Annotated in this window: 47 protein-coding genes and 1 riboswitch (2 of these 48 only partly in view); of the genes, 16 read left to right on the top strand and 31 right to left on the bottom strand. The window is 51.3% G+C overall.

Annotated elements, in window-relative coordinates; genetic code table 11:
• From METH5_RS0106730 to METH5_RS0106705, 6 genes are all read right to left on the bottom strand, one after another.
• Nucleotides 1–264, bottom strand: the 5' portion of a protein-coding gene (locus METH5_RS0106730) for a shikimate kinase (RefSeq protein ID WP_029147785.1). The gene continues 279 nt to the left of window position 1, outside the view; 264 of the gene's 543 nt are visible here — the first part of the coding sequence; the start codon lies at nucleotides 262–264; its stop codon lies off the left edge, out of view.
• A gap of 82 nt (nucleotides 265–346) precedes the next feature.
• Complete coding sequence (gene pilQ, locus METH5_RS0106725; RefSeq protein WP_029147784.1) at nucleotides 347–2,590, bottom strand: type IV pilus secretin family protein; 2,244 nt, start codon at nucleotides 2,588–2,590, stop codon at nucleotides 347–349.
• A complete protein-coding gene (locus tag METH5_RS0106720; protein ID WP_029147783.1) occupies nucleotides 2,587–3,117 on the bottom strand; it encodes a pilus assembly protein PilP in 531 nt (176 codons plus the stop codon). The genes pilQ and METH5_RS0106720 overlap by 4 nt, the downstream gene beginning before the upstream one ends.
• Nucleotides 3,114–3,758 carry a type 4a pilus biogenesis protein PilO gene (locus METH5_RS0106715; RefSeq protein ID WP_029147782.1) on the bottom strand — a complete coding sequence of 215 codons (645 nt, stop codon included), beginning with the start codon at nucleotides 3,756–3,758 and terminating at the stop codon, nucleotides 3,114–3,116. Before METH5_RS0106715 ends, METH5_RS0106720 begins: the two co-directional genes overlap by 4 nt.
• Before the next feature lie 8 nt (nucleotides 3,759–3,766).
• Nucleotides 3,767–4,360: a PilN domain-containing protein gene (locus METH5_RS0106710; protein ID WP_029147781.1), complete on the bottom strand. Its 594-nt coding sequence runs from the start codon at nucleotides 4,358–4,360 to the stop codon at nucleotides 3,767–3,769.
• Complete coding sequence (locus METH5_RS0106705; RefSeq protein ID WP_036307681.1) at nucleotides 4,357–5,430, bottom strand: pilus assembly protein PilM; 1,074 nt, start codon at nucleotides 5,428–5,430, stop codon at nucleotides 4,357–4,359. The genes METH5_RS0106710 and METH5_RS0106705 overlap by 4 nt, the downstream gene beginning before the upstream one ends.
• A 209-nt stretch (nucleotides 5,431–5,639) precedes the next feature.
• Here METH5_RS0106705 and METH5_RS0106700 point away from each other — a divergent pair, with 209 nt between their 5' ends.
• Nucleotides 5,640–8,066, top strand: coding sequence for a penicillin-binding protein 1A (locus METH5_RS0106700; RefSeq protein ID WP_029147779.1), 2,427 nt, complete (start codon nucleotides 5,640–5,642; stop codon nucleotides 8,064–8,066).
• 27 nt (nucleotides 8,067–8,093) lie between these two features.
• The gene (locus tag METH5_RS0106695; protein ID WP_029147778.1) at nucleotides 8,094–8,735 is read left to right on the top strand and encodes a hypothetical protein; all 642 of its coding nucleotides are present in this window, start codon (nucleotides 8,094–8,096) and stop codon (nucleotides 8,733–8,735) included.
• A gap of 2 nt (nucleotides 8,736–8,737) precedes the next feature.
• Here METH5_RS0106695 and METH5_RS0106690 read toward each other — a convergent pair whose 3' ends face one another.
• The 6 genes from METH5_RS0106690 to METH5_RS0106665 all read right to left on the bottom strand — a co-directional run bounded on the left by METH5_RS0106690 (nucleotide 8,738) and on the right by METH5_RS0106665 (nucleotide 16,307).
• Entirely contained in the window at nucleotides 8,738–10,459 is a 1,722-nt protein-coding gene (locus METH5_RS0106690; protein WP_029147777.1) for a TolC family protein, read from the bottom strand.
• Nucleotides 10,456–11,763, bottom strand: a complete 1,308-nt coding sequence (locus tag METH5_RS0106685) for an HlyD family secretion protein (protein ID WP_029147776.1) — start codon at nucleotides 11,761–11,763, stop codon at nucleotides 10,456–10,458. Before METH5_RS0106685 ends, METH5_RS0106690 begins: the two co-directional genes overlap by 4 nt.
• Complete coding sequence (locus METH5_RS0106680) at nucleotides 11,756–13,432, bottom strand: peptidase domain-containing ABC transporter (RefSeq protein ID WP_232410968.1); 1,677 nt, start codon at nucleotides 13,430–13,432, stop codon at nucleotides 11,756–11,758. Before METH5_RS0106680 ends, METH5_RS0106685 begins: the two co-directional genes overlap by 8 nt.
• A 116-nt stretch (nucleotides 13,433–13,548) precedes the next feature.
• Nucleotides 13,549–14,946 carry an ammonium transporter gene (locus METH5_RS0106675; protein WP_029147774.1) on the bottom strand — a complete coding sequence of 466 codons (1,398 nt, stop codon included), beginning with the start codon at nucleotides 14,944–14,946 and terminating at the stop codon, nucleotides 13,549–13,551.
• Between the two features lie 15 nt (nucleotides 14,947–14,961).
• Nucleotides 14,962–15,300: a P-II family nitrogen regulator gene (gene glnK, locus METH5_RS0106670; protein ID WP_018986930.1), complete on the bottom strand. Its 339-nt coding sequence runs from the start codon at nucleotides 15,298–15,300 to the stop codon at nucleotides 14,962–14,964.
• A 59-nt stretch (nucleotides 15,301–15,359) separates the two neighbouring features.
• Entirely contained in the window at nucleotides 15,360–16,307 is a 948-nt protein-coding gene (locus tag METH5_RS0106665; RefSeq protein WP_029147773.1) for a TorF family putative porin, read from the bottom strand.
• 257 nt (nucleotides 16,308–16,564) lie between these two features.
• On the opposite strand from METH5_RS0106665, the gene METH5_RS0106660 reads away from it, so the two are divergent.
• Genes METH5_RS0106660 through METH5_RS0106650 form a run of 3 tightly spaced genes read left to right on the top strand, consistent with a single transcriptional unit; the run spans nucleotide 16,565 to nucleotide 18,874 of the window.
• Nucleotides 16,565–16,813: an accessory factor UbiK family protein gene (locus METH5_RS0106660; protein ID WP_029147772.1), complete on the top strand. Its 249-nt coding sequence runs from the start codon at nucleotides 16,565–16,567 to the stop codon at nucleotides 16,811–16,813.
• A 45-nt stretch (nucleotides 16,814–16,858) separates the two neighbouring features.
• Nucleotides 16,859–18,358, top strand: coding sequence for a YifB family Mg chelatase-like AAA ATPase (locus tag METH5_RS0106655; protein WP_029147771.1), 1,500 nt, complete (start codon nucleotides 16,859–16,861; stop codon nucleotides 18,356–18,358).
• Nucleotides 18,359–18,370: 12 nt separating this feature from the next.
• Nucleotides 18,371–18,874, top strand: coding sequence for a DUF1993 family protein (locus METH5_RS0106650; RefSeq protein ID WP_029147770.1), 504 nt, complete (start codon nucleotides 18,371–18,373; stop codon nucleotides 18,872–18,874).
• 4 nt (nucleotides 18,875–18,878) lie between these two features.
• Here the strand turns inward: METH5_RS0106650 and METH5_RS0106645 are convergent, their stop codons facing one another.
• Entirely contained in the window at nucleotides 18,879–19,289 is a 411-nt protein-coding gene (locus tag METH5_RS0106645; RefSeq protein WP_029147769.1) for a hypothetical protein, read from the bottom strand.
• Nucleotides 19,290–19,524: 235 nt separating this feature from the next.
• On the opposite strand from METH5_RS0106645, the gene METH5_RS15750 reads away from it, so the two are divergent.
• The gene (locus tag METH5_RS15750) at nucleotides 19,525–19,680 is read left to right on the top strand and encodes a hypothetical protein (RefSeq protein WP_019880917.1); all 156 of its coding nucleotides are present in this window, start codon (nucleotides 19,525–19,527) and stop codon (nucleotides 19,678–19,680) included.
• A gap of 310 nt (nucleotides 19,681–19,990) precedes the next feature.
• Here METH5_RS15750 and METH5_RS0106630 read toward each other — a convergent pair whose 3' ends face one another.
• Genes METH5_RS0106630 through METH5_RS0106605 form a run of 6 tightly spaced genes read right to left on the bottom strand, consistent with a single transcriptional unit; the run spans nucleotide 19,991 to nucleotide 27,212 of the window.
• Nucleotides 19,991–24,028, bottom strand: coding sequence for a pilus assembly protein (locus tag METH5_RS0106630; protein WP_232410967.1), 4,038 nt, complete (start codon nucleotides 24,026–24,028; stop codon nucleotides 19,991–19,993).
• Between the two features lie 9 nt (nucleotides 24,029–24,037).
• Complete coding sequence (locus METH5_RS0106625) at nucleotides 24,038–24,733, bottom strand: hypothetical protein (RefSeq protein WP_029147767.1); 696 nt, start codon at nucleotides 24,731–24,733, stop codon at nucleotides 24,038–24,040.
• The gene (locus METH5_RS0106620) at nucleotides 24,723–25,880 is read right to left on the bottom strand and encodes a PilW family protein (RefSeq protein ID WP_232410966.1); all 1,158 of its coding nucleotides are present in this window, start codon (nucleotides 25,878–25,880) and stop codon (nucleotides 24,723–24,725) included. The genes METH5_RS0106625 and METH5_RS0106620 overlap by 11 nt, the downstream gene beginning before the upstream one ends.
• Entirely contained in the window at nucleotides 25,877–26,278 is a 402-nt protein-coding gene (locus tag METH5_RS0106615) for a hypothetical protein (protein WP_029147765.1), read from the bottom strand. The genes METH5_RS0106620 and METH5_RS0106615 overlap by 4 nt, the downstream gene beginning before the upstream one ends.
• Complete coding sequence (locus METH5_RS0106610) at nucleotides 26,272–26,784, bottom strand: GspH/FimT family pseudopilin (RefSeq protein WP_029147764.1); 513 nt, start codon at nucleotides 26,782–26,784, stop codon at nucleotides 26,272–26,274. Before METH5_RS0106610 ends, METH5_RS0106615 begins: the two co-directional genes overlap by 7 nt.
• Nucleotides 26,785–26,801: 17 nt before the next feature.
• A complete protein-coding gene (locus tag METH5_RS0106605) occupies nucleotides 26,802–27,212 on the bottom strand; it encodes a type IV pilin protein (RefSeq protein ID WP_029147763.1) in 411 nt (136 codons plus the stop codon).
• 128 nt (nucleotides 27,213–27,340) lie between these two features.
• On the opposite strand from METH5_RS0106605, the gene METH5_RS16010 reads away from it, so the two are divergent.
• Together METH5_RS16010 and lysA are read left to right on the top strand one after the other, a co-directional pair.
• Nucleotides 27,341–27,517, top strand: a complete 177-nt coding sequence (locus tag METH5_RS16010; RefSeq protein ID WP_369758900.1) for a lipoprotein — start codon at nucleotides 27,341–27,343, stop codon at nucleotides 27,515–27,517.
• Nucleotides 27,514–28,773 (top strand): diaminopimelate decarboxylase, encoded by a 1,260-nt coding sequence (gene lysA, locus METH5_RS0106595; RefSeq protein ID WP_051412880.1) that lies wholly within the window; start codon nucleotides 27,514–27,516, stop codon nucleotides 28,771–28,773. Before METH5_RS16010 ends, lysA begins: the two co-directional genes overlap by 4 nt.
• Before the next feature lie 201 nt (nucleotides 28,774–28,974).
• On the opposite strand, the gene purU is transcribed toward lysA, so the two are convergent.
• Entirely contained in the window at nucleotides 28,975–29,829 is an 855-nt protein-coding gene (purU, locus tag METH5_RS0106590) for a formyltetrahydrofolate deformylase (protein WP_029147761.1), read from the bottom strand.
• Nucleotides 29,830–29,929: 100 nt separating this feature from the next.
• Between purU and ispH the strand changes: the two genes are divergently transcribed.
• A complete protein-coding gene (ispH, locus tag METH5_RS0106585; RefSeq protein ID WP_029147760.1) occupies nucleotides 29,930–30,907 on the top strand; it encodes a 4-hydroxy-3-methylbut-2-enyl diphosphate reductase in 978 nt (325 codons plus the stop codon).
• 314 nt (nucleotides 30,908–31,221) lie between these two features.
• Here ispH and METH5_RS0106580 read toward each other — a convergent pair whose 3' ends face one another.
• Genes METH5_RS0106580 through METH5_RS0106570 form a run of 3 tightly spaced genes read right to left on the bottom strand, consistent with a single transcriptional unit; the run spans nucleotide 31,222 to nucleotide 36,825 of the window.
• Nucleotides 31,222–34,311: an efflux RND transporter permease subunit gene (locus tag METH5_RS0106580; protein WP_029147759.1), complete on the bottom strand. Its 3,090-nt coding sequence runs from the start codon at nucleotides 34,309–34,311 to the stop codon at nucleotides 31,222–31,224.
• A gap of 3 nt (nucleotides 34,312–34,314) precedes the next feature.
• On the bottom strand, nucleotides 34,315–35,469 hold the full coding sequence (locus METH5_RS0106575) for an efflux RND transporter periplasmic adaptor subunit (RefSeq protein WP_232410965.1): 1,155 nt from the start codon (nucleotides 35,467–35,469) through the stop codon (nucleotides 34,315–34,317).
• A 6-nt stretch (nucleotides 35,470–35,475) separates the two neighbouring features.
• Nucleotides 35,476–36,825 carry a TolC family protein gene (locus tag METH5_RS0106570; RefSeq protein WP_029147757.1) on the bottom strand — a complete coding sequence of 450 codons (1,350 nt, stop codon included), beginning with the start codon at nucleotides 36,823–36,825 and terminating at the stop codon, nucleotides 35,476–35,478.
• A 177-nt stretch (nucleotides 36,826–37,002) separates the two neighbouring features.
• Between METH5_RS0106570 and nudB the strand changes: the two genes are divergently transcribed.
• From nudB to METH5_RS0106550, 4 genes are all read left to right on the top strand, one after another.
• Nucleotides 37,003–37,458, top strand: coding sequence for a dihydroneopterin triphosphate diphosphatase (nudB, locus tag METH5_RS0106565; RefSeq protein ID WP_029147756.1), 456 nt, complete (start codon nucleotides 37,003–37,005; stop codon nucleotides 37,456–37,458).
• 99 nt (nucleotides 37,459–37,557) lie between these two features.
• Entirely contained in the window at nucleotides 37,558–38,655 is a 1,098-nt protein-coding gene (nadA, locus tag METH5_RS0106560) for a quinolinate synthase NadA (protein ID WP_029147755.1), read from the top strand.
• The gene (locus tag METH5_RS0106555; protein WP_029147754.1) at nucleotides 38,656–39,084 is read left to right on the top strand and encodes an HIT family protein; all 429 of its coding nucleotides are present in this window, start codon (nucleotides 38,656–38,658) and stop codon (nucleotides 39,082–39,084) included.
• A gap of 849 nt (nucleotides 39,085–39,933) precedes the next feature.
• The gene (locus METH5_RS0106550; RefSeq protein ID WP_051412818.1) at nucleotides 39,934–40,932 is read left to right on the top strand and encodes an IS110 family transposase; all 999 of its coding nucleotides are present in this window, start codon (nucleotides 39,934–39,936) and stop codon (nucleotides 40,930–40,932) included.
• A gap of 173 nt (nucleotides 40,933–41,105) precedes the next feature.
• Here METH5_RS0106550 and METH5_RS0106545 read toward each other — a convergent pair whose 3' ends face one another.
• Genes METH5_RS0106545 through METH5_RS0106530 form a run of 4 tightly spaced genes read right to left on the bottom strand, consistent with a single transcriptional unit; the run spans nucleotide 41,106 to nucleotide 47,492 of the window.
• Nucleotides 41,106–44,177 (bottom strand): efflux RND transporter permease subunit, encoded by a 3,072-nt coding sequence (locus METH5_RS0106545; RefSeq protein ID WP_029147753.1) that lies wholly within the window; start codon nucleotides 44,175–44,177, stop codon nucleotides 41,106–41,108.
• Nucleotides 44,178–44,179: 2 nt separating this feature from the next.
• Nucleotides 44,180–45,361: an efflux RND transporter periplasmic adaptor subunit gene (locus METH5_RS0106540; RefSeq protein ID WP_029147752.1), complete on the bottom strand. Its 1,182-nt coding sequence runs from the start codon at nucleotides 45,359–45,361 to the stop codon at nucleotides 44,180–44,182.
• Between the two features lie 5 nt (nucleotides 45,362–45,366).
• Nucleotides 45,367–46,818, bottom strand: coding sequence for an efflux transporter outer membrane subunit (locus tag METH5_RS0106535; RefSeq protein ID WP_051412878.1), 1,452 nt, complete (start codon nucleotides 46,816–46,818; stop codon nucleotides 45,367–45,369).
• Entirely contained in the window at nucleotides 46,815–47,492 is a 678-nt protein-coding gene (locus METH5_RS0106530; RefSeq protein ID WP_232410964.1) for a TetR/AcrR family transcriptional regulator, read from the bottom strand. The genes METH5_RS0106535 and METH5_RS0106530 overlap by 4 nt, the downstream gene beginning before the upstream one ends.
• Nucleotides 47,493–47,643: 151 nt before the next feature.
• Between METH5_RS0106530 and METH5_RS0106525 the strand changes: the two genes are divergently transcribed.
• A complete protein-coding gene (locus METH5_RS0106525) occupies nucleotides 47,644–48,183 on the top strand; it encodes a YaeQ family protein (protein ID WP_029147749.1) in 540 nt (179 codons plus the stop codon).
• 70 nt (nucleotides 48,184–48,253) lie between these two features.
• Here the strand turns inward: METH5_RS0106525 and METH5_RS0106515 are convergent, their stop codons facing one another.
• From METH5_RS0106515 to thiC, 4 genes are all read right to left on the bottom strand, one after another.
• On the bottom strand, nucleotides 48,254–48,769 hold the full coding sequence (locus METH5_RS0106515; RefSeq protein ID WP_029147748.1) for a hypothetical protein: 516 nt from the start codon (nucleotides 48,767–48,769) through the stop codon (nucleotides 48,254–48,256).
• A 122-nt stretch (nucleotides 48,770–48,891) separates the two neighbouring features.
• Nucleotides 48,892–50,544, bottom strand: a complete 1,653-nt coding sequence (locus METH5_RS0106510) for a hypothetical protein (RefSeq protein ID WP_029147747.1) — start codon at nucleotides 50,542–50,544, stop codon at nucleotides 48,892–48,894.
• A gap of 95 nt (nucleotides 50,545–50,639) precedes the next feature.
• Nucleotides 50,640–51,485 carry a hypothetical protein gene (locus METH5_RS0106505; protein WP_029147746.1) on the bottom strand — a complete coding sequence of 282 codons (846 nt, stop codon included), beginning with the start codon at nucleotides 51,483–51,485 and terminating at the stop codon, nucleotides 50,640–50,642.
• A 168-nt stretch (nucleotides 51,486–51,653) separates the two neighbouring features.
• The gene (gene thiC, locus METH5_RS0106500) at nucleotides 51,654–53,549 is read right to left on the bottom strand and encodes a phosphomethylpyrimidine synthase ThiC (RefSeq protein WP_029147745.1); all 1,896 of its coding nucleotides are present in this window, start codon (nucleotides 53,547–53,549) and stop codon (nucleotides 51,654–51,656) included.
• A 31-nt stretch (nucleotides 53,550–53,580) separates the two neighbouring features.
• A riboswitch (TPP riboswitch) is annotated at nucleotides 53,581–53,693 on the bottom strand.
• Between the two features lie 148 nt (nucleotides 53,694–53,841).
• Between thiC and METH5_RS0106495 the strand changes: the two genes are divergently transcribed.
• Complete coding sequence (locus METH5_RS0106495) at nucleotides 53,842–54,252, top strand: hypothetical protein (RefSeq protein ID WP_029147744.1); 411 nt, start codon at nucleotides 53,842–53,844, stop codon at nucleotides 54,250–54,252.
• 197 nt (nucleotides 54,253–54,449) lie between these two features.
• Nucleotides 54,450–57,671, top strand: partial view of a PAS domain S-box protein gene (locus METH5_RS0106490; RefSeq protein WP_029147743.1) — the 5' portion only. 477 nt of this gene lie beyond the right edge of the window; only the first 3,222 of its 3,699 coding nucleotides appear in the window; the start codon lies at nucleotides 54,450–54,452; the stop codon falls past the right edge of the window.

Below are 57,671 nucleotides of genomic sequence, written 5' to 3'. Positions count from 1 at the left end.
AATAATGGCGCCACCACCAGTGGCGAGCACAATATTATCCTGCTGCGCAAACTCTTCTAAGGTAGACGTTTCGCGCTTGCGAAAACCGACCTCGCCTTCCAGCTCAAAAATAGTCGGTATTTTAACGCCGGTACGTTGCTCAATCACATGATCCGTGTCGTAGAAGGTCTTACCCAGATTTTTGGCAATCAGTTTGCCAACCGTGGTCTTACCTGCCCCCATCAACCCGATCAAAAATATATTGTTTGGTATTTGCGCACCCATAAAAAAACCCAACCGTTTCAGTTGGGCATTTTAAGGCAAAGCCTGCTTGCTGTCAGTAATCGTACGCGCTTGCGCGCACGAATTAGTTCAAGGCCAAGGTTTCATCCATCACTTTAGGCGTGATAAAAATCAACAACTCGGTTTTATCTTCCTGCTTGGTGTTACGTTTAAAGGCATAGCCCACCACTGGCAAGTCACCAAAGAAAGGCACTTTGTCGGTAGATTTACGCGAGATTTGCTCGTAAATCCCGCCCAATACCACGGTTTCGCCATTGCCCACCAACACTTGGGTTTGTACATTCTGCGTGTTAATCGCCACGCCGCCTGGCAACGTCTCGCCACGGCTATCTTTGCGCACGTCAAGATCCATAATAATTTTCTGATCAGGTGTAATTTGCGGTGTGACCTCCAGGCTCAACTCAGCCCGTTTAAAGCTCACAGCCGTTGCACCGCTACTCGTTGCACTCTGATATGGAATCTCCACACCCTGGGCAATTCTGGCTTTTTGTTGATTTGCCGTAGTCACACGTGGGCTAGAAATAACCTTACCGCGTGAATCTGCCTCCAGCGCTGACAACTCAAGATTGAGTAACAAGTTAGCTGATAACTTGAGCAAGCTCAACGCGATGCCACCATAAGCGTTGGTCACAGGCAGGTTAGACATCAAATCTGGCTGTCCATTTGAGCTCACGGTGTAATTACCCAAAGTTGCACTTTGCACAGTGCCACCCTGTGTGCCTAAGGTATAAGTACCCGTGCCACCTACTGTAGTTGGCGCGGTATAAGCGGTTGCCTTGTTGCCCAGCGAACCACCAATCGACAAATTGCTACTGCCAGGGGTGCCTGTTTGCGAGATGCCAAAACGTGCACCCAATGCTTTAGAAAAAGTATTGGAGGCAATCACCATGCGTGACTCAATCATCACCTGCTTCACAGGCACATCCACCTTATTAATGATGATCTGGATTTCCTCGAGTTTTCTTGGCGTATCTTGTACAAAAATGGTGTTGGTGCGCGCATCAAATGTGACGCTACCACGTTGTGACAAAATACGATTCATACGACCGGCTGACGCGCCGCCTGATGACGCGGCAGTCCCAGAAGATGAGCCGCCACTCGAGCTGGTGCTGCCACCAAGCAACATATTTCTAAAATCGACGGCTTTTTGATATTTTAATGAGAACACTTCGGTACGCAGTGTTTCCAGCGTTTCGCGCTCAGCCTCAGCCGTGAGCTGCGCTTTTTCTTTAGCCGCAAACTCCTCTGCCGGTGCAATCGAAATCACACTGCCGTTAACACGCATATCCAGGCCTTTGCTTTTCATGATCACATCCAGCGCCTGATCCCACGGCACATCTTTGAGGCCGATGGTCACACTGCCAGACACCGAGTCACTGACCACGATATTTTTGCCGGTGAAGTCAGCAATCACTTTCAATACATCCCTCACATCTACACGCTGAAAATTAAGAGAAAGCTTTTCACCGGCATAGCCTTGCTTGGAGCCTTGTATCAGTTTATTGGGGTCTTTTGCCAACGGGCGAATATCCACCACCAGGCGCTTATCGGTCTGATAGGCCGATTGCTCCCAATCACCTTGTGGCTCAATCACGATTTGCGCCTGATGGTGGTGACGCAGCGCATCCACATACAGCACAGGCGTATTAAAGTTAACCACGTTCAAACGGCGCTGCAATGCTTCCGGTAATTCAGTATCAGCAAAGTCAATCACCACGGTTTTGCCTGCATTGCGCACATTCACGCCCACACGGCTGTCAGACAAATCGACCAGAATCCGGCCCTCGCCATTTTTGCCACGTACAAAGTCAATCTTTTGAATCTTGTGTCCTGCCGCAACTTCCTGCTCAGAAAAACGCTTGGCAGCCACAGCGGCTACCGGCGTCTCTACGCTTTCCTGGGCCAGGTCAACCAGCAAGACTTGATCCTGCAGCTGTAATTGGTGCTGTACCGGCTTGGATAAATTAAGCACCACGCGGCTGCGATCACTGGCTTGCGCCACCTGCACTGACTTTAAAACGCCCTGATTCACCGCCAACACGTTTTTGCCGGTGGCATTAGTCGCATTAGGAATATCGAACACGATTCTGGGCGGGTTGCTTAAGGTAAAACTCACTGGCGCAGACGCAAGTGGCTGCGCCATCTGCAGCTGTACATTCAAGCGTCCGCCCGGGAGCACGGTCACGTCGACCGCTTGCAACTGGTTAGTGGCGGTGGGCAAGTCTGCCGCAACACTCAAGCCAGAAGCGGCCAATGCCACAGAAAAGAATGCCAGCCTGGCAACAAGATAGCTTAGTTTTTTCATCATTGATGTTCCTGCAGTTCCAATGTTGTCATTTGCTCGGCCCATTCCCCGCTTACCGGGTCTTGAATCGTCTCTTTAATTTTTAATTCGTATTTCAATGTTTGGCGGTTTTCGGTCAATGCCGTAATCACGCCAAATTTTTCGCCCAGATATGAGCCAGGCTTCACCTGATACACCATACTGTCTGGCGTTTGTATGGTGGCAAACATGCTGCCCTTTTTGCTCATGACCCCGACAAATTTAAGGCTTTCCAACGGGTAGGCTTCAAGGGGCTCTTTGGCGCGCTTTAAATCCGGCTGGTTGGTGTTTTGTACCGCCGCCTTGCGTGGCACAAACGGGTCGTGCAGCACACCATCGGCGTTATATTGTTTGGGAGAAAATCCCTGCACCTGCGGCAGAGGCTCTACCGGGGTCACCATGGCCTGGTTAGCCTCGTTCATAAACAGGGTCAAATCGTCATCTTGTGACGCACCGCATGCCGTGAGCAACACGGCAGGAATCAAACAGAGTAAGGACGGGTTGCGCATCATTTTTTGCCTGCCTTAGCTTCTTGAGCCTTACGCGCAGCCACTTCTTCTGCGTCCAGGTAGCGGTAGGTTTTGGCTACGGCTTCCATCACCAGCAGGTCTTTATGCGGCTGCTTATCCTCTTTTCCGGCAGACTGAATTTGCAGATTATGCAAAGTCACAATACGGGACAGCTTGGCCACTTCGCTGACAAAAGCACCCAACGTATGGTAGTGACCTAACACCTTGATATTAATCGGCTTTTCAGCATAAAACTCGGCAAACACTTCTGGCATAGGCACAAAGCCTTCAAAAGAAAGGCCCTGACTTACGCCTGCCTGGTTAATATCTGTCAGCAAACCGTCCATCTCCGACTTATCCGGCAACTGCTTGAGCAAGGTGCCAAAAGTACGCTGAATTTCAACCACTTGCTGCTCATAGGCTTTGATCTTCATCGCCTGCATTTTTTTACCCAGATACTCGTCGCGCAAGCCCTGTTCTTTTTCTTTTTCGGCTTTCAGCTCCTTGAGGTTGGGGCTGAGCAAGAAAACATAGCCGGCAACCAGCAAGGCTGCCGCCAATATCGTTAGCAACACGGCTTTCATCGGCATCGGCAAATTGCCGGCCGTTTTAATATCTATATTGTTAAAGTCAGAAAGTTGCATCTTTTAAATTATCCTTTGGCAGGCGCAGGCTTCTGCTTGGTTGGGTCTTCGTTAGGCGTTTCCCGCTTTAAAGACACCCGCAACACAAACTCATACTCTTTGATTGAAAGCGCATTGGTATTGGCCCTGATTTCTACCAGATTCGGGTTATGCATCATGGGCGAACCACTCAGGTTATGCACCAGCGTTGCCACTCTGGCATTGGTATCGGCCACACCTTTAAGCTCAATATCTTCGCCCAACTGCTTAACGCTCTTGAGAAACACCCCTTCTGGCAACTGTCTTGCCAGCTCATCGAGAATCAGCACCGCCTGGTTACGGTCGCTCTGCAGGCCTTCAACAATCTGCTTGCGCTCCAGCACATGTTTAATTTGTTCTTTCAAGCTGCCAATCACGGCAATCTCTTTATCCAGGCGCACCATTTCATCTTGCAAACGCTGGTTACGTGTTTGTTGTGTCTGAATCTTGCTATGGATATAGCTCCAGCTGACAAACAAAATGGCCGCGGCGGCAATCGCGACCAGTGATGCCATCAAGCCAAACTCACGCTGGCGCTCGGCACGCTTGATCTGGCGATGGGGTAGCAGGTTGACTTTAATCATGCGTCCACCCCGCGCAATGCCAACCCACAGGCAATCATGAGCGCAGGCGCATCTGTTTCAAGCTGGGACGCCTTAATTTTACTGGCCAGCGTCATGCCCTGAAAGGCATTCGCAACCAGGGTATGCACACCGGCTTTTTGCTCAATGAGTGCAGCCAAGCCTTCGGTCGCCGCAACACCGCCTGCGAGCAGCACATGATCGACCTTGTTGTACTGTGTAGAGTTGGTAAAAAATGATACGGCGCGCGCCGCCTCACTGGCCAGGTTTTGCAAAAATGGCTGCAACACCTCTTCTTCGTAAGAGTCTGGCAAACCACCCTGGCGCTTGGCAATTTCGCTTTCCTCTGCTGACAAACCAAACCGGCGCTGAATTTCCTGTGACAACATGGCACCGCCAAAGGCCTGTTCGCGGGCATAGACCGAATGTGCCCCCACCATGACATTGATATGCGTCACATGCGCACCGATGTCCAGCATCATGGTGACGGTTTTTTTGCTGTGTTGCGGTAACTGTTTAATAATCTGGCGATAAGCGGTTTCGGTGGCATAAGCCTCCACATCCACAATGCTCACCTTCAAACCGGCCTCTTCAGCCACGGCAACACGGTCATCTATCTTTTCTTTTTTGGCCGCGACGATCAGCACCTCTACTTCGTCCGTGCTTTTGCCCATAGGGCCTAACACTTGAAAGTCTAGATTCATTTCTTCGAGCGGGAACGGAATATACTGATTGGCTTCTGACTCTACCTGCAACTCGAGGTCTTCTTCGCGCAAGCCTGCAGGCATAATCACCCGTTTTGAGATCACCGCCGCAGTTGGTAGTGCCAACACCACCTGTCGCGCGCGCGACCCCAATAAGCGCCAGGCCGATCGCATGGTATCAGCCACTTGCACCAGGTCATTGATATTGCCATCGCTGATGACCCCTTTAGGCAGGGTCACATTAGCGTAGCCGTCCAGTCGGAATTGCTGTTTGCCAATGGCACTCAGCGCCACCATCTTGATGGCGGTTGCGCTGATATCAACACCAATAAAACTGGTTTTTTTGCGTTGTAAAAAGCCCAGACTCAACTGTATTGCCCTTTTTAAATATTTGAATGTTCGTTGGGTTATGCATCAACCATGCCAACTCACACTACTGCATAGCGACAAGCAAAATTCTGAGCTTCATGGTCGCCAGAAGAATGCTGATTATTTGCATGATTCCATAATTAACTGCCATTGCATTGGCAAAAAAAGATTACAATTCATGGGTAATTCTCACGATGGCAGCAAGACGCATGAACTCAAGAAACTGGTTGCAGTCCCTTCTCTTTCTTTCCATTACCGGTAGCCTGATTGTCGCCGCCCTGTTGGTGTTGATGATCAGCATCCTCTACCCCTCCCTGCCCTCGCTAGATGCGCTCACGGATTACCATCCGAAATTACCATTGCGTATTTACGATGCTGAAGGTGGCCTGATTGCTGAGTTTGGCCAGGAACGCCGCGCGTTTGTGCCGATTGAGCAAACGCCAAAAGTCATGAAAGACGCGATTCTGGCGATTGAGGACCGTCGCTTTTACCAGCATAACGGCATAGATACGACCGGCATTTTGCGCGCTATCCGCAACAACCTGACTGGCCGCGGCCACGAAGGCGCCAGCACCATCACCATGCAGGTGGCAAAAAACTTTTTTAGCAGCCCGGATACGCCACGTAACATCTGGACCAAGATTAAAGAAGCCATGCTGGCGATCAAGATTGAAAATGCCATCAGCAAAGACAAAATACTGGAGCTTTATTTAAACCAGATTTATCTGGGCGAGCGCGCTTATGGGTTTGCCACGGCGTCTAAAACGTATTACGACAAAGACCTGAAACAGCTTAACTTGGCCGAAGCCGCCCTGCTGGCGGGCCTACCTAAAGCGCCGAGCAAATACGACCCCTATATTCACGCAGACTACGCCATCAGGCGCCAGCATGAGGTACTGCGTGACATGCACCGCTACGGCATGATCACCGACCGTGAGTTTGAGCAGGCGATGAACACGCCGTTAAAATTTCAATCATCGAAACGCCAGGTACAAACGCTGGGCGGTGAATACGTAGCCGAGATTGTTCGGGCAACGTTGTATAAACGCTACGGCGAGAAGGCTTACACCAGCGGTCTGCGCGTTTATACCACCATCAATAACAAGCACCAGGCCGCCGCAAATACGGCCGTGATTCAAGGCATTATTAATTTTGAATTGCGCCATGGATTCCGTGGTGCCGAGCAGGTGATTTCGCTGCCCCCAGGCAAGCTTACCGCCAGTGGCGCCAGTGAGTTATTGCGTGATTTTGTCACCTACAACCAGTTTGTGCCCGCCTTGGTCACCAAGGTCGAGCCCAACCTGCTCACTTTGGTCACCAAGCGTGGCGCAGTACTCAAGTTGCAGGATAAAGCGATCCTGCTGGTTAAAAACCATATGCCGCCCGCCAAACGCACGCCGCAGTCGCTGGTGCCAGGGGCGGTGGTGCGGGTGTATCAGCAAAATGACAGCTGGATGGTGGTGCAATTGCCAGAAGTCGAAAGCGGATTCATGGCGCTCAACCCCGAAACCGGGCAGGTACAAGCGCTGATTGGAGGCTTTAGCTTTCAGCGCAATAAATACAACCATGTGACACAGGGCAGGCGCCAGCCAGGCTCTAGCTTCAAGCCATTCATTTACTCTGCTGCGCTCGACAAAGGCTACAGTCCGGCCAGCGTGTTTGAAGATGCGCCGATTAGCTTTACCTCGACCGAAACCGGCAGCAATAGCAGCTGGGAGCCACGCAACTACGATGAAAAATACGCAGGCCCCATGCGCTTGCGCGAGGCGTTGGCACAGTCAAAAAACACCATCTCCATCCGCCTGATGAATGCCATTGGTGCGCGTTACGCACAAAACTACCTGCGCAGATTTGGCTTTGACCCCAAAGACCACCCGGCTTATCTGTCAACTGCACTGGGCGCAGGCTCTTCGTCTGTCTGGCAAATGGCCGCCGCCTACGCTACGTTTGCCAATAGCGGCTATCAGGTACACCCTTACCTGATTGAAAAAATCATTGATAGCCGCGGCAAAGTGATTCAAGCGGTGCAAGCCGGCAAACATGTTTCGCAAACACGCGTCATTGACCAACGCAATGCCTTTATCATCACTACCATGTTGCAAGATGTGGTGCGTGATGGCACGGCCAGAGCCGCACTCTCTCTGCGCCGCCCGGATATTGCGGGCAAAACCGGCACCACCAATGACCAGTTTGACGCTTGGTTTGCCGGTTATCACCCGAAAGAAGTCGCCGTGGCCTGGGTCGGCTATGACAATCCGCACAACCTGGGGCGTGGTGAAACCGGTGGTCGTGCCGCACTGCCGATTTGGATCAATTACATGCAACAAACCTTGACCGGCTTGCCGATTTATCAATACAAAGTGCCCGATGGCGTATTGCAACTGAAAGTAGATGCTTACACTGGCGCGCAAGTGGGTGAAGATGACCCCGGCATTTATGAGTATTTTTACGAAGAGCATCTGCCACAATCGCAACCTGAAAACCTGCCTGGCCTGTTTGATCCAGAAGCAGACCATGCGCCGGAAGACAATGAGCCATCCTTTCTGGAGCGCCTGATTGGCGAGCATAGCGGTGGCAGCAATGAGGACAAAAAGCTGCCAGTGAACCCGGCAGCAAAGCTACTCAACCCCAATTAAAAGCGATTCGATACAAAGCCTGATGTGATGTTTGACGATTTTTCAAATGATCTGCGGCAAGAAATAGCACAGTCAGCCGCGCGCCTGATGTTTGAGGAAGGCATCAGTGACTATGGCCGCGCCAAGCGCAAGGCGGTCAAGCTCATGGGCATCCAGCAAGATGCTCCGCTGCCGACCAATGCTGAGATTGACCAGGCCCTGCGCGAATACCATGCTTTATATGCCGATGAAAACGATGCCGCGCATTTGCTTGAGTTACGACAGGCGGCGTTGCACACCATGCAGTTGCTCAAAAAGTTTAACCCGTATTTGATCGGCTCAGTGATGGAGGGCACCGCTGGCCCTTATGCAGATACCGATATTCATGTGTTTGCTGAAAGCGGCAAAGAATTAGAGATTTATCTGCTCAACCAGAATGTACCTTACCGCCTGGATGAACAACAATTTCGTATGTCAGATCGCCCTGGCAAGCAGAAACATGAGCTTGTACGCAAACGGGTGCCGGTATTGCTGGTAGAAACGCGGTTTGGTACGCAGCGCCTCAGCGTATTTGAAACCGACGATATACGCACCGCACCACGTAAAAATGGCGAAAAATCAGGCATACACCGCATGAACCTGCTGCAGTTAACTGAGGCCCTTTACCCGGGCAAAACCATCAGCGAATAAAGCTACTGCAAGCTGATTTGACCGTGCCCAAGCACGGTGCCGGTGGCGTAAGCCACATCGACCAATGACACCTGATAATCACTGATTGCGCGGATTTCTTTTAACTGTGCCTCGCCCAGACGCGTCAATGTTTCCAGCACCTCAGTCATGGTGCGCAAGCCTTCGTTAAACTGTTTGAGCTCAGCTTCGTAGTTAATGCCAGCCACCAGCACCTGCTGACGTGCCGCAATAATACGCTGCCAATTCTGGTCGACTTGATCCAGTGCGTCATGAATCTCACGTTTCACGGTCAGCGTTTGCAACGTTTTGGTGGTGAGTCGCTGCATGCGTTGCGCCACCGCCCAGTCCAGCTTGGCTTTGCGCGCCTCGTTACTCACCGGCATTTCAAACTTCAACCCGACCGACCAATCTCGATAGCGGCCATCAAACAAGTCTTGGCCAATGTCACCAAAACGCCCGCCAGCACCCGATAAAGCGCCATATTGGTAGTCCAGCGTGAAAAGCGGCAACGTCTGATTTTGCAGATAATCAATCTGTACCAGGTCTGCGCTCAACTTCAGCTCCTGATCCAGCAACTCAATGCGGCTCTCGAGGGCATCACGAATCAGGTGCGCACGATCAAATTCAAACTTGACCAGATTGGGGGCGGTCATCGGCACCCAGGGTGACGGTGTCTGTTCATCGGGCAAGTCATTAAGCAAAAACTGCAACTGTCGTTGTGCCAACTTGAGACTGGTTTCAGCCACAATCAGCGCCTCCATGCGGTCTGCCACACCAATTTGGGCGCGATTGATTTCTACCGCCGCCGTCAACCCTTCTTGCACCCGGCGCTTGACCATGGCAAGGTTTTGGCTGGCATATTCAAACTGATTTTTACGTACATCCAACGCAGCCCACGCCTCATACAGCGCCCAATAAGCTTTATCAACCGTGGTCACAATGCGGATGGTCTGCAAGCGGGTTTTCAGCTGAACGCCATCTCTATCTAACTCAGCGACGCGGATACTGGCCTCATTCACCTGCTGGCCTGCATTGCGCAACAAGGGCTGGCTAAACGAAAAGCGCAAGGCACTACGGTACTGGTCGCTGGCAAACTTGCCCAGGCTTTGCTGGTTTTCCAGCGGCGCACTCAAGGTGACCGTGCCACCGGTGCGCAAAGGTACTTTGACACCAGCCTCAACATCCCAATACTGCTTGTTTTGGGCATCAAGGTTGAGCTTAGCCAGCTCACCATTTAATAGCGCATTGTCTGACTTAAGAATCACCTTATCGCCCGCCATGGCAGGCAAGTCTTTTTCAGCGTATTTGGCATAGGCAAAAATCACCTGGTCAAATTTGGCCTGCTCTTCACGCAGTGATTGCCGGGCCAGCTCGGGGTCCATTTTGGCCACCTTAATCTGCAAATTGTTTTGCAACGCGCGCTGGCGAATATCCGCAATCGTGACCTGCGCGCCCGACACCAGCGGCACAATGCTGTCGCTTTCCGGGCTATCAAACGGTTTTAACGCACTTTTTAAATCGACAGTGACCGATGATTTACGCTCTTGCTGTTGCTTCACGGCATCGTGCAGCGGTACGCCTGGTTGCTGGCTGTAGGTTTCCAGCGCGCGCCCTTCGGGTTTTTGTAGCCGCTGCCGCGCACGCGTGTCCGTCATTTCATCGGCTAGGAGCGCAGTCCAAGGGCAAGCCAGGCAAAACATTGCCAATACAGGCCAACGCGTCATGCCGGTTTTCCTCCGGCTTGATTTAATGGCACCGGCTCAGGCGGAATACGTGGTGGGAAGCCATTTAACAAGCGCCACAATTCATAGCCTATGGTTACACGCTCTAACAGCACCCAGCCTTTGGCGCTGATACCTTGGCGCAAAAACCTGGCAGAAGGCCACTCTGGCGTGCCCGCTTTGTGTACCACCATCATGCGAAAGTGGCCACTGCCATTGTCAGTCGGGTCTACAAAGGAAATCTCACCTTCAAAGGTGCCCACACCGACCTGCGCCCAGCCAGGGACTTGTATCGCAGGCCAGCCTTCAAACTCCAGCCTGACACTACTGCGCGAAGTAATTAATGGCGCGTCGCGGCCATCGACCCACAGCTCAACCGCGCGCTGGGAGGTGTGCGGCACAATCACCAGCAAGGGGTCACCCTGCTTGATAATCTGTGATTGCGAGTTGACCGGCAGCCTGAAAATGGTGCCGTCTCTGGGTGCCACAATGCGCTGCATATTTTGTCGCGCCAGTGAAATTTCGGCGTTATGCAGGCCGTTTTCACTGTCTGCCGTTTCACCGCGAATCTTGTTGATCACAGCAGAGGTCGAATCCAGGTAGGCCTGGGTATCTGAGCGTGTCTGCTGAATATCCGCCGCGGCAGAACTCGCTTCTGCTTTGGCCGATTGCCATTGCGCCTGCGCACTATTGAGGTGGCGGCTAGCAATAATATGATCACGCTCAGCCACCTCCAGATCACGTTTCGATACCAGCCCATCCGCAAACAAGCGCTGCAAGCGGTTCACTTGTAAGCTCGCGGCGTCCAGCGTCGCCTGTGCTGCATTCACCGCCTCCTGGCTACTGCGGATTTTTTGATTAGCCACATCCAGCTTGTATTGCGCCGCAGAAATCTTGGCATCGCGTGCCGCCGTCAAATTCTGCTTTTGCAGCTCATAAGCGCGCAACTCATCCTGCTTGGCGCCCAGTTTGCTCTGCAAATTATCGCGTTGTGCTTCCAGGCGCTGTTTAAAGTTAGGGTCAGTGTCGGCGATTTCCAGCAATAAATCACCTTCTTTCACTTGCGAGCCTTCTTGCACATGCCAGCGATTAATCAGGCCATTCACAGGCGCATCTATGGTTTGCACGCGCTCAGAGGGGGAGTAAGCCGTCACCTTGCCTAAGGCAGTCACATTCTGCTGCCATGGCAAAAACAAAAACATGGTCGGCAGCCCCACCAGCAACCAGGCCAGGCGCTTAATCCACACCCGTAAATGCTGGGGCGTTTGCACCGTGCGCATCAGCGACATTTGCAATTGATCATGCATGCTGACCTCCCGTCTGGCCGCGATGGCTATCGAGGGTAATCACCTGCTGGAATTGCTGTGCAATATGCGGGAAGCGTGTCGTCACCAGCAACATCCATTGCGACTGATGGCGTTTAAGCAAGGTCAATACCTGATCCAGCTCTTGCTGGCCTAAGCCATCCAGCAAGCCATCAATAATCAGCAAGTCCGGGCGTCCTATGATTGCCCTGGCCAGCATCAGGCGCTGCAACTGGGTATAAGTCATGGGGGCGCCATAATCGGTCAAGACTGTGTCTATGCCCTTGGGCAGCTGGCTGATGTCGGCCCACAGCCCCAGCATTTGCAATACTTCCACCATGGCATCCAACTTGATGTCTGCCCGGTTCAGGCGCAAGTTATCCAAAATCGACCCATGTTGCCATTCAACCTTGTTAGCCACCCCAATACGGTCGCGCAGATGGTCGACATTGAGCTGGCGTAAATCAATGCCGCGATAACTGACATAGCCTTGCGCAGGCTGCCTCAGGCCAGTGATAAGTTCAAGCAAGGTGCTTTTACCGCTGCCCAATGCGCCTAAAATCGCCAGGCTCTGGCCGCGTTGCAACTCAAAACTAACGTCTTTCACTAGCGATGGCTGGCCATGGTGGCTAAAGCCCAACCCAGCAACCTGCAACGGCTGGTAGCCATCCAGGCTAGAAGGATGCTCACCGACCGCCTCTACCGGCAAGGTTTCCAGCACACCTAGCTTATCGACTGCAGCCAGCAAATCGTAAAAGTACTCAAGCTTGGTCACAAAACGGACAAAAGCTGACAACACACCAAAAATAATCAACTCTGCAGCCACAAACTGGCCGAGGTTGATCTGGCCTTTGATCACCAGCGTGCCGCCCAAAATCAGCATGCCGGTGCCAATCACGGCGTACATGCCCACAGCCCCGATCAATTGAATCATCAACACTCTAAAATGCTGCACTCTGGCACCCAGATAGTTTTGTGCCAGCACTTCAGTATTTTGTGTGGTGCGCTGTTTAGCGCCATAAAATTTGGATAACCAGCGGTTACGCGCAATATTCTCTAGCCAGGCGGCCATGTCATACTTGGCTTTTGACTCTTTAAGTGCAGTGTTTTCTGCCTGCTTGCCAAGCAAAAACACAATGGCCCACAACACAATCAGCATCAGGATCACCAGAATGCCGAAATACAAACTGTAAAACAACAACACCACGCTACCAATCAAACCTTGCAGCAAGGCGGTGAGGCCCACCGTGAGCAAAGTGGCCACCGACTTTTGCACCGTCTGGATATCAAAATAGCGGTTCACCAGTTCGACCGGGTTGTGTTGATCGTAGACCGAAATATGAATCTGCTGCGTGTTCTGCGCAATCAGTAAACTGTGGCGCACAAACACCCGACGCTGAATCAACTCGACTATAAAGCTCTCAATCGCGTAAATCGCCCCCGACAATCCCAGCAGGCAAAACAGGATAAAACCCACTACATAGAGGGGCTGCAGCACGCCGCCCATAGTGACGATATTGACCATGGTTTGCACCGCGACTGGTGTGGCGATGCCGAGCACACCGTAGGCGAGTGTCAGATAAACCAGTAGCAGAATATCCTGCTTTTCAAAGCTGGCTAGTTTTAGTACCCGTTGCACCGGGCTCAAAAGGGAGGGAGTCAGATTTGCCATCGTAAGAGTTATTTTAGTTGAGGCCCACTACATGGAGAGCAATGCATTATATAAGTTCCAAAAAAAAGCGGCTCTTAAAAGAGCCGCTTTTTTAACATCTATGCAACAAAGGTGGATTACAGGCTGTAAGCGCGCTCACCATGCTCTGTTGTATCCAGGCCTTCGCGCTCGTACTCTTCACTGACGCGCAAACCAACCACGGCATCAACCACTTTGTAAAGAATCACGCTGACGATACCAGTCCAGATCAATGTCACCACCACTGCGATGATTTGAGTCGTCACTTGACCACCCATGGTCACGCCTTCGGCATAACCAACACCACCCAAGCCAGGAGCCATTAGCACGCCAGTGCCTACTGCACCCCAGATACCCGCCAAGCCGTGCACACCGAATACATCCAGCGAGTCATCATAACCCAGCGCACCTTTCAACTTGGTCACGCCCCACAGGCTGACAAAGCTGGCAGTGAAGCCCAGAATGATAGAACCCATCGGACCGATGAAACCACAGGCAGGCGTAATTGCAACCAGGCCAGCAACCGCACCTGATGCAGCACCCAACATGCTTGGCTTGCCTCTGAACAACCACTCGGCAAAAATCCAGCCCAATACCGCAGCAGCTGTTGCCAATTGTGTATTCACCAACACCATACCTGCTGTTGCATCTGCAGCCAGCTCGCTACCTACGTTGAAGCCGAACCAACCCACCCACAACAATGAAGCACCAATCATGGTCATCACCAGATTGTGCGGAGGCATCGCTTCTTTACCGTAACCGATACGTTTGCCTAACAGCAAAGCACCCACCAGCGCAGCCACACCAGCATTGATGTGCACCACAGTACCACCGGCGAAGTCTTTAGCGCCCAGCTCAGCCAGGTAGCCACCGCCCCATACCATGTGTGCCATTGGTACGTAAGCAAAAGTCACCCACAACGCTGTAAACAACAATACAGCAGAGAACTTCATACGCTCTGCAAAGCCACCAACGATCAGTGCCGGAGTCAGCGCAGCAAAAATCATCTGGAAGGTCAGGAAGACATACTCAGGAATTGTGCCAGTCAAGCTGTCTGTTGTAATGCCTGACAAAAATGCTTTGCTCAAGCCACCAACAATGGCATTACCCTCGCTGAACGCCATACTGTAGCCATAAGCCGCCCACAGCACAGACACCAGAGAGAACACCACAAACACTTGCATCAACACAGAAAGCATGTTTTTCTGACGCACCAAACCACCATAGAACAAAGCCAGACCAGGGATAGTCATCAAAATCACCAGCACAGTGGCAATAATCATGAATGCGGTGTTACCCACGTCCAGTGTTGGCGCAGCCTCAGCGGCGGCAGGTGCAGCTTCTGCAGCAGGCGCTTCGGCCGCGGGTGCTGCATCAGGGGTGACTGTTTCTTGTACTGTGATTGTTTCTGTCACAGTTTCTTCAGCATAACTGACTGGGGTTGCTGCCAGGCCGATCAAAGCGACCAGTGACAACATGGAAAGAATTTTCTTCATAGCTGAAGCCCTTTCTTAGAGCGCATCCGGACCGGTTTCGCCGGTACGTATGCGGTAAACTTGTTCCAGATCGAAGACAAATACTTTGCCATCACCGATTTTGCCCGTTGCTGCTGCTTTTTCGATCGCATCAACGACCTGATCAAGCATGTCATCCTTAATGGCGACTTCAAGCTTTACTTTAGGCAAAAAATCCACGACATATTCTGCCCCACGATATAACTCGGTATGCCCCTTTTGACGGCCAAACCCTTTGACCTCAGTGACTGTGATGCCTTGTACGCCAATATTGGACAAAGCCTCACGCACTTCATCAAGCTTAAATGGCTTGATTATTGCGGATACAAATTTCATTTGCTTCTCCCGTTATTAATTCTGGCGGGCACAATGCCCGCCAGATCTAAACTTGCTTATTAGAATGTACGACCGACGGTTAATACCAAACGACCATCATTCAGGTTTTTACTTTGAGCTTTTGTGCTGGTACCTTTACCGTTAAAGCTTGTACCACCATAGCCATTTTCACCCCAGTAGCGGGAGTTGTCTGACTCAACCCAGTACACACCGGCGTTCCAACCTTCGGTAGCACCAATTTTGAATGCCTTGCTCAAGCCAATCTTCCAGTCTGTGTAATCTGGGTTAGTAGCTCCAGAAATGGAAGTACTTGGTAAGTTTAAACCACCATCTGGACTAAATGACTTGTCCAGTTTACCAGCCACATTCAAACGACCAACGTGAGCAACTAATGTCAACTCCCACCATGGCAATGGATAAGCCGCGTTTAACTCAAAGTAAGTTGAGCCCTTAGTGCTGCCATCCCAACCTGTAGATTTATCCGCGCCCCACCAGTCAGTCAAGGTATAGGACAGTTTACCGCTTAACCAGCCATAAGATAAACCAACGTTAGCTTCATAAGTGTCCCAACTACCACCTTTAGGTGTCAATACATCATTTGGGTTAACCGCATTTGAAGCCCGGTATTTTTTCCAAGAGCCACCTGGATACAGGTAACCATACAGGCCAGCAGACCAGCCCAAACCTTCAATCCCTGGCACGCTACCGTTGTAACCGCCATAGATGTCGATTTCAGTCGTTGAATCAGGATAGGTGTTTGGTGACACGCCCGAACCCCACACACCCGCGTAGAAACCGCTGGAATGCGTAATATCCATACCGCCTTGTGCGGTTGGCTTGTGCCATGATTGAGAAATACCACGTGAGTAGTAATCTGATACAAAAGAAACGTTACCAGTCGCAGTCCAGTCGGATTTAGCTTCTTCTTTAGCCTCTTCGGCTGCGTATGAAACTTGTGCAAAAGATAATGCACCCAAAACTGCTGTGAGCAAAATAGATTGACGCATTTATGAGTCCTCTCTCTGTGAAAATCTTTGATCGAATTGTTGTAAACGAGAATGAAACAACATTAACCACAAAGCAAGGCACGTGCCAATCTACATAAACCAATTAAATCATATATTTAAAATATAAATATAATCTAAATTATTATAATAACTTTATAACAATATGTTTTTAATTAGTTATTAAGTTTATATATTTAGGTAATTATATTTTTAACGCCGCCATACATGCTAAAATATTGTGCAAAGGAGCCATCATCATGCTATTTACCAATGAAAAAATTCAAGAATTATCTTTAAAAATCAAACAACTAGTGGAATCAAGCCCCATTTCAGAGCTAGAAACCAACTTGCATGCACTATTTCAGGGCGCGCTCACCAAAATGGAACTTGTTTCGCGCGAAGAATTCGATATTCAATCGGCACTACTGGCACGCACCCAGCAGCAATTGCAAGCACTGGAAGAAAAAATCAGCCAGCTGGAACAGGCGCACGCAGCTAAAAAGTAAAAATTAATTTACAATTGTTAGCATTCTGATGTTTAAGGGTGCGCAATGAGTCTGGCGGTACTATATAGTCGTGCATTAAGTGGCATGGACGCGCCAGAAGTAGTGGTAGAGGTGCATCTGGCCAATGGCCTGCCGAGCTTTACCATCGTTGGCCTGCCAGAAACTGAGGTCAAAGAAAGCAAGGACCGCGTGCGCGCTGCGATACAGACCGCGCAATTTGAGTTTCCTGCCCGTCGCATAACAGTCAACCTTGCGCCAGCAGACTTGCCCAAAGAAGGTGGGCGCTACGACCTGCCAATTGCGCTCGGCATTCTGGCCGCATCTGGCCAACTGCCCAAGCAGCAGCTTGCGAACTACGTTATTGCCGGTGAATTAGCACTCACAGGCGCATTACGGCCGATCCGTGGCGCGCTGGCGATGACATATCATCTACTTCAAGACACAACCAGTACGCGAGCGGCTATTTTGCCCCAAGAAAGTGCATTTGAGGCCAGCCTGGTCGAAGGCTGCACCATTTTTGCAGCAAACAGTCTGCTTGAGGTATGCGCGCACTTGTCTGACAAACAAGCATTGCCGCAGCACCCCTTGGTGATGCCGATTGAACGCACTGAATTGCCGGACTATCAGGAAGTGAAAGGCCAACTACGGGCCAAACGCGCCTTGGAGATCGCGGCCGCGGGCCAACATAGCTTATTGATGAGCGGCCCGCCCGGCACCGGCAAAAGCATGCTGGCGCAACGTTTTGTCAGCATATTGCCTGCCATGACCACGCAAGAAGCACTCGAAAGTGCTGCGATTTTGTCACTGACCGGGCAGTTTCCGGCGACGGCCTGGAAGAAGCGTCCGTTTCGGGCGCCGCACCATACTGCCTCCGCAGTGGCACTGGTTGGTGGCGGCAGCGTACCACGGCCTGGCGAAATCAGCCTCGCGCATCATGGCGTGCTATTTTTAGATGAGCTGCCAGAATTTGACCGTAAAGTGCTGGAGGTACTGCGCGAACCTCTTGAAAACGGCAGCATCACTATCTCACGCGCCGCCAGGCAAGCCACTTTTCCGGCACAATTTCAGCTCATTGCGGCCATGAACCCATGCCCATGCGGCTATTTTGGCCATTACAACCAGCGCTGTCGCTGTACGCCAGAACAAATATTGCGTTATAAAAACAAGCTATCTGGCCCGCTACTAGACCGAATCGACATGAATATCGACGTCCCCGCGCTCAAGCCTGAGGAGTTAAGCCATCACCAGCCCAGTGAAAGTAGTGCCAGCATGCGAGCGCGGGTGATGCTGGCGCGAGACCGGCAAATGCACCGCCAGCACAAACCCAACGCCACGCTAGGACCGCTGGAGATTGCCCATGTGTGCCAACTTGGCGAGCAGGCCAGCCAGCTACTGCAAACCGCCATGCACAAATTCTCACTCTCGGCCCGCAGCTATCACCGTATTCTCAAAGTCGGCAGAACCATTGCCGACCTGGCCGGGGTAACACACATTAGCGATGCACACATTGCAGAAGCGTTACAATATCGGCGTTATGACTATTAAGAGGCTCATGCCATGCATTTATATGATGTCAGTATCGCGCCACTGCTGCGCACGTTGCAAAACCTGAAACACATTTTGCAACAAGGTGAGCTATACGCAGAGCAGAAAAAAGTGGCGCCTGAGGTGCTACTCAACAGCCGTTTGTCAGTCGATATGTACCCGCTCATCAAACAAGTGCAACTGGTGAGCGATATGAGCAAAGGCGCAGGCGCAAGACTGGCCGGGCTGGAGATCCCCCAATATGCCGACGATGAAACCAGCTTTGATATGCTCTACGCCAGAATTGATAAAACCATAGACTTTCTGTCGCAGATTCAGCCCGCACAGCTTGAAGGCGCTGAGGGCAAAGAAGTTGTGCTGACGATTCGTAAAGTGGATTTAACCTTTAGCGGGCTGGATTACCTGGAAAAATGGGTCATGCCCAATGTTTACTTTCACACCACCACGGCCTATAACATTTTGCGCCATCTGGGTGTGCCATTAGGTAAAACCGACTATCTCGGCCAAAAGCGCTAACGACTCAACCCTGCTTGCGCCAATAGCCGACAGCACCCGGCTCGGCTTGCAACATGGCTTGTCGGCGCAGCGTTTCATAAGCCTCAGCCGCAGAAATACTCTGTTCATGTGACAGGCGTTGTGCTGCTTTAGTGGCGGCTGCGACCCAGGCAGGGTTCTCTTGATAGCCTCTATCTTGCATGCAGCGCTCTAGCACGCGCGACTGCCTGGCTGCTTTTTCCAGTTGCTGAAACGGCAAGGCCTCGGGCAACCCGGCGGCCGCTTTGCTGGCAATCAAATCACACTGATTCGCCGCCTGCGCAACATCGCTCTGGCGCATGGCAGGCGCGACTTCTGCCAGTGATTGCCAATACCAGAAACCCGCATACGCCACGAATAACACCCCCAGCACAGCCAACACTTTTGCCATTTTCATCAGCCACACCCTCGCGTCAAGTGCCTTTATTGTGCGCCATTTCATGCCCGATGAATAGCAAGGTCATTGTCATCTAAAAAGTGTATTCACTTCATTAAAGCGTCACACAGACTGGTTAACATAGTTTTAATCAATGGCGATGCCCATCGCCGCCATAAACAGGAATGCACAGCTTAAGAAAGGAATAAACATGACGTTAATACAGTTATATACGCAAACAAATAAAGGAAGAATCATGAGCGAATGGCAAGATGAGCCACTGACCTACACCGCCAGCATGCCTGAGCTAATGACCGCACAAGACATTATGTACTTGGCGGAAGACATTGTGGCTGACAACAATATTCAGGCCATTTACAAACCTGCAGAACTCTCACTCGAAGTAGTCTAGCCACAGCGCTCACGCCCGGCGGCTAGCCGCGGCTTGTTGTACTAATGCCACCCGTCATTCGCTTCACACGCCCTTGCTCAAAGCACCTGCTTTGAGCATGCCTAGACACTGCCCCAGTGTTTGCCTAAAATAAACCCTTGATCATCACCATATCACAGGAGGCAACCATGTTTTTAGGCGCGGTAGGCATCTATGCTCTGATTGGCGTTGTTGTAGCGATCTGCCTGATTTTGTACGTATTCGCAATCAAAGTGAAATAAATCGCACAGAGTAAAAAAGCCCCGATACCGGGGCTTTTTTAATGGTCTGATTACTGTATCAACTCATGCCAGCTTTGCTTGGTGCCAAAGCTACCATTGGTTTTTTGTTTGAAGATTTCGGTCGACCGGCTCGTCGCCGAGAGCCCAAAAACCTGGTCATCCAAACTTAGTTGCTGCGGTGTGGGATCGTTACTGCCAGTCACCACCACATGTGGTACGCCATTGCCGTCATACACAATATTGAAGCCCACTGCTGGCGTAGTCATGCGCTCAGACACAATACCACTCGTCAGCATAGAGCCACCTTTTTTGTAATTGAAGAAATTAAACCAGCCGTAGCCTGCGCCATTACAAGCCTGACTGCTAGGCACCATGGTTGGCATCATAAGCGCCCCATTGAGCAATAGCGGGTCCAGATTGACGCGCTCGCCTGCCGGGAAGTCCAATACCCAGCCATAGCCCGTGTCAAAATTAACCGCCTGGTCTTTGCTCAAGGTCACGGTACGGTCACCACCGAGCACTTGCGCGGTGAGTTGGCCGCGTCCAATCGGGCTAATTTGACCGTTATCCTTAAAGACATAGGCAGAGTTTTGCGGTGTGTTAGTCAAGTCAGCTGGCTCAAGAAATTTGCCAGTACCGACCATCACTACCTTGTTGTTATCCACTTTGCCTAACTCGGGTTGGGTGGTGATTTTTTGCACACCGCCCCCGCCATCTGTCAAAGTCGCAATTTTTGTGGCCGCACCGGTATTAATATTAAAGCGCCAGATATTGCCATTTAAATCACCACCATAGACATTTAAAGCGGTATTGTTTTCAAACATCTGGTCAGCGTAAGCCGAGATTCTCCCCAAGCCACTAGGCTCGGCAGCACTACCTACCCCCGTAGAAATCGTTTTCACCATGCTGCCCGTATTCGCATCAAGCACATACAAGTAGCCACCGCCATTCCCGGTCGGCGCATTACTCACAAACGTGCCGTCAGCCAGTTTGCGTGCATTGGTGCCATTGTTATAACCCGAAGTGAGTAGCACAACCCAGCGACCGTCTTGCATTTTAGTTACCAGCGGGTTGCCAAAGGTATAGCCCAGCGTACTATTCGTACCAGAGGCTTGTGCATAAAACTCCCACAGCAACACTGGATCTTCTGGTGCCGTCACGTCAAGCGCAAAATAACCGCGCCCGCCGCCATTGAGCCCGGAAATCAGGATAGTACGCCAGACGGCGCTCTCGCTACTGCAGCTAGAGACGCAAACGTCTGTCACCACCGGGCTACCATTGACATAATTGGTATGATAATTGGAGCCATATTCCTTATCAGCCAGGTTGGCCAGGTTGGCAATCACCGGCGTTGGAATAAAGGCCCACAACTCATTGCCGTTGTCAGCATTGAATGCATGCAGCATGCCATCATTGGCACCCACATACACGGTACCGCTCGGCTGTGACTTTCTTGCCGCCTTATAAGCTTTATACCCCGGGTCGAGATAATCTACATTAGACGCCTTGAAATAAGCCGGGCGGGACTGCGAAATATCACCAAGAGTAGCCAGGCGCTCACGGAACCAGCGATTATCAGCCACCGCATTCACACCGGTATCTTCGTAAGTTTTATTGCCCCTGAGGTAATCAACCAATTTACCTGCCTTGTTTGGCTCTGTCATTCTGCGGTCGCTGGCAGGCAAGCCCTGCATCTGGCTCAAGGCTTTATACCCTTTCTCAAGCGCATCGCGATGCTGCGCAGGCAGGTTGTCATCAATAAACGGTGTCCTTGCGTTATTCACATTAAAATATATTTTCCGGTTCGGACCCAATTGATTTTGCAACTTACCAGTACAACTGGACGCAATCGGAACATAGCAGGAAGCAGGCTCACTCATGCCAATTGCAGAACCTAAGGCGCCCCCCGCACTACCGCATGCAGTCTGATCAGCGTTGGTCGTTTTACAATAAAGCTTGCCATTCTGGCTAGTTGCAGTTGCAGGTGAAGTACAGGTTTCTGCGGCCACATTTTCAACACACCACACAGCATTCTCTGAAGTTTGCAACGAGGTGGTATCCACCGTGCGTGCCTCCAGGTTGCCTGTCCATTTCACTGACTGATAACTGGCCACATACTGAAAGTTATCACCATTAGTCGGCGCCAGGCTGCTGGCGGCGGCGGCGGCACTTGCGCCCTGGATAGACTTGATCTCGGACAAGCCCTTGGCCAACGACTCTCTTAACAACTTCGGATTGCTGGCACTGTAATAAGTACCGCCCGCATTCACCGCGGCATGCCATAAGTCATCAATACGCGTACCATCCTCATTCGCAGTAGGGTCTGGCCAGTTTTTAGCATTAGAAGAAATATCCTTGAAGTCACCGGACGTCCTAGTTTTGTAGTCTTCGGTGTACACCAACGTCCCATCAATCCCCAGACCCAAGGTCATGGTCACCATATTTTGCTTGGGATAATCGTTGGTCGTGCCACACACGGACGAACCTAAGCCACCGTTACAATTTGAGAACGTATTATCACGAATATCGGTGTCATAAAAATACTTGGCGGTATCCGCCAGCGTGTTGGACTTGGCGCTACTGTCGTATTGTGGCCGTGGACTGCTACCATCCTGATCGCCAATAGCAGAACTATTAATGCGTGTTGGGTTGCTGCTATCGTTCCAGTAACCATCTGTCGTTAGCAAAGTAAAATTAGACTGGCAGGCATACTGCATCGGGTCATCATTGCCCAATGTCTGCTTACCTGCAAAATGCTGTCCTACGCTGGATAACGCAGTACGTAGCGGTGTGCCACCACTGGCAGATACCGCAAACAGTTTTTGGTACCAGGATTGCTTTTGACTGGTATTAAAAGGTGCCAGTGCCAGGTAGTTAGATTTTGGGCTATTAATCGTGACTATCCCGACACGATAGCGGGAGTCCAGCGACTTGAATGCCTGGCTGGCCGCCGTTTTCATTGATTGCATGCGGGTACGATAATAAGCCCACCAGTTTGCATAGTTGGTCATTTCTTCATTCAGCGTACAGGAGGCGGCGCTGGCGCAATCTACTCTATCCAGCCCCTTGGTCGTTTTGCCTGGGGCGGTATAGGCCACATCACTGGAAATCTTGACATAGACCATGCTACCAGGGATGTCAGTGGTGGTATTGGTCGTGAGCTGCGCCGTGTAATTGCCACCAGTCATGGTGACCTGAATCGGGGCGGAGGTGTTCACAGGTTCGCCGGCCGGGGTAATAATCGTCAGCACGTTGCTGCTAATATTGACCGTGTTGCCACTCAGGTTACAATTGCCAGACAGGCTGGTACGACACATATTTGAACGCACTTCAGTGGCAAACTGACTACTGTTATAAGAGCTATTGACCGAAACGGTACTTGATAAAAGCTCAATATTATTGATTTTAATGCTTTGTATAGTCGCATTATTGCTAGTTTTATTGAGCGTTAATGTATAGGTCGACAGTGGCCTGCGCAAATTAGTGTAAGTGTTACCGTCATTGACGGTGCTGCTGGCATTACGAATTTTCTGGCAGTACATAGAGCCCGTCAAGCTACGTCTGGCTGCCGCAGTGCTCGAGTTACACCAGCGGATGTTGGAAGCATAAATGTAGTTACCAGTCGCCTCTTTCGAAATCACACAACTGGTCAGGCTGGGTGTAGAGCAAAACTCACCAGGGATAAACGCATAATAATTGGCAATTGACCGGATATCGGTGTTACCGTTTTTGCCCGCACCCAGATCACTGACCTCGTTTGGCACCGCGGCAAAATTAGTCTGGTTCGCCATACTGGCGCCCAAATAATTCAATGGGGGGCTATATTGCACCTCGGGGTTGTAATACTGGGTGTTGTAATCCGCATTATTAAACAGCCATGGCGAAGAAGAATTCGACCAATCAGGCGCATAATCCCAGCCCATGCTGCCCGAGTTATCCAACACAAACATCAGGTTTGGCTTCACATCCGAACTACCCGAGGTCTGCAGTGGCATCGTCGCCAAATCCAGAAACTCCGCTTGCAATACCCCAGGCAGCAACAGGCTCAGCCAAAACAGTTTTTTGATCCAGTGTTGATTTTTCATCATGCCACCCATTTAGTTGGAGATAAAAGATTGCATAAACGTGACCGTATTTTTTGGTCCGGCAATACGCAACGTGACGCGATATAGCGGCGAGTCTGAGCTAGCCGTGCAACGCTTGAAGAGCTCAATATTCGCGGTGTTATGCGAGCAGTTTTCACCGTTACTGGGCGAGCTGGCCATCATGCAGCGCGACGCATCATTCATGGCACTGCCTGCATTAATCTCAGCATTGCTGTAGTTGCACATACGCTCAACCACATAGCGAATTTCATTACCCTGGCGGTCAATCCCATTGCGGATTTCATCGTTACCATCGGTCTGACTGGGTGCGAGGCTGCTGTTGCCGTCACTCCAGGCCATATTGGTTAATTGGCTGGCATCACACACCAACGCATCTGGCTGATTATCAAACTGGCTACAATTGGCGTAATAACCTTGGGCAGGATGATGACTGAGACTTGCCGTCAAGGTCACACTCTGGGCGATATTTTGCGCAATCCCCTCCAGAGCAACATTAGAAGCCACACTTGCCGATTGACGAAACACCATATTGCCAGACAGCAAGGCATTGGTATCGACACTGCGAATCAGCGCCACGGCGGCAATTGACATCACGGCCAGTGCCAGCAACGCAAAAAACAACACAATACCGCGCTGATATACCCGCGGCTTACGTGTCACCCTTAAAAATAAATGGCTATAACGCATCGCGGTTCCAAATGATGTTTCTGAGCGGAATAGTGGCTTCAAAACTACGGTAACGGAAGCGCTGCCAGTTAGGCACACTTGTTAGATCAACATTGGCCGGCGCCGCATCTGCTTGCCAGATGCACACCCTGCTGACGCCTGCTGTGACACCATTACAGGCTTGGCTCACATTATTTCTTTGCAGGTTGCCATCGCGTGCCACCACGGCAACACGGATCGCGCGAATACGGTTACGGTCTATGAGTGCCATCGTCGGTCCAAACTGGCCTGTCGCGTCTACCCATTGATCAACACGGTTCAAAAAGGCGGCGGCGGTGGCGCTACCCGAGGTTGGATCTATCGTAGTAGTAATGCCGTATTGCGCTTGCAAAGCCACGATATCGCTAGCCACCGGCACAGCCGTGCTACTCGGAAAGGGATTACCGCCCGGCGTACCACCCGTACGACTCAACTCCAGTGCGGCATTAACGGTATATTCGTATTGATTCCATACGCCCAAACAAGAAAAGCGCACCCAGTCTGCTCCATTCAAAATACTCACCGGGCTGGCAGTGGGCGCCGTGTTGATTTCAGACAGTGTGTTGATGGTGCGATCTGCATTTAACTTTTGCAGACGCCCAAGACTGCAATTAGGATTAGCCGGTGTTTGGTGAAACAACACCACATCATTTTCCTGACAGCCAATCAATCGGCCATCCAGTGCTGGTGCATTCATATTGCCCGTTGCCCGCAATGAAGCGCCGCCACTGGCAGGGTTACCATATCGAATGCGAACGATATCATTACCCGTACCGCCGTCGACAATCAGCACTGGCGACAAATTAATCACTACACCGGCCTGGTTAATTGAGGTATTAATTGGGCAAAGCAAAGGTGAAGGGTCGGTGCTGTTATACAGTGGCAACCCGTAGCCGGCATTTTGCGCATCACGTTGAATGTAATACATGGCCAGCACGCCGCTGGATTGTGCATCTGCGCCGCCTGCAATCATGCGTTTTCGCGCCTCAAAGCCACTAAATAAATTGCTAATGGCCAGCGTCGCCACCAGGCCAATCAAAATACCCACCAGCAACTCCACCAGGCTCAAACCACCCTGAAAGCGCAGGCTGCGCAGCCGTGACAACACATGCGTAGGTGTATGCATCATGGCATCACATCAAACAAATAACTGGATGCGTTGACCTGATGGCGGGTGCCGCCTGGCACTTGCCATCCCACGGTTACCGTGACCATGGTATTGGTCAGCGCCGAAAAAGTCAGCGTGCCATTGGGCAACTGGGATTTGATTTTTTCCTTGTTGACTTGCGTAATATAGTTTGCTGCATCGCCACCAAACGCCATCATGTTGGCAATATGCGTTTGTGCGATCAGTTGAGCTTCGGCGCGGTAACGGTTATCGCTACTGTTTTTAATCATGGCGCTTTGCAAGCCCACCAGCGCTAACACACCCATGCTAAAAATCACCAAAGCCACCATGGCCTCAATCAGCACCGAGCCTTGCTGCTTACCCTGAGGCGTGCGCTTTTGCTGTATCACATTTAACATGCTCGAGTATCCCCCAAAGTAGTCACGGTTGGATCGCAGACTTTGACATTGCCACCCGCAGCCAATAACACACGCAACGCCCGACGCTCTTCATTCCGGACTTGTGCATTGGTGATATTCACCACCGAAAGTCCCACTGGCGTGGCTGGGTCACGCGTGCCAAAACCACTAAAGACCGCCGTAGTATTGTCTGGTGCCACCGTCGTATTGCTGGAAGAACCTTCCATTGCACTTTTTTGAGTAATCGTGGTTGGGCAGGTCGTGGTCGGCGTCATACAGCCAATCTGCCAGGCACCATTGGTTTGCAGGGTAAACTTAACCCTAGCATTACGCTTGATCGCTTCCATCCTGGCTTGCTGCAAACCGCTATGGATAGATTCGGCCACCGTGCGGATCTGGGCATTACCGATAGAAGCTTGAAAAGCAGGAATCGCAATGGTCGCAACCGACACCAACACCGCCATGGTGACGACCAGTTCAATTAATGAGAATCCCTGTTGGCGCATGAGTAATGGTTATCCAGTTAGCAACTGCCTGAAGACGAAGTCAGCCAGCAACTGCTGCCTGTCGTACCATCAAATTTGGAGGTTTTAGCGTTATCCTGATTTACCGTAAACTCAAAGTTCCCCATATTATTGGCGGCTCGGCCTGTGGCCCTTAAGGTGTAGGTAGTGGCTGACTGGTTATCAACCGCATAATCAAAATTTCTGGCATCGCTAGGCACACAGGCAAACCCTACATACGTGAAGTTATCCTGAAAAAACTGCTCGGCCTGTACACGGCAATTGGCCAGGCTGGCTGGCGCCTCAGCCGCGTTGCCACTTTTAACGTAATCCTGATAGCCAGGTACAGCAATACTGGCCAACAAGCCAATAATCGCCACCACTATCATCAATTCAATCAGGCTAAAACCATATTCATTTGGGCGCTGCATCATTAAACCCCTTTTTAGATAGCCTTATCATGCAAACAGTGGGCTGTCATGTCCAGCGTGAGCCGACTAATGGTTAAGATGAGCCGACAAGCGGTCAATGGGCGCCGCCATGAGTCATTGGCGGTTTAATGGTAAAATGGCCGTCTGTTTACATTGGACTGTGCACCATGCTTTCCTTCTGGATGAGATTACTGGCTATTGCCTTATTGTTGGCTCAATTGAGCGCCTGCGGTCTCAAAGGGGATTTGTATATTCCAGAGCGCCAATACCCTCAAACGCCTCAACAAGAGAAGCCTGCATCGTGACCGCACTTTCAACTCAACCATTTTCAACACAACAGGGCCTGCTGCACGCCGAAAATGTAGCCCTGCGTGAGATTGCCCTCGCGCATCAAACACCGACTTACGTCTATTCACGTGCCGCATTAACCCAGGCCTTTGAGCGCTTTCAGGCTGGCTTGATCGGCCACGATCATTTGATATGTTTTGCCGTAAAAGCCAACCCCAGCCTGGCTATTTTGAACCTGTTTGCCCGACTAGGCGCTGGCTTTGATATTGTGTCCGGTGGCGAATTGGCACGCGTGCTGGCAGCCGGTGGCGACCCGAAAAAAGTAGTGTTTTCAGGTGTGGGCAAAGCGCATGCTGAAATTAAAGCTGCGCTCGAGGCAGGTATTTTTTGCTTTAATGTCGAGTCAGCCAATGAGCTAGACCGCATTCAGCAAGTCGCGGCCAGCCTTGGCAAACAAGCGCCGGTGTCATTACGCGTAAATCCGAATGTGGATGCTAAAACCCATCCTTATATTTCCACCGGCCTTAAAAACAACAAATTTGGCGTCGCGTTTGAAGATGCTTTTAACTTGTATGAAAAAGCGGCGCAGCTGCCAAACATCCAGGTGCATGGCGTGGATTGCCATATCGGCTCACAAATTACCGAGTTGTCGCCTTTTCTGGATGCGCTGGATAAAGTACTTGGTTTGGTAGACGCATTGGCGGCCAAAGGCATCCATATTCAGCACATTGATGTAGGCGGCGGTGTAGGCATTACTTACAGCGACGAAACGCCTCCGGACTTTGCCGCTTACACGGCAGCCATCTTGCAAAAACTGGCGGGCAGACAAGTCAAAGTGTTGTTTGAGCCGGGTCGCGCGCTGGTCGGTAACGCAGGCGTATTGCTGACCAAAGTCGAATACCTGAAACCAGGTGAGAGCAAAAATTTTGCCATTGTCGATGCTGCTATGAACGACTTGATGCGCCCGGCCCTCTATGACGCGTTTCACAACATCACCCCCATTGCCCCGTCGACAGCGCAGGCACAAGTATATGAAGTTGTCGGCCCCGTCTGCGAGAGTGGTGACTTTTTAGGTCATGACCGCACACTGGCCATTGAAGAAGGTGATTATTTAGCGATTCACTCCGCCGGTGCTTATGGCATGAGCATGTCCAGCAATTACAACACGCGCGCACGTGCTGCCGAGATACTGGTGGATGGCGATCAGGTGCATGTGATCCGCGAACGCGAGCAAATTGCTGACCTGTTTAAACTGGAACGCACACTGCCATAGAACAACGGTTATTAGCCGCCGATGAACGCAGATTCACGCCGATAAAAGCTCAATCACAGAGATGCCTTGAACACAGATGCTGCGTTCAAGGCATCTCTGTTTCAACTGGCGAAAAAATGCTTTTCTTCTGATGACTGACAATAAGCCTGAAATATCCGCATGCATCTGCGTTTATCTGCGGCAACCCTGGACTCACTGGGTTTAATCAAAAATCACGGTTTTGTTCGCATAGAGCAAAATGCGATGATCAATATGCCAACGCACGGCTTTAGAAAGCACCATACGTTCCAAGTCGCGCCCTTTCTGAATCAAGTCCTCAACCTGGTCACGGTGAGAAATACGCGCTAAATCCTGTTCAATAATCGGGCCTTCATCCAACACTTCAGTCACATAGTGGCTGGTGGCACCGATCAGTTTCACGCCGCGCTCAAACGCACGGTGATAGGGTCGCGCACCGATAAACGCCGGCAAAAACGAATGGTGGATATTGATGATTTTTTGTGGATAACGTGCCACAAAGTCCGGTGACAAAATCTGCATATATCGTGCCAGTACAATCAAATCCACACCATATTGGTCAAACAGGGCAAATTGCTGCGCCTCTACCTCGGCTTTGGTGTCTTTGCTCATGGGCAAATAGTGAAAATCAATGCCGTAAAACTGCGCCAGCTTTTCGGTGTCTTTATGGTTACTGATAATGAGCGGGATATCGCAAGCCAGTTCGCCACTATGATGGCGGTGCAACAGGTCGACCAGGCAGTGGTCATATTGCGACACCATAATCGCCATACGCGTTTTTTGCTCTGACAACTTAAGCTGCCAGGTCATCTCAAACCGTTGTGCAATCGGGCCAAATGCCTGCTCAAAATCAGTGACCGCCACATTAAAATTGGTCAGGTCCCATTCCACGCGCATTAAAAACAGATTATTTTCCGCATCCTGATGCTGGTCTGCGTGTAAAATATTGGCATTGTGCTCATACAAAAATTGCGCAATCGCCGCCACAATCCCTTTGGTATCCGGGCAGGTAATCAGCAAAGTAGCAGTGTTTTTCATAACATGGGCTTCAACGAGCAACAAAAAACAGATTATACCTGATGCCTGCCAGACCTTGTGCTTGACCTTGGTATTCGCGGGCGCAGATGGCAGCAGTTTCATGACGGAATTCATTATGCAAACAGATGTGACACCCAATATTGTGCTGGCTAACCCGCGCGGCTTTTGTGCCGGGGTAGACCGCGCCATCATTATTGTTGAGCAGGCGCTGGAAAAATTTGGCGCGCCGATTTACGTGCGCAATGAAGTCGTACACAACAAGTTTGTGGTCGGCCAGTTACGTGATAAAGGCGCCATTTTTGTCGATGAACTGGAAAAAATTCCGGCAGGCAGCATTGTGATTTTTAGTGCGCATGGCGTGTCTAAAGCCGTGCGCGCAGAGGCAGAGTCACGCGGCCTGACCGCATTTGACGCCACCTGTCCGCTAGTGACCAAGGTGCATATTGAAGTGGCCAAAATGCGCAAAGATGGCCTGGAAATCATCATGATCGGCCACAAAGGCCACCCCGAGGTTGAGGGCACCATGGGCCAGTCTGAAGCGGGCATGCACTTGGTTGAAACGCCGGATGATGTGACCGCGCTGCAAGTGGCTGACCCAGACAAGCTGGCTTATGTCACCCAAACAACGCTGTCAGTGGATGATGCGACGCAAGTCATCAACGCCTTAAAAGTGCGTTTTCCAAACATTAAAGCACCCAAGAGCGATGATATTTGCTATGCCACGCAAAACCGGCAAGATGCGGTCAAAATTATGGCCAAAGATTGTGATTTAGTCATTATTGTTGGCTCGCCCAATAGCTCAAACTCTAACCGCCTGCGTGAAGTGGCAAAAAATCAGGGCGTAGAAGCCTATATGGTCGACAATGCCAGCCTTTTGCAAGCCGAGTGGCTCACAGGCAAGCGCAAAGTCGGCATTTCTGCCGGGGCTTCTGCGCCAGAGGTGCTGGTGAAAGAAGTGATCACCGCGCTGCAAAACATGGGCGCCGCCCACGTGGAAGAGCTGCAAGGCGTGGTTGAAAACGTGGTGTTCCAGCTACCTAAAAATCTGGTTAACGCCGAAAAGCGTACACCAGGTTAATCCACAAACGCCAGGCAAAAAAAACCCAAGCTCGAAAGCTTGGGGCAAGCAATATCCTCGGGAAAGGATAATCGGGGAAAATATGCTGATTATTATTGTTATATGCAGTTGCTTTGCTCTTACATTTTGGAGATTGCAAGGTCGCCCAACCTGCAAGCTGAGTGACTATCTCTATAAATGCATATAACGTGCCAACCCGATAAAAATCACAAGCCATTGATTATTAGTATATTTAATTTTTTAAGCCATGCAGCTGCCGTGATGGCTGGCTGAAATAAACCACCACTTTGGTTTGCTAAAACCAAGCGATAGCATCACGACTTACGGCGACGCACGTCAGAGAACAGCGGGAACAACAAGGGGAGTAACAATAGCGTGAACAAGGTGGCCGTAATCAAGCCACCCACAATCACCACGGCAAACGGTCGCTGCGTTTCTGAGCCAATGCCATGTGAGAGTGCTGCTGGCATTAACCCCAAACCTGCCATCAGCGCGGTCATTAAAATGGGGCGCAACCTGGCCACGGCCCCGTCAATCACAGACTCAGTCACACTCCTGCCTTCACGCATCAGGTTCTTGATCTGCTCAACCATAATCACGCCGTTTTGCACCGAGATACCCGCCAATGCAATAAACCCCACCGCAGCAGACACTGACAAATGCAAACCAGAGACAGCCAACCCCGCCAGCCCGCCCACCAGCGTAAACGGAATCATCAGCAATACCAGCAACGCATTTTTCACTGACTTAAACGCCCAAAACAGCAGCACAAAAATCAGCAATACCGATAGTGGCACAATCACCATCAGGCGTTTCATCGCGCGTTGCTGATTTTCAAACTGGCCGCCCCAGGTCATGGTATAGCCCGGCGGCAACTTGACCTCGGCCTTCACTTTTTGCATGGCCTCTTTGACAAAACTACCCTGGTCGCGGTCAGTAATATTAGCTTTAATCGACACAATACGTGCGCCCGCCTCGCGGCTGACGCGCGAAGCGCCTTGCTTGATCGTCACCTCCGCCACTTCGCTTAACGGAATACTGCCACCACCATTAGGCAAGGCAATCGGCAACTCATCAATATCATCCACAGAGTCTCTGAATGGCCTATCCAGGCGCAAAGTCACGTCAAAATGCCGGTCACCATCGTAAAAGGTATTCGCCGCATTACCCGCCAAGGCAGTTTGCACCGTATTATTAACATCACTCACCATCAAACCATAACGCGACAGCTGGTTGCGATTGAGGGTGATGTCGAGCTCGGAGTTACCAGAAATACGCACGGCGGCAACATCGGTCGCGCCTTGCACGCCGTTCATACTATCGACCACCTCGGCCGCTTTTTGCTCAAGAATAGCTAAATCCGGGCCAAAAATCTTGACTGCAATTTCGCCTTTCACACCGGACAGCGCCTCTTCAACACTGTCCTGAATCACTTGTGAAAAGTTGGTTGGCACACCCGGGATCTCGTGTATGCGGCGCGACATGTCTTTGATTAATACCTCTTTGTCGGCAAACTTCCATTCGCTATGCGGCTTGAGGTCGGCCAAAATCTCCATGTGATACGGCCCTTTTGGGTCAGTGCCATCATCTGGCCGCCCGACATGAGCAACAACTAACCGCACCTCTTGGTAGCTATTAAGGATTTTTCTGATCTCGCGCTCAACGTCTTTGGTTTTCTCTAAACTGGCCGACGGCGGTAAATCGACGGTAAGCCAGATATTGCCTTCATCCAGCTTGGGCAGGAACTCAGACCCCAACATAGGCGCAGAGACCACAGACACGACTAATATGGCCACCGATACAATCACAACCATTGCCCGCGACTGACTGCCTTTGAGCAAAATATTGCGATAGCCTTCTTGCAGGCGGTGCATCCAGCCACTGTGTTTTTCTGCCATGTCTTCACGTGTCATGGTGTATGACAACAAAGCTGGCACCAGGGTTAAGGTGAGGATAATGGCGCCGAGCAAAGCGAAACTGAGCGTAAACGCCATCGGTGAAAAAATTTTACCTTCCACCCGCTGAAAGGTAAAAATAGGCAGAAACGCGGTGATGATGATGGCTTTTGAAAACAAAATGGGATGCCCCATATCAATCGCCGTACTCTTCAAGGTTTGCATGCGCCAGGCAAGACCACTATGGGTTGGGTTACTCGCATCAGCCATTGCCAGGCGCACCATGAGCGCCTCGACCAACACCACTGCACTGTCGATGATAATGCCAAAGTCGACCGCGCCCAGTGAAATCAGGTTGGCGGAGACGCCGCGCAGGTCCATCACAATAAACGCAAACAGCAAGGACAACGGAATCACCGACGCCACGATTAAGGCTGCACGCCAGTTTCGCAAAAACACCACCAAAATGGTGACTACCAGCAAGGCGCCCACAATCAGGTTTTCTGACACCGTACGCACGGTGTGATGCACCAAACCCGTCCGGTCATAAAACGGCACCACTTTCACCCCGGCTGGCAGTGACTGATTCACCACCTCGACCTTGTCACGCAACGCCTCAATCACCTTGGCAGCATTTTGGCCCTTGGTCATTAACACAATGCCTTCAATAATGTCATCTTGCTGATTAAACGACACAATGCCCGAGCGCGGCCTGTCACCAATCACCACCTGGCCGAGATCACTGACCAGAATGGGCTTGCCATCGCGCGTATCCACCACTGACTGCGCAATATCATCCAGGCTATGAAACAGCCCAATGCCGCGTACCACCAGTGACTCGTCCCCACGGTGCATCAAGCCACCACCGACATTGCTGCTATTGTTGCCCACCGCTTGATTCACCTGGTCTATGCTCACGCCAAACTTTCTCAGGCGATAAGGATCGAGCTTGATTTGATACTCTTTGACCGTACCGCCAAAACTGGTGATATCTGCCACGCCGGGCACCATGCGCAACTGCGGAATAATTTTCCAATCCTGAATCGCGCGTACCTCGCGTTGCGGCATGTCTTTAGGCGCCTCGACCAAGTAGCGGTAAACTTCGCCCACCGCCGTTGTCAGCGGCGCCAGTGTTGGCTGCAAACCTGTGGGCAGGCTCACGCCCTGCAAGCGCTCCAGCACCTGTTGTCTGGCAAAATAATCCTCGGTGCGCTCGGCAAACGTCAATGTCACCACCGATAAGCCGGTGATAGAGACCGAACGGATTTGCGCCAATCCCGGCACACCACTCATGCCATGCTCTATCGGTAACGACACCACCCGCTCTACTTCTTCTGGCGCCATGCCAGGCGACTGTGTCACGATAATGACATGCACATCCTCCACATCCGGGAACGCTTCAATCGGCAGGTTCTGCACCGCCACCCAGCCAAAAATGGTCAGCACGACCGCGCCTATGAGCAAAAAGACGCGTTGCTGCAGCGAGAATGTGATTAAGCCTTTTAGCATGCTTTATTTACTCACCGACAAATCAGAGTTCAACAAAATAGCACCGCCAACCACCACGCGCTCACCCGGCTTTAAACCCTCTTTAACCGTCGCGTATTCGCGGCGCTGCAAGTCCAGCGTGACTTTGCGCTTTTTAAAGTGCAAGGGGCGCTCTTCCACAAACACGTAGCTATATAAACCCTCGGTGATGAGCGCGCTATTGGGCAAACGAATCACCCGATGCTGGCTGTTATCCAGCGGCGTAATGCGTGCATACATTTCAGGCTTGAGCTTGCCGTTGCTCTCAACCACACAACGCACCGGAATCCGGCGTGTGGTCGGGTCTATCATAATGCCTATGGTTTTAACTTCCCCACTAAATACGTCATCCGGGTAAGTATCCACTTGTATGCTGAGTTTTTGTCCTTGCGAAATCCGGCTTAAATCGCGTTCGGGCAAGTCAATACTAGCCCACAGAGCGTTAGGGTCAGTGACAATAAACAAGGCGTCGGCAGCATCGGGCCTGACTTCGCTGCCAGGATTGATTTTTCGGTCTACCACCACGCCGGCAATCGGTGAGCGCAGTGCATAATTATCATTGGCCGCCGTGGAAACCCCGAGGTTTTTTATCCTGGCGCTGGCCCGCTCTGACTCCGCACGTGAAGTGGCCCAGTCAGCTTGCGCCACCTCGACCTCCTTTTTCGCCAGTACGCCCGCCTCTACCAGCATGCGGCTACGCGCCAGTGCTTGCTGCTTGAGCTGCACATCTGCTTGCGCCTTGCGCACATCAGCCACCGCGCCGCCCACGTCAGGTGAGTCCATCACCAGCAAAGTTTGGCCAGCTTTGACCACATCGCCAACTTGCGCCTTAATGCTTAATGCCCGCCCGGCCACGGGTGAAAAAATGCGCGCCGTCCGGTTTTCATCAAACACAATCTTGCCATTCAAAGGCTCGGTCACCGGCACCGGAATCTCACTCACAGGCTCAACCTTCAAACTGTTTAATTGAGGCGAACCTGCCGTCAGCACAATTTCGTTAGCATCACGCGCGCTGGCAGCATTTTTATCTGCTGCACACGCCAGGTTAAAAACCATCAGCCCAGCCAGCATCGCCATCAAAAGCTGGCTGTGGGTAGGTTTGCTGCGCACAAGGGGTGGGTTGAATGTAGGCGTGATCATAGGGGGTTAGTCTTGATTGGTAAAAGCCTGGCGAGTTGCCGCCAGCCAGGCAGAAAGCGATTTGGCATAATCCGCTTTGACGCTGGCGGACTCCAGTTGCAACACACGCAAAATACGTCTGGCATCCAATAGGTCCATCACACTCATGGCACCGTGTTGATAAGCAAATTCGGCAGCATCTGCCGCTTTTTGTGCTTCACTCAGAATACTTTGGTCAAAACGACGGTTTTTATCTACCGCGGCTTGCAAATCAGCCTTGGCCCGGCGCATTTCGGCCACCGCAGCAGCCCTTACTTGCTCTTTGGCCTCCATGGCACTGGTATAGCCAACCTCGGCGCGGGCCGCCTCGCCTTCATACTGATAATTGGTAAACAGCGGAATACTGATCGATCCGCCCAGCGTGTCCGGCGCAGAACCGGGCTCTTGCCCCGGAAAGTGTTGATAAGCCAGTGACCAGGTCAGGTCACGGGTTTTGAGCGATTCGGCCAGTTTTCTGGCCTGCTGCGCCTGCTCCATGCGTGCATCGGCGGCCTGTACATCTGATCGTTGCGGCAACCAGCTATTTTCTGCCCCCGTCAGTTGTTCCGCAGCCAGGCTAGGCCAGGGGTCAGACACGTAGAGCTTGGCCGCATCCTGGTCTTTACCCAGCAAATAAGCCAGCATGGCTTGGGCTTTTTGCAAGTCGGCCTCGGCCTGCCGCAAATCATTGCTGGCGCGCAAAGCATCCACCCGGATACGCGCCACGTCTGCCGACGCGACATCTCCGGCTTTGAGCCGTAACTGCGCCGCTTGCAAGGTTTTGTCATAAGAGCCAACGTTGGCTTGCTGAATCAACAGGGTTTCTTGGGCTAGCTTGAGGTCATAATAAGCAGTGGCCATGGCCAGCGCCTGCTGGCGATAGGTTTCTTTTAAATCAAAGCCATACGCTTTAACCGCACTTTCGGCCACCGCAGTCCGCAACTCACGCTTATTACCGCGCTCGACCAACTGGCTGACCTGCAATGCGGAGTTATAGGTTTTGTCCCAGACGCCGCTGGCGCCATTCTGGTTCGGATTACCCTGGCCACGATTGACATTCACACTGGACAATCCCAGTGACAACACCGGATTAGGCCGTTGCCCCGCGATCAGGGTATCTGCCTCTGCGCCTTCTACTGCGCGCTTGGCCGCGAGCAGCTCACGGTTACCTCCAGCAAATAGTTGCTCTGCCTGGCGTAATGACAACTGATCCAACACAACCTGGTTAGGGACAGACGGAATAGATTGTGCGCCGGAAGACGTGGCATCCCCGGCATATAAAGGTTGCACACCCACCATCAGCATGACACATGCCCAGCCTAGCCGCCGCCTCAACATTGATGATTCCCTATATTAGATACTTTATTTTTTGATCATAATAGTGCGCACTGCTTACGGCAATCTTTCAGCGTATTAAATATACTGTACTCAATATACCGCATTCAATATGAACACTCCATGCTTGCATCACACACCAGCATGGACAATATAACGGCGTTTATAGACAATACTTGCATGACACAACATCACAAAACTCCGATTTCTGCCCTTATTTTGATTCACACGCCTGATTTACAAGTGTTATTACTGGAGCGCGCGGACAAAGCCGGGTTCTGGCAGTCGGTCACTGGCAGTTTAGAAACAGGCGAAGCCCCCTATCAGGCGGCTATCCGCGAAGTCAAAGAAGAAACCGGGCTGGATGCACTGGCCTATGACTTTCAGGATTGGCAGGCAAGCAATGTCTATGAAATTTATCCGCATTGGCGCCACCGCTACGCGCCCGGCGTGACCGAAAACACCGAGCACCTGTTTGGATTATGCCTGCCGTCAACGCTCGCCGTCACCCTGGCGCCTGACGAACACACGCGCTACCAATGGCTAGACTGGCGCGAGGCCGCCAAAAAAGTCTTCAGCTGGACCAATGTCCATGCCTTGCAACGCCTAGGGGAGAAACACAATCTGGTTTTATAAGGCACTAATATGATTGGGATTCAGTCTAATCAGCTGTAAAATAACGTTTTTATCCTATCGGGCCGAGCCCTGCTCACCGATTTAAAGTAGATTTTAAGCATGCAAACAGCCACCATCCAATTTGATAAATTCCAAGCGGCCAAAGACGATGATTGTCAGGCGCGTATTTTGGCAGCCCGCGAAAAGCTGGGCAAACGACTGGTGATCCTAGGCCACCACTACCAGCATGAAAGCGTCTATCGCCATGCTGACTACTCAGGTGACTCACTCAAACTGTCTAAATATTGCGACAGCCTGGACGCTGAATTCATCGTTTTTCTCGGCGTGCACTTCATGGCTGAAGTGGCTGATATTCTGAGCCGCCCCGAGCAGACGGTGGTATTGCCAGACCTGGCTGCCGGTTGCTCCATGGCAGACATGGCTAACCTCGCAAAAGTAGAGCGCAGTTACCGCGAGCTGAATAAAGTACTCAACTTTGATGAAACCATCACCCCGGTGACTTACATCAACTCGGCAGCCGATTTAAAAGCCTTTTGTGGCGAACACGGCGGCATCGTCTGCACCAGCACCAATGCCCCAAAAATCCTCGAATGGGGCTTTAGCCAACGCGAAAAAATCCTATTCTTCCCAGACCAGCACCTGGGTCGCTGGAGCGGCCATAAAATGGGCATTCCATTGGAACAAATGCCAGTGTGGGACCCGGACCTGCCGATGGGCGGCCTCACCGAGCAACAAATTAAAGATGCCAAAATCCTGTTATGGAAAGGTCATTGCTCGGTACACCAGATGTTCCGTAAACAAAACATCGACCAGTTCCGCGCCCAACACCCGGATGGCAAAGTGATCTCACACCCTGAGACAGCGTTTGAGGTATGCATTAACTCAGACTATGTTGGCTCTACCGAATATATTTTGCGCACCGTGAGTGAAGCCGAACCAGGCACCAAGTGGCTTGTCGGCACTGAGCTGAATTTAGTCACCCGCCTGGCCGAAGAAATGAAGCCGCAAAACAAACTGGTGCAGTTTATGAGCCATGTGGTGTGTGAGTGCTCAACCATGGCACGCATAGACCCGCAACACCTGGCCTGGTGCCTAGAAAACCTGGCCGAAGGCAACGTGGTTAACCAGATTAAAGTGCCAGAACACGAAGCTAAACTGGCCAAATTGACCTTAGACAGAATGTTGGCCGTCTCATAAATGCGTGACTGCCCACTCTGTGTTGCCACGTCACAAGACCTGCTGTGGCAAGATGATTTTTGCCGTGTAGTGTTACTGCACGACGCAGATTACCCAGCTTATTGTCGTGTAGAACTACTGGCACATATTAAAGAAATGACCGACCTGCCTCCTGCTGACCGCGCCCGCACCATGAAAGTGGTGTTTGCAGTTGAGAGTGCAGTGCGTGAGGTGATTCAACCGGACAAAATCAACCTGGCGAGTTTGGGTAATAAAACGCCACATATGCATTGGCATGTGTTGCCGAGATTCGAGGGTGATAAACACTTTCCGAATAGTCACTGGGGAGAAGTAGTGAGGGATTCCGAGGTGCAGCCATTGAGCAAGACTTTGAGAGATCAATTGCAAAAGGTAGTGATTGAACGTGTGGAATGTTCGTTAAAGTCCTGATCTACTGAATCTCAAATTCTGTTGTTCATTCGATAAACCTCTTTCGCCTCTCGGCGAGTCACTTTCTGGTGCTTGTCCCCCAGAAAGTAACCAAAGAGGACGACACCCAGCCATCACGGCCTGCGGCTCCCTTGCGTTGCTCAACAAAATAAGCCGGTCACGAAACTCGCCCTAGCAGCTTGCACACACCGCAAGCTGCTGCGGAGCTCAAACAGTCGCTCCCTCTACTCTTATTTTGTCTCCGCTACTCAGCGTGATGGAATGGGACTTCTCTCACCTAAGTAACATCGTCAAGGTTTGGACGGTTCAAAAACCAGATTCTTTTTTCTTTAATTCGCTTACGGTGGCAGTCGCATGGTGTTCGGGGTCCCCATCTGACGCGCCGAGTAGCGCAGGCGAAGTGGGAGATTTCGGCCATCGTCTGTTTGAGCTCCGCAACAAGCCACGTTTTGTGTGGCTTGTCAGGGCGAGTTTCGATGGACGCCCACTTTGACGAGCAACGCAGGAATCAAGCGGAAGCTGGGGTGCACTTTCTTTTGGTTACTTGTTCTTTGTGCAAGCAAAGAAAAGTAACTCGCTGAAAAGGCGAAAAGAAACCTAACAAACAACCACAAAACCCGCGTGGGCATAAATGCCCACCCTTGTATTATCCCCCTATCCTGATTTAGGATGATTGAGAGGCATCTCAATCGAAGGCTAAGATGACGAGCCCACCCTTGGGATAAGCATCCTATATGTAAGCCCGTAACGTAGATTGTCACTTGGCCTTCAATTTCCATCATTTAAAATCGAACGGTATCTTGGGCGCAATTACTTTCTGTTGTAGCCCGCATTCACAAGGTTGATTCTATGGAAAACACTCAGTTAATCACTACACAGCCTACGATATTGGGGCTCGACATCGCTAAAGATAAAGTTGATTGCGCATTGTTGAGGCTTGGTAAAGTCAAATCTAAAGTGATTCAAAACTCACCTCAAGGCTTCGCAGAATTAGCTGCCTGGCTTGAGCGCCACGACGTTCATCTCATTCATGCTTGTTGTGAAGCCACAGGCGTCTATTGGGAGGCCGTTGCATTGTTTCTGTTTGAGGCAGGCCATCACGTCAGCGTCGTCAATCCAGCGCAAATTCATGCCTTTGGACAAAGTCGTTTGCAACGCAACAAAACGGATGGCATTGATGCTGCCCTGATCGCAGCGTTTTGCGATACATCGCACCCGCCTTTATGGCAACCTCCGCCACTCGAAGAGCGCTCCTTGCAAGCCATGATTCGTGATTTGCAAACCTTACAGGATATGCAACGCGCTGAATCCAATCGCTTGCTAGTAGCGCATGCGTCGGTTAAACATCGCATACAGCGCCATCTGGATTGGCTGGCGGCTGAAATCGCTCGACTGGAACAGGATATTGACCAGCATATCGATCAGTATCCTGAATTAAAGAGTAGGCGCGCTTTGTTAACGTCTGTTCCAGGTATTGGCAAGCGATTATCTAGCTGGTTCTTGGTGATGCTGGGTAATGGACAGCGATTCAATACGTCAAAGCAGGCCGTTGCGTTTACTGGCTTATCGCCAAGATTATGGCAGTCAGGCAGCTCTGTGCGTAGTAAAACACGTATCTCGAAAGTGGGAAGTGGCAGTCTTAGACGTTTGCTTTACATGCCAGCTGTTAGTGCCTATGCGAAGTTGGATATCTACCAACCCTTTATACAAAGACTCAAATTGGCTGGAAAACCGCCAAAAGTCATTATCGTGGCCATCATGCGCAAGCTCGTCGCAATTGCTCAAGCCGTGCTCAAAGCAAACAAGCCTTTCGATAAAAATATCTATCAAAAAGCTTGTCTTTTATAACGGTATCTACAACGACCAATCTAAAGAACAACCTTTTACTGCAATCTCACCACGCCTGGATTCCAGGCAAACGCCGAAATGACGAGGGAGTGAATATGGTTGAGAATTAAAAAATGCTCTTTCCCCTCCATCCAACAACAAAAAAGGCGCAACTCTCAGTACGCCTACAAAGATTAAACATGCTTGCGTGCCAATCTCGCCACCCTTCTCAACCACCCCAGCAAATCATCCACATAGGTATACAACACCGGGATCACCACCAGACTCAACAAGGTCGAGGTAATCAACCCACCAATCACAGTAATCGCCATCGGCGATCTAAAGCTAGGGTCTGCACTCCAGCCCAAGGCAATTGGCATCATGCCAGCCGCCATGGCGATGGTGGTCATGATAATCGGCCGGGCTCGCTTATGGCAGCCATCGATAATGGCTTCAAACCGGCTTAATTGACGCTCTTTTCGCGCCATGATGGTGTACTCCACCAGCAAAATAGAGTTCTTGGTCACTACGCCCATCAGCATCAGCAAGCCAATCACACTGGGCATTGAGAAGCTGTTATGCGTCACTAGCAAGGCAAAAAAGGCACCACCCAACGATAGCGGCAAAGCACCCAAAATCGTCACTGGTTGCAAAAAATCACCAAACAGCAACACCAGCACCACATAAATGCACATGACGCCGATAATCATGGCGCCACCAAAGCTGCTGAATAACTCATTCATGCGCTTGGCGTCACCAGCTTCTAGCTGTTTGACGCTAGGCGGTAGATTTTGCATGGCAGGCAATTGCTGCACTTCGCGCATGACTTCACCAATCTGGCGTTTGTTAAGCTCAATATCAAAGGTGACATTGCGCATGCGGTCCATGCGGTCAATTTGCTGCGGACCACTGCCCATGCGCACGATGGCGACGGTTTCCAAGCTGACGCTACCGTTACGGGCAGGCACACGCAGCTGGGCAATTTCTTGCAAACTGCTGCGCACGCTAGGGCCTAGTCGCACACGAATCGGTACCTGGCGCTGCGGCAGATTCAACTTCGGCATGGTATTAGTGAAATCACCCGAAGTCGCTACACGGATGACTTGCGCAATTGATTCTACCGTCACGCCCAGCTCCGCAGCTTTATCAACATCTGGAATAATCTGCACTTCTGGCCGTTGCAAACTGGCGCTGGAGGTAATGTTACCAACACCATTTAAAGTGCGTAATTGCTGTTGCAACTGCTGACTGGCGCTGGCCAGGGCATTCGCATCGTCGCTGGCCAGGGTAATTTGCAATTTCTCACCTGACTCACCAATGCCGACCGTCACCCGAGCGCCGGGCAGGTTTTTTAACCGCTCGCGCAGGTCTGCTTCAATCTCGGATTGCTTTTGCTTGCGATCAGCACGCTCTGTCAGGCTAATCACCAGACTGCCTTTACGCACATCGGTGGTATTTTGCGAAGCATTTGGCCCGCCACCGCCCGTGCTGGCCGAACCTGCCGCACTGAATACGGCCTTGACCTCAGGATGCTGTTTAACGATGTGCTCGGCCATTTGCACCACATGCCGCGTTTGTGCCAGCGGCGTACCCGGTTGCAACTCAATGTTGACTTTGGTCTGGCTGCTATCAGAAGACGGTACAAAGCCTTTGGGCAACAACGGCATCAGGCTTAACGAGCCAACAATAAACAACACAAAACCAGCGACGACCGTTTTACGGTGCTGTAAACACCACGCCACCCAGCGCAAATACACACGCATGGAAGAAGAGTCTTGTTCCTCTTGGGCCGCATGCGGTTTGAGCAAATAAGCCGACATCATCGGGGTTAACAACCGTGCCACCACCAGTGAGCCTAAAATCGCGATGGCGGCCGTGATACCAAACTGCTTGAAAAACTTACCAGGAATACCACCCATAAACGCGGTTGGCAAAAAGATCGCCACCAATGTAAAGGTAGTCGCAATGACAGCAAAGCCAATTTCATCAGCGGCTTGCATCGCTGCCTGATACGGTGTTTTACCCATGCGCAAATGGCGCACAATATTTTCAATCTCGACAATCGCGTCATCGACCAGAATACCCACCACCAACGCCATGGCGAGCAAGGTCAACACATTGAGCGAAAAACCAAAATACTGCATAAAGGCAAAAGTGGGGATCATGGACAACGGCAACGCCACCGCAGCAATAATCGTGGCACGCCAGTCACGCAAGAACCACCACACCACCAGAATCGCCAGCAGCGCCCCTTCATACAACAGGTGCATGGAGCCCTCGTAGTTGTCCTCAACCGGCTTGACCATGTTAAAGGCTTCTACAATTTTTACTTGCGGATGCAACTGCTCAAACTGCGCCAACGCCGCGCGTACATCTTTGGCCACCGTGACCTCACTGGTACCTTTGCTGCGCGTGATTTCAAAACGAATCACCGGCTTGCCATCATAACTGGCGTAGGTGGTACGCTCGGCATAGGTGTCCAGCACTTCGGCCACTTGCGACAGCTTGATATGACGGCCATCGCCAAGCGGAATATCGAGATTGCGCACTTCATCTGCGCTATGCAACGCACCAAGCGTGCGCACCGATTGAATATTGTCACCAATATCACCGCGACCACCAGAAGCATCTTGCTGCACACGCTTGAGCTGTACCGACACATCGCTGACATCCACGCCCAAGCCCGCCATCAAAGTGGGCTCCAGGTTCACCTGCACTTCGCGATCAACCCCGCCGGTGCGCGAAATTTTGCCGACGCCATTCACCGCCAGCATCGCTTTGCTAACTTCGTTATCAACAAACCATGACAGTTCGCCCTCGTCCATGTTCTCAGCCGAGGCAACAAAGGTCAAAATCGCATTGCCTGAAGTCGTTAACTTGGACACCGTGGGTGTAGTGACGGCGGCAGGCAACTCAGAACGGGCACTATCCACCGCATTGCGCACCAGGTTAAGTGCTTCTTCACTCTTGGTATCAATGGTGAACTGCACTGCAATGCTGACACTGCCATCGGTGATGGTAGTAGTCATATGCTCAATGCCACCGATGGTCGCAATTTTGTCTTCAATTTTGCGTGCCACTTCGGTTTCCAGTTGCGGTGGTGCAGCGCCTTCCAACGTTGCACTCACGGTGATGACCGGCAACTCGATATCTGGAAAGTTTTGCTTGCCTAACTGGTTGAGCGATTTGAGGCCGAGAAAACTTAGCACCACAAACAGCAAAATCGCAGGCACCGGGTTACGGATAGACCAGGCGGAAAAATTCATATTTAAGCCCCGCGCTTGGTCATGACAACCACTTTAACGGTGTCGCCATCATTTAAAAAAGCACCTCCGCTCAAGACCAGCTGCGCTTCTGCACTGAGTCCAGCCAGCAATTCAACCTGCTCGCCACGTGTGCGGCCGGTCTGCACCTTGCGTTGTATCACTTTACGCAAGCCCTGTGCATCTGCGGCGGTCAATTCAAACACATAGGCAAATCCATCACGATAAGTGACCGCGCTTAATGGCACAGCTACCGCTTGTTGCTGACCAATATCGACCTGACCCTGCACATACATGCCAGGTTTGGCACTGTCTTTAGGAATATCCACATACACCAGCGCATTGCGTGTATTGCTATCAACCGTCGGCGAAATCAGGCGCACCTTGCCCGTCACCGCTTTGCCGCCCGACAGGCTCAATCGCACCGATTGCCCGGCATGCAAGGCCATTTGCTGATCGGCATTCACCTCACCGCGCCATTCAATCCGGCCCTGGCGCACCAGCCGGAACAATTCAGTGCCCGCAGACACCACATTGCCCAAATTGGCAGAGCGTGACGAAATCACGCCATCATCCGGGGCTACCACCTTGGTTTGGCGCAAACGGATTTTCTGGTTTTCCAGTTCGGCCTCGGACAAGGCCAGGTTTGCCTTGGCGGTTTGTTCGGCAATCATATACTCATTAATTTTTTGTGCAGATAACGCGCCGCTGTCTTTAATTTCACGCGCGCGATCTGCATTGCTTTTGGCCTCGGCCAGCGCGGCTTTGTCTTTTTCAACGGTGGCCAATTGCTTTTGCACATCCGCTTTCACCGTATCATCGGCCAGCAACACCAGTGGCTGCCCTTTACTTACCTGCGCGCCCACGTCTGACAATACTTGCTGAATGCGCAAGCCTGCAATTTCTGCACTGACCAATGCCTCTTGCCAGGGGTAGATACTGCCATTGAGCACTAATGTCATTGGCCATTGCACCAGCGCTGGTTGCGTGATCTCTACACTCAGCGCGGCTTTGCTGGCCTGAGTGCGTGCCACTGGCTGGCTGGTGACCGGCGCTGGTTGTCGATTACCACGTTTTTCTGCCAGCTCAGCCTGATGCAACGGGTGTTGCCAAAACCAGACACTGACCCCGACCAGCAGCGCTGAAATAATTAAAAATTTGTTTTTTTTTGTCAGTTTATTCGCCATCTTGCTTACCTTTTCTCCATGGGTTTCAGTGGAGGTTTAACCGTTTGTTGCGTTTCCAGCCAATCGCCGCCAAATGCTTTATACAAGGCGATCCACTGTAAGACCTGATTTTTTTGCTGCGTAATCACATTAAGCTCTGCGTTAATTTTCTGGCGGCGCGCATCTTCCAGTGACAGCAAGTCGAGGCCGCCAGACTTCCAGTTGATTTCAGCCGCTTTAAAATATTGCTGATATTGCTGCGCACTCGCCTGTTCGGACCGCGCACGGCGGCTGGCGCTATCCAGATTCACCAGTGCCTGCTCGACCTCTTTCACTGCATTGCGCACATCTTTTTTATACGTTGCCAGCAAGCTGTCAAAATTAGCCCTGGCCTCGGCTAAATCTGCACGCAGGGTGCCGCCATCAAAAATAGGCAATTTGAGTGAAGGGCCATAAGACCACGAATCGGTACGGGTGACCGTGCCATTAAAGTTAGTACGGCGGTAACCAATCGAGCCGGTCAAGCTCAGGCTTGGGTACATCTGTGCTTTAGACACGCCGACATTAGCACTCGCCTCGGCCAGGTTACGCTCATCAATCGCCAGGTCCGGGCGGCGGGTCAGCAAGTTGGCTGGCAAGGTGCTCACATCAAATACAGCGGGGGCAGGCATGCCACTGCCGGTGGCCAGCAAGCTGCGCAACGCAGGCTCGGGCATATTGGTCAACTCAACCAAGGCCTTGACCAAACCATCACATTCCGCCTGTTGGCCATCAAGCGTCGACTCGCTGGCGCGCGTGGCTGCCTCTGCCAGCGCCAGGTCAGACGGGGCAGAAAAGCCAGCTTTAGCTGAAATGCCTGTCAAACGCGCGGTCTCATCACGCGAATCATAAGCTTGCTGCAAGGCCAGCACCGATGCCTGGCAGGCACGATAATTCACATAATTATTGGCCACCTCGGCCGCGAGGCTAAGGCGAGCATCATGCCAGGCAATTTTTTTGGCTTGCAGTTGGGCTTTGGCAGCTTGCTTGGTGGCTTTCACCTTACCAAACAGGTCAATCTCCCAGCTGGCATCCAATGATACCGAGTCGATTTCTATGGTGCTGGATGGAAAAGCCGCATTACCACCACCGCCTTTGCTCTTGGTCACACTGCCAGTGCTGGTTAAGTCAGGAATGCCTTGCGCACGCGCAGACAACACATTGGCGCGAGCCACGCGGATATTCGCCAAGGCGATTTCTAGCGAAGGACTTTCTTTTTGCGACTCGGCCAGCAACTGGTCCAGCACCGGGTCTTTAAATTGTGCCCACCAGTCTTTTAATGACGCCACACTGCCACTATGCGGCAACGGGGCCTGCCATTGCCCGGCAGTAACCGGTTTGGGACGAATATATTCATCAATCACCGAGCAACTGGCGAGCGGTACGCACAACAGAATCCAGCTTAAGCGCAGCCCGGACTTGATGACAGCTGACTTCATTTGTCTTCCATCCCTTGTAACCCTTTTAAGAATAATTGCACGACAAAAGCAATATGCGCTTCAGCATCCCAATCTGCGTCCAATACCCCAAACAGGGCTTTATTACGCGGACCGGCAATTAATAATTCGCAATATGACTCTGCAGCACGTAAAAAATTCGCAGCAGGCAGCTCACCTTTGCTGGCATAGCCTCGAAATATGTCTGCCAGCACCTGATGTATGCGTTCGGGCCCAACTGACTTCACCGCACGCGCCAACTCAGGCAAATGCGACACTTCAGAGACGCCGATGCGAAAAAAAGACACCATACGCGGATCCAGCACCTTATTGAGAATGAGGCGGCTGATATGAGTTAATACCTGGGCCAGCGATTGATCGGGCAAATGATCGGTGCGCACCATGGCCAGCACATCCTGCTCAACCATATGCTTGAGCGCAGCAATCAACAACTCATCTTTATTACTGAAGCGCTCATAGATCGTGCGCGTAGAGACGCCACAGCTAGACGCAATCCGGGCAATACTGGTACGAGCCACTCCTTCTGTCATAAACAGTTCAAGTGCCTGCTCCAGCAAATGGATATGCCGCTCCTGCGCCGTGCCAGACTTGGGGCGGCCAACTTTGGCTTTCAATTGAATCGCCGCCTGAGGATGCGGTGTCGTCGAGATAGTCATAAAATAAAAATAAAACGTTTCATTTTTATTTTACACGGACAAGTTAAACACGCAAGCCATTTGTTGTAACCAGTCAGATACTTACATTGAGCCACCCTTGCGGGCCGGCTTGTTTGTTATACTCGCAGCACTTTTACGAACAATCTCGCACATGGCCCTTAAATCCACCATTTATAAGATCGAAGTCAATATCGCTGACATGGATCGGCACTATTACCAGCAACATCACCTCACGCTGGCCAAGCACCCGTCAGAAACGGATGAGCGGCTGATGGTGCGCTTGCTGGCTTTTGCCCTGTATGCAGATGAAACCTTATTGTTTGGCAAAGGCTTAAGTGAAGATGACGAACCCGACCTCTGGCAAAAAGACCTGACCGGGGCGATTAAACGCTGGATTTGCGTGGGCCTGCCCGATGAGCGCGACATTCGCAAAGCCTGTGGCCGCGCGGCGCACGTGGTGCAGGTATTGTATGGCGGCAGAACCGCCGAGATGTGGTGGAACCAAAACCATAAAGCCATGCTTAAACTAGAGAATGTGACTGTGATTAACCTGCCAGACACCGAGCAATTAGCGGCGGCCGCCGCACGCGGACTCAGCATCAGCTTTACTATTCAAGACCAGCAAATTCTGGTGAGTTATGACGGTGGCAGTTTTGAATTGACACCTGAATGGTTAAAGCAGGCCAATTAATTGCTGACAAACCAGCAGTGATGGACGATCAAAAAGCCAGCATTGCTGGCTTTTTTGTGTTGATCCGCACCTAGGGAAAAAGACTATGCTCTGCGGGCCATACTCCGCTATACATCGCCTCCGGGTGATGCCGCATCAGGCGCTGGCGCACCTCACTCAACCTGAGCAACGGCACAGACACAATCATTAAAATATTGCCCTGCTCAATTTGCGTGTGATGAGATTTGAGACGGTCACTGGGTGCAGCCGTTGCCACCGCAGCTGCCCAGGCGGCACATGACAAGGCACCCAACACCATGCAATATGGGATCACCATTAGCGTAACCTCGCCAAACCACCATGGCACCAGGTAAGCAAGCATACCGCCCAGTAAGCCAAACACGGCCCCAAACACAAATCCTGCCATCGCACTATAAACCACGTCTGACTTTTCTACGGCATTGGCCTTGGGCAAGCTGCCTAATAGCTGATCATTTTTTGCATGAAAGTGAATATGATTTTCATCGATTCTCTCCAGCAGCAACTCATTCATCATCGCTTGCGCACTTCTAATATTGGGTAAAACAAAATAGAGTCTGCGTCTCATGTCGTTCTCCTATCAATATTGCCAGTATTTGCTGGTCTTAATTTGATAGTTTTTAAACGCAAAGATTCACTTTTTAACATCTGTTGGGCGGAGCGATTTTGCCATCCGGGCAACACATGGTTTTATCTGTCATCCAGTTTGCCCATCCAGACACTGCGCAACTTGGCCAATTTATAGCGCAAGCCTGCGCCCTCATTAGAGAGTGCATCCAAAAACAGTGACAACCGCCTCGATTTAATCACGGTGTAAAACGTGAGCAAGCTCACCGGCACAAACACAATAGAAAAATATGCCAGCTTTTCCAGTGTGCTGGATTGCGTGAGATCAATCAGGTTCATGCCCAGCAAACCTGTCGTCATGGTGCCAATCAGGCCCAAAATAGTGACTACCGTCAAACGCACCACTGTATCAGCCTGACGTTTGATTTCTTCACCTTCAAGATACTCGGCCATGTCCATAATGCGGCGGCGGGTCTTTTCAAACAAGTTAACCGAATCGAGCTGTTTCAGCATCAGTGCAAACAGATCTTTGGCCACGGCCTGATCAGACACATTTTCAAACCAATAGCGATGGGTAAAGCGCAAAAACACTGCGGTGGCATTGCGGATGCGGTTACGGAAATTTTTGACTGAATCTTCACTCTGAATATCCAGGCGGCTGATGGCCTGCACCATGCGGTCTGACAACATGAGCAAGGCCGCTTTTTGAAAATGTGCGATTAAAAACAGCAAGAAATACTGGTTTTGATAATGACGCTTGATGCCTGTGCGCTCATTGGTAAACACGCGATGCTGGTGGCTGCCCACCACGACAAAGTTTTGCCCAGTACACATGATGCGGGTAGTGCTCCACGGGTCTTGCCGGGCTTCATCCCAATAGCGGTCATAGCAATTATTTTTTTCGAACTCCTGCAAAAAGTGCTCTGTAAACGGCAGTGTTTCCGAATGCCAGGGTTGGCAGACCAACCCCAGCCGGATCAGGTCGCCACGACTAAGCTGGCTCACATCGTCAAACGACAAATACGCCATCAGCGGCATGCGCTGGTACTCAATTTCACGGTAACGTAACTCACCCTGCTGGCCTGAATAATGTGGCACCAGCGGATGCAACAACGCCAGCCAGTGCAAGGACACGCAAGGCACATGGTTTTCTTTCACATAGGCGAGATAACGCGCCTTGTCTTCGTAATCTGAGCGCGCAATCACTTGCCCTTGCGCATCCAGCCACTCAATCAGTTGCGCGCAGTGTCCGCCTTCGCCAGTGTCATCCCAGTAATTTGGATAGGTGCGGCCCAGGCGGTACATTACCTCCATTGCCGATTGCAATGGCAGGTCTTTGGCCGTGACCTCAAACGCCAGCATGGCGACATCAATATCAAAAAAGAAATAGAGCTCCACATGGGAGACCCGCAACAACAATGGCTCGGTCTCGCCTTGCAGGGTAATTCGTACCTGGCTAATATCACTGCGGGTAAAAATATGAATGGGCGACTCACCATAGCCGCCAGATTCGCGGCCATGCTTGCCTTCGCCGTATAAAAAGCGCTGGGCAAACGGTAAAAAGGTGACGAACTCCTGGTATCTGGTTTCACTCAGGTGCGGTGAATCTTGCAAAAATTCGTCTTGTATCTCGACCCAGGGCGAGTCGGGCGCGGCTTTGAGTAGTTGCCAGGGACGGTGCACGGCGCCCGCACTGTGATCGGTCATTAACTGTATCGGCCACAACAGTGTTTGCCGAAAATCTCTTACGATACTGCTTTGCAGGTTGTCCGCCATGATGGAGCCTTTAGCCGCTGGTTAGAGGATGGACTATAGCGCGCAAATGCGGCACAGAATCAGGCGATAAACGCGGCAAACACCTGCCAAATAAGTCAGCCGCAATGACGGTAGAGCGCCATCATGGTGCTGCCTGCATTCATTAGCTCATAGCCCACTGTGCCCACGCTGGTAAATAACGCCAATAATAGCGTGGCTAATATTGTTTTGCCTGTAGTGAGTGCATGGCCTTTGAGATACATGGCCCACAGCCGACCAGACCAGATGAGCAGAATAAGCAATGCCAGCAATTGTAAGCCTGCGGCTAGTTTAAATAACGGCCTGTCGGTTGCCTGCAGATACACAGCCTGCAAGGCGGCCAGTTGCGTTTGCAATTGCGCACCTAGGGCCGCATTTGGGCTAATTTCACCGCTGCGGGCATCGGTGGCACAAAGCACGCCTTGCTCAATCAGCGGTTTGAGGTCTACCATGCCTTTTTCTAGCTGGATCCATGACTTTGCCGTGACCGGGTCAGCCAGGCTGATATTGGTCAGCGAGGCAGCAAACACCTGTGTCACCAGCATGACGCCACAAGCCGCACACATCAGGCCAAAAAAGCGCTGAAATCCGCTTTGTACGCCCGCCACCTTGGCCGCCAGATACGCCAGTGCCGACAACCCCAACAGCTCGAACAATAAGCGGATGGCGGCAAACGCATGGGCGGCCATGCCTGCATCATCGGTCGCCAGTTGCACCGGGCTAGTCATTTCAGGAAACACCACCGCCAGCACCAGCGCAATGGTGAAGGATAGTAATAAAAATGCGATGGATTGCTCTAGCCTGGCGTTGGCATCTTCCGCTTTAAGATGGTCATGCACCAATTGCGATGGCTGCGTCAACATGTGGGTGAATTTGCCTAAATAGGCTGGCAACTCTTTGAGTACACTTTCTAACAACGCCATGGCACACCTCTTTTACACAGACAGACATACCTTAACACCGTTGTCGCGATGCGTGTTATGTCCTGCGCTTTTTGGCGCAAGCGCCGCAGCGGTTGTCTGTTGCACACCACAAATAACTATTAAAAAAGCCAGCATCGCTGCTGGCTTGTTAGGGGCATCAATCAGCTGTTACACCTTTTGATAAACTTCGCTGCCCTTTTTCACGAATTCAATCGCTTTTTCTTGCATGCCTTTTTGCAGTGCTTCTTTTTCATCCACGCCTAATTTATCAGCATAGTCACGCACATCCTGGGTGATTTTCATCGAACAGAAGTGCGGGCCGCACATTGAGCAAAAGTGGGCCTGTTTGGCGCCTTCTTGCGGCAAGGTTTCGTCGTGAAATTCCTTGGCTTTCTCCGGGTCCAGGCCAAGATTAAACTGGTCTTCCCAGCGGAACTCAAAGCGCGCTTTACTCAATGCATTGTCACGAATTTGCGCACCCGGATGGCCTTTGGCCAGGTCAGCCGCATGTGCCGCGATTTTGTAGGTGATGATGCCCACGCGTACGTCTTCTTTGTCTGGCAAGCCCAAATGCTCTTTCGGCGTCACATAGCACAACATGGCACAACCGTACCAGCCGATCATGGCCGCACCAATGCCAGAGGTAATATGGTCATAGCCAGGCGCGATGTCAGTGGTCAATGGGCCCAAGGTGTAGAACGGGGCTTCGCCACAGTGCTCCAACTGCAGGTCCATGTTTTCTTTAATCAGATGCATAGGTACGTGGCCCGGGCCTTCGATCATGCACTGTACGTCATGCTTCCAGGCAATTTGGGTCAGCTCACCCAGTGTTTTCAGCTCGGCAAATTGTGCTTCGTCGTTAGCATCGTAGATAGAACCAGGCCGCAAACCATCACCCAGTGAGAAGCTCACATCGTATTGCTTCATGATTTCACAGATTTCCTCAAAGTGTGTGTAGAGGAAAGACTCCTGATGATGTGCCAGACACCATTTGGCCATGATGGAACCACCGCGCGACACAATACCGGTCATGCGTTTTGCCGTCATTGGAATATAGGCCAAACGCACACCGGCGTGAATCGTGAAGTAATCCACGCCCTGCTCAGCTTGCTCAATCAGCGTATCGCGAAAAATTTCCCAAGTTAGATCTTCTGCCTTGCCATTGACTTTTTCCAGCGCCTGGTAAATAGGCACGGTACCAATCGGCACCGGTGAGTTACGGATAATCCACTCACGTGTTTCATGAATATTTTTGCCGGTAGACAAATCCATCACGGTGTCACCGCCCCAACGCGTGCCCCATACCATTTTCTCTACTTCTTCTGAGATTGATGAGCCTAAAGCCGAGTTACCAATGTTAGCGTTAATTTTCACCAGAAAGTTACGGCCAATAATCATCGGCTCGATTTCCGGGTGGTTGATGTTGGCCGGAATAATCGCACGGCCGCGCGCGACTTCGTCACGCACAAATTCTGGCGTAATCACTGCAGGAATGCTGGCACCGTAATGTTGGCCAGGATGCTGTGTTTGCAGCAGCTCGCTCATATTTTCACGGCGCTGGTTTTCACGGATGGCAATAAACTCCATCTCTGGTGTAATGACGCCTTGGCGGGCGTAGTGCATCTGGCTCACGTTTTGGCCAGCTTTGGCGCGCAATGGTTTGCGGTGCAGGTTAAAGCGCATTTGTGACAGCTCAGGGTCGACCAGGCGCTGATGACCAAATTCTGAGGTCGGGCCATCCAGTTGTTCTACATCCCCACGCTCCATGATCCATGTTGCACGCAAAGCAGGCAAACCGTTACGGATATCAATCTCGACGGTTGGGTCGGTGTAAGGACCAGACGTGTCGTAGACCACCACTGGCGGGTTAGTGTCACCGCCAAAACTGGACGGCGTATCACTCAATGAAATTTCACGGAATGGCACCTGAATATCAGGGCGGGAACCTTCAACATAGATTTTGCGCGATTTGGCAAATGGCTTGGTAGTGGCTTCGTCAACTTTGGCATCAGCGTTGACGAACTTGATATTTTTAGACTGTAGATTTTTGTCTATGGCGTTCATTAGGCATCCTTAAAATAAAAGACGTAAGGATGCATATGGAGGTTTGCATTCCCTACGGCGGTATTAACCGCGTCAGGTTCGAAGGGTAACTCTCACTGCAAAACATTCAATAAATGAAGGATTTACAGACCCCTAGCAAGGGACGGATTGTGCGGCAAAACGCCTGATAACGCAAGTAAAACAAAGTTTTGCATATGCCTGGATTGACAAATAGACAGACCTGTCTACAATCACTTTACCCGACCATAAAAACATACGGGATTTATTTCAATCAGGAACTAAAGGAGATCATATGGAAGTTTTGTTAATAGGCGCAGTGGCCTGTACCACCGCTTTAATTTTGTCAGCGTGGCTGATGACGTTTGCGCGCTGGTTTCCGATCAAGGGCATAGATGGCGATTTTTTGGTCGACTACAAAACCATGATACGCGCCCACGTGGACTATGCCCTGATGGCGCTGTTTGGCCTGGGTTTTTTTGGCGCGGCCAAGGCGGCAGGCGTGGAGTTGCACCATTTTGCCTGTGTGTGCGTGGCCATTGGTGGCTTCACCAACCCGACCGTGTTTGTGATTGCTGCGTTTGACCCGGACTTTTGGAGCAAAACGAAGTGGAAAGTATTCTCTGCGATTAGCTTCGTCATCACGACGGTTGGTTTCATGACCATCTGCTACCAACTGATTTGCCACGCCCTGTGTGCGCACTAAACCCACCTGCCCAGCCTCATTAACCCTGCTGCGGCAGGGTTTTTCAATCATGATTAGCGCAATATTGATCCACCCGATAACTGATTTAGCAAACTAAGCATAGAAGCTGCAACTATTCCGGCATTCGTTTTACCTGCGCCCCCGTTAGACTACAGGTGGGAAGTAGTATAAGCACAGTTACGCACAAGGCGAATCGCATGGATTGGTATGGTATTTTCTTTTTCAGGGAAGGCTCTCCGACAGCCCTTCTGTCTGGCAGCTACGATGCCTGGCTGGTCGTTTTGTCGGCCGTGGTCGCCATTGGCTCATCCATTCTGGCCCTGCAATTAACACGTCTGTCACGGCAACAAACCTCTGTCGTTTCACGTCGATTTTCAATCATCGCCAGCTCGGTGTCATTAGGGGCAGGCATCTGGGCCATGCACTTTATCGGCATGCTGGCTTATCAAATTTGTACGCCGGTGTCTTACTACTCGGATGCCACCCTGGTCTCTATGATGCCTGGCATTCTGGCGTCGCACTACGCCTTGAGCCTGATGGCAGAAAACCAGATCGACTACCGCAAGCTGATTAAAGGCGGATTTGCGGTGGGCGCCGGCATTGGCGCCATGCATTACATCGGCATGCTCGCCATGCGCATGGCGCCTGAGCTCAAGTTTGATCTGTTATGGGTGCTGGTTTCTGTGGTGGTGGCTGTTGCCTTATCCACGCTATCACTGTGGACAGGTGTCTTTTTAAACCAGAAAGGCAAAATACCGCCCAAGGTCAGCATTATGCTAGGCGGCCTGCTCATGGGCAGCGCCATCACCGCCATGCACTACACCGGCATGGCGTCTGCGCGGTTCTTAGGCAAGGCCCAGCCTGGGTTCAACCCGGATGACAATCAATCCATCACCATGGCACTGGGGATTACGCTGGTCACTATTTTGATCGGCATCATTGCCACCGCGGTCAACGCCTTAATCCGCTACCGGCAAATACTGGCGTCGATTCAGGCCAGCGAAACACGCTTATCAACTATTTTGAATACAGCCGTTGATGGCATTGTGACCATCAATGCCGCCGGGCAAATCATCTCGTGTAACAATGCTGTTGAAACGCTGTTTGGCTGGGCAAAGGCCGACATGATAGGCAAAAACGTCTCTATGCTAATGCAAGACCCTGACAGCCCGAATCATCTGTATTTTTTAAAAAACTATCAAGCGGCAGCGCAGGCAAAAATCATGAGCGAAGGCAGTGATTTGGACGCTGTGAAAAAAGATGGCTCGGTGTTTCCGATTCGGCTGGCAATTGGTGAAGTTAAATTAGCCGATGAAACGCTCTATGTCGGCTTTATCACCGACCTCAGCCACCGTAAAGCGATTGAAGAGGCCGTGCGTCAAAAAGATCAGCAGATTCGGTCCATGATGAACAATATTCCGGGCGTGACTTTTCGCGTCAGCTTGGCAGGCGAATGGAGCATACAGCTGATTAGTGACGCCGTGCAACAAATGACAGGCTGGCCAGCCAAAGACTTTTTAAGTGGGCAGCTGCGCTTTTCACCGCTAATGCATCCTGAAGATATTGCACGCGTGCGCCCGATTGCAGCAAAGGCGATTGCACGCCTTGAAAGCTTTGAGGTTGAGTTCAGGATTACTGATCGCAGCGGCAGTGAAAAATGGATTTCAGCCGTGGCCTCGCCGCTGTTAAACAAAGACGGCATACCCTATGCAATGGACGGCGTGTTGCTAGACATCACCGAGTCCAAGCAAAAAAATGCCGAATTTGAAGGCATTGTTAACGCGATTAACTACTCAACCAACGTCGCCGAATTTACCATTGATGGCTTTGTCATCAGCGCCAACGAGCACTTTCTTGACCTGCTGGGCTATCAACTGGCAGAAATTCAAGGCCGTCATCACTCTATTTTTTGCCCGCCCGATTTTGCCTTAACCGACATCTATAAACAAAAGTGGACCTCGCTACGCCGTGGTGAGTTTGTGCATGGCGAATTTTTGCGCTATGGCAAAGCAGGCAAAAAAATCTGGATCAACGCCTCTTACAGCCCGGTGCGGGACGTGGATGGCAAGGTGGTGAAAGTACTGATGTTTATGATGGACATCAGCGAGCGCAAACAAATGGAACAGGACATGCGCCGGGCAAAAGAGACCGCCGAGCAGGCCGCCAATGCTAAAAGTACCTTTTTGGCTAATATGAGCCATGAAATTCGTACGCCGATGAACTCGATTATCGGCTTTAGCGAGTTGTTACTCGATACAACCATGCAAGCAGAGCAGCGCAGTTATTTATCGACCATCAGCCAGTCGGCGAAGTCATTACTGCATTTACTCAATGATATTTTAGACAGTGCCAAATTGGAAAAAGGCATGCTCGAGCTAGAAGTGGTGGATTTTTCACCGCGCGAACTGGTCGATAGCCTGATTTCATCGCTATGGTTGCAAGCGCGCAAAAAGAACCTCGACCTCAAATTAAATATAGATCCGCACATCGAAGGTTACTACAAAGGTGCTGAGCATCGCATACGCCAGGTGCTGACCAATCTGCTGGGCAACGCGATTAAATTCACAGAAAGCGGTCATGTTGAGCTTAAGGTGCACCTAACAGCACAAGACGAAGTGCAGTTTGACATTATAGATACCGGCATTGGCATTGATGAAGATAGGCTGGATGTGATTTTTGAGCCGTTTACACAGGCAGATGCGTCGATGAGCCGCCGCTTTGGTGGCACAGGCTTGGGCACCACGATTAGCAAGCAATTGGTAGAGCTGATGGGCGGCCGCATCACCGCCAGTAGCAAAATTGGCAATGGCAGCTGTTTTTCGGTGATTTTGCCACTCGCCACGGGTCACGCCCCAGAAAACGCGGCGTCACCTAACGCGCTCGCGCTGGCATTACCTAAGCTCAATATTCTCGCTGCAGATGATGTTGAACAAAACCGCAGGCTGCTCAACATTGTGCTGGAAAAACAAGGCCACCAACTCACCTTGGCCAGCAACGGCCAAGAGGTGGTAGACGCCTGGCAGGCCCAGCCATACGACGTGATTTTGATGGATGTCCAAATGCCAATTATGGACGGTCTGAGCGCCAGCATGCAGATTCGTGCATTAGAACAACACTCTGGCCGAGCCAGAACGCCGATTATTGCACTGACGGCCAGTGTACTTGAGCAAGACCGGCAGGCAGCAGCAGACGCTGGCATGGATGGTTTTGCTTCAAAACCGATAGAACTGCCCTTGTTATTGGCAGAAATTCAGCGCGTGTTACAGCTTGCGCCGATGGCAATTGACGCCACAGCACCCGCCCAGACAACAGCCCATTTTGACCTTAAAAAAGGCAGCTTGCTGTGGGGCGACCAGCACACCTATCTCAATGAGCTTCACCTTTACGTGCAAGCGTCACGTCAGCACATGACCAGCCTC

It is taken from the genome of Methylophilus sp. 5, from assembly GCF_000515275.1.
Classification (GTDB): domain Bacteria; phylum Pseudomonadota; class Gammaproteobacteria; order Burkholderiales; family Methylophilaceae; genus Methylophilus.
This window is presented reverse-complemented; position numbering and strand designations above follow the sequence as displayed.

What these genes read in the sequence shown, in the direction of transcription:
- pilQ (WP_029147784.1), bottom strand. Translation starts at nt 2,590, where the DNA reads ATGATGAAAAAACTAAGCTATCTTGTTGCCAGGCTGGCATTCTTTTCT.
- METH5_RS0106720 (WP_029147783.1), bottom strand. Translation starts at nt 3,117, where the DNA reads ATGATGCGCAACCCGTCCTTACTCTGTTTGATTCCTGCCGTGTTGCTC.
- METH5_RS0106715 (WP_029147782.1), bottom strand. Translation starts at nt 3,758, where the DNA reads ATGCAACTTTCTGACTTTAACAATATAGATATTAAAACGGCCGGCAAT.
- METH5_RS0106710 (WP_029147781.1), bottom strand. Translation starts at nt 4,360, where the DNA reads ATGATTAAAGTCAACCTGCTACCCCATCGCCAGATCAAGCGTGCCGAG.
- METH5_RS0106700 (WP_029147779.1), top strand. Translation starts at nt 5,640, where the DNA reads ATGAACTCAAGAAACTGGTTGCAGTCCCTTCTCTTTCTTTCCATTACC.
- METH5_RS0106695 (WP_029147778.1), top strand. Translation starts at nt 8,094, where the DNA reads ATGTTTGACGATTTTTCAAATGATCTGCGGCAAGAAATAGCACAGTCA.
- METH5_RS0106690 (WP_029147777.1), bottom strand. Translation starts at nt 10,459, where the DNA reads ATGACGCGTTGGCCTGTATTGGCAATGTTTTGCCTGGCTTGCCCTTGG.
- METH5_RS0106685 (WP_029147776.1), bottom strand. Translation starts at nt 11,763, where the DNA reads ATGCATGATCAATTGCAAATGTCGCTGATGCGCACGGTGCAAACGCCC.
- METH5_RS0106680 (WP_232410968.1), bottom strand. Translation starts at nt 13,432, where the DNA reads ATGGCAAATCTGACTCCCTCCCTTTTGAGCCCGGTGCAACGGGTACTA.
- METH5_RS0106675 (WP_029147774.1), bottom strand. Translation starts at nt 14,946, where the DNA reads ATGAAGAAAATTCTTTCCATGTTGTCACTGGTCGCTTTGATCGGCCTG.
- glnK (WP_018986930.1), bottom strand. Translation starts at nt 15,300, where the DNA reads ATGAAATTTGTATCCGCAATAATCAAGCCATTTAAGCTTGATGAAGTG.
- METH5_RS0106665 (WP_029147773.1), bottom strand. Translation starts at nt 16,307, where the DNA reads ATGCGTCAATCTATTTTGCTCACAGCAGTTTTGGGTGCATTATCTTTT.
- METH5_RS0106660 (WP_029147772.1), top strand. Translation starts at nt 16,565, where the DNA reads ATGCTATTTACCAATGAAAAAATTCAAGAATTATCTTTAAAAATCAAA.
- METH5_RS0106655 (WP_029147771.1), top strand. Translation starts at nt 16,859, where the DNA reads ATGAGTCTGGCGGTACTATATAGTCGTGCATTAAGTGGCATGGACGCG.
- METH5_RS0106650 (WP_029147770.1), top strand. Translation starts at nt 18,371, where the DNA reads ATGCATTTATATGATGTCAGTATCGCGCCACTGCTGCGCACGTTGCAA.
- METH5_RS0106645 (WP_029147769.1), bottom strand. Translation starts at nt 19,289, where the DNA reads ATGAAAATGGCAAAAGTGTTGGCTGTGCTGGGGGTGTTATTCGTGGCG.
- METH5_RS15750 (WP_019880917.1), top strand. Translation starts at nt 19,525, where the DNA reads ATGAGCGAATGGCAAGATGAGCCACTGACCTACACCGCCAGCATGCCT.
- METH5_RS0106630 (WP_232410967.1), bottom strand. Translation starts at nt 24,028, where the DNA reads ATGATGAAAAATCAACACTGGATCAAAAAACTGTTTTGGCTGAGCCTG.
- METH5_RS0106625 (WP_029147767.1), bottom strand. Translation starts at nt 24,733, where the DNA reads ATGCGTTATAGCCATTTATTTTTAAGGGTGACACGTAAGCCGCGGGTA.
- METH5_RS0106620 (WP_232410966.1), bottom strand. Translation starts at nt 25,880, where the DNA reads ATGATGCATACACCTACGCATGTGTTGTCACGGCTGCGCAGCCTGCGC.
- METH5_RS0106615 (WP_029147765.1), bottom strand. Translation starts at nt 26,278, where the DNA reads ATGTTAAATGTGATACAGCAAAAGCGCACGCCTCAGGGTAAGCAGCAA.
- METH5_RS0106610 (WP_029147764.1), bottom strand. Translation starts at nt 26,784, where the DNA reads ATGCGCCAACAGGGATTCTCATTAATTGAACTGGTCGTCACCATGGCG.
- METH5_RS0106605 (WP_029147763.1), bottom strand. Translation starts at nt 27,212, where the DNA reads ATGCAGCGCCCAAATGAATATGGTTTTAGCCTGATTGAATTGATGATA.
- METH5_RS16010 (WP_369758900.1), top strand. Translation starts at nt 27,341, where the DNA reads ATGGTAAAATGGCCGTCTGTTTACATTGGACTGTGCACCATGCTTTCC.
- purU (WP_029147761.1), bottom strand. Translation starts at nt 29,829, where the DNA reads ATGAAAAACACTGCTACTTTGCTGATTACCTGCCCGGATACCAAAGGG.
- ispH (WP_029147760.1), top strand. Translation starts at nt 29,930, where the DNA reads ATGACGGAATTCATTATGCAAACAGATGTGACACCCAATATTGTGCTG.
- METH5_RS0106580 (WP_029147759.1), bottom strand. Translation starts at nt 34,311, where the DNA reads ATGCTAAAAGGCTTAATCACATTCTCGCTGCAGCAACGCGTCTTTTTG.
- METH5_RS0106575 (WP_232410965.1), bottom strand. Translation starts at nt 35,469, where the DNA reads ATGATCACGCCTACATTCAACCCACCCCTTGTGCGCAGCAAACCTACC.
- METH5_RS0106570 (WP_029147757.1), bottom strand. Translation starts at nt 36,825, where the DNA reads ATGTTGAGGCGGCGGCTAGGCTGGGCATGTGTCATGCTGATGGTGGGT.
- nudB (WP_029147756.1), top strand. Translation starts at nt 37,003, where the DNA reads ATGACACAACATCACAAAACTCCGATTTCTGCCCTTATTTTGATTCAC.
- nadA (WP_029147755.1), top strand. Translation starts at nt 37,558, where the DNA reads ATGCAAACAGCCACCATCCAATTTGATAAATTCCAAGCGGCCAAAGAC.
- METH5_RS0106555 (WP_029147754.1), top strand. Translation starts at nt 38,656, where the DNA reads ATGCGTGACTGCCCACTCTGTGTTGCCACGTCACAAGACCTGCTGTGG.
- METH5_RS0106550 (WP_051412818.1), top strand. Translation starts at nt 39,934, where the DNA reads ATGGAAAACACTCAGTTAATCACTACACAGCCTACGATATTGGGGCTC.
- METH5_RS0106545 (WP_029147753.1), bottom strand. Translation starts at nt 44,177, where the DNA reads ATGAATTTTTCCGCCTGGTCTATCCGTAACCCGGTGCCTGCGATTTTG.
- METH5_RS0106540 (WP_029147752.1), bottom strand. Translation starts at nt 45,361, where the DNA reads ATGGCGAATAAACTGACAAAAAAAAACAAATTTTTAATTATTTCAGCG.
- METH5_RS0106535 (WP_051412878.1), bottom strand. Translation starts at nt 46,818, where the DNA reads ATGAAGTCAGCTGTCATCAAGTCCGGGCTGCGCTTAAGCTGGATTCTG.
- METH5_RS0106530 (WP_232410964.1), bottom strand. Translation starts at nt 47,492, where the DNA reads ATGACTATCTCGACGACACCGCATCCTCAGGCGGCGATTCAATTGAAA.
- METH5_RS0106525 (WP_029147749.1), top strand. Translation starts at nt 47,644, where the DNA reads ATGGCCCTTAAATCCACCATTTATAAGATCGAAGTCAATATCGCTGAC.
- METH5_RS0106515 (WP_029147748.1), bottom strand. Translation starts at nt 48,769, where the DNA reads ATGAGACGCAGACTCTATTTTGTTTTACCCAATATTAGAAGTGCGCAA.
- METH5_RS0106510 (WP_029147747.1), bottom strand. Translation starts at nt 50,544, where the DNA reads ATGGCGGACAACCTGCAAAGCAGTATCGTAAGAGATTTTCGGCAAACA.
- METH5_RS0106505 (WP_029147746.1), bottom strand. Translation starts at nt 51,485, where the DNA reads ATGGCGTTGTTAGAAAGTGTACTCAAAGAGTTGCCAGCCTATTTAGGC.
- thiC (WP_029147745.1), bottom strand. Translation starts at nt 53,549, where the DNA reads ATGAACGCCATAGACAAAAATCTACAGTCTAAAAATATCAAGTTCGTC.
- METH5_RS0106495 (WP_029147744.1), top strand. Translation starts at nt 53,842, where the DNA reads ATGGAAGTTTTGTTAATAGGCGCAGTGGCCTGTACCACCGCTTTAATT.